Genomic DNA, 53,210 nt, shown 5'->3' with positions numbered 1-53,210 from the left:
CGCGCCGCCTTCGATCGCCATGTTGCAGACGGTCATGCGCCCTTCCATGGAGAGGGCACGGATCGCCTCACCGGCATATTCGATCACCGAGCCGGTGCCGCCCGCGGTGCCGATCTCGCCGATGATGGCGAGGGTGATGTCCTTGGCGGTGACGCCCTTGGCCAGCGTGCCGTCCACCTGGACGAGCATGTTCCTGGCTTTCTTCTGGATCAGCGTCTGGGTCGCCAGCACATGCTCGACCTCGGAGGTGCCGATGCCGTGCGCGAGGGCGCCGAAAGCGCCGTGGGTCGAGGTGTGGCTGTCGCCGCAGACGATCGTCGTGCCGGGCAGGGTGAAGCCCTGCTCGGGGCCGACGATGTGGACGATGCCTTGGCGGATATCGAGCTCGTCGAAATACTCGACGCCGAAATCCTTGGCGTTCCTGGCCAGCGCCTCGACCTGGATGCGGCTCTCCTCCTCGGCGATGCCGGCCTTGCGGTCGGTCGTCGGGATGTTGTGGTCGACGACGGCCAGCGTCTTGCCCGGGGCGTGGACCTTGCGGCCGGTCATGCGCAGGCCCTCGAAGGCCTGCGGGCTGGTGACCTCATGGACCAGATGCCGGTCGATATAGAGCAGGCAGGTTCCGTCGTCCTGGCGGTCGACGACATGGTCCTCGAAAATCTTGTCGTAGAGGGTGGAGGGGGCTTTGGTCGCAGTCATTGGCTTCGTGCCTTCGGTACGGAAATCGTCTTGGCGGCCGCATGGGCCGGGTGCGCGTCGCGACGGCCTGTCGCCGGCCGGGCGGCCGGTCTCAGGCCAGGCTAAGGCCGGCTGCGAGCGAGGCCGTGAAGCGGCCGAAGAAGCGCCAGGGCAGGCGGGCGTGGTCATGCAACGCGGCAAAACCCTGCGTCGTCGGGAAGCGGCGCGGATTCAGCGTGCGGCGCATCACGCGCCGGCAACCGTCCTGAATGGGTCGCTTCCTGTTCATGCCATGGTTCTATCAGTTCCAATCTGCGCCGGCAACGCGAAGCGGCGGCAGGGCGCCCTTCCGGCAGCCGCGGGCTTGCCGGCCGCCCCGACTGGTCCGCGCGCCGCAAAACAGCTTCCCCGAACGCCGGAACGTGCTTTAACGGCTGCTGGCGGCCCGCCCTGCAGATGGCGGCGGCAACGGCATGGGTGACGAGATGGTACGCTTCTTTCCCTTCATGGTGCTGGCGGTCGTCGCCTATGGCGTCACGGTGGCGGCCATGGGCGTGCCGCTGTCGAGCGAAGTCCTGAACCTGCAGCTGCCATCGGGGACGGTCTTCACCCTGACCATGAGCGAGCTCCTGCTCTCGATCTCGACGGTGGTGCTGTTCTTCGAGATCATGAACGCGACCAGCGCCAAGTCGAGCTCGATCCTGAACCATGGCCTGTCGCTGGTGGTGTTCATCGCCTGCGGGCTGATCTTCCTGTTCGTCCCGGGTTTCGGCTCCGGCACCTTCCTGATCATCACCTTGATGTCGCTGGTCGACGTGATCGCCGGTTATTCGATCAGCATCCTGACGGCGCGGCGGGACATGACCTTCGGCAATCAGGAGTAGAGGCGCTCCTCCGGCTGAGCGCGCCCCCTCCCAACCCTCCCCCGTTCCGGGAGAGGGCTCCCGCGCCCTCACCTTTCGCGACGATGGAGCAGAAGGCGCCTCTCTCTCCCGGAACGGGGAGAGAGGGAGAGGGGGCTGGCGAGCCGCTCGGCCGGTCACAATTCGCTGCGCAGCTCCCAGAGTTCAGGAAAGAAGGAGCGTTCCAGCGCGGTCCTGAGGAACTTCACGCCGCTGGAGCCGCCGGTGCCGGGCTTGAAGCCGATGATGCGCTCGACCGTCTTCATGTGGCGGAAGCGCCATTGCTGGAACTGATCCTCGACGTCGACGAGCTCCTCGGCGAGCTCATAGAGGTCGAAATAGGTGTAGGTGTCGCGATAGACCGCGAGCCAGGCCGCGCGCACCGCCAGGTTCGAGACATGCGGCTCGCGCCAGTCGCGCTCGACGCAATCGGCGGGCACCGGCAGGCCGCGCCGGGCGAGCAGCCGCAGGGCCTCGTCATAAAGGCTAGGCGCCGCCAGCAGGGCCTCGAGATGGGCGTGATGCGCCTCGTGGTGGCGGTGCATGGCGAGCATCCGCGCATCCTTGGCGCCGAGGCGGAATTCGAGCGCTCGGTACTGGTAGGACTGGAAGCCTGAGGACTGGCCGAGCGCGTCGCGGAAGGCGAGGTAGTCGGCCGGGGTCATGGTCGAGAGCACATCCCAGGCGCTGATCAGCTGCGCCTGGATGCGCGAGACCCGCGCCAGCGACTTGAACGCCGGCTGCAATTCGTCGTTGCGGATCGCGGCGATGGCGCCGTCGAGCTCGTGGGTCGCGAGCTTCAGCCAGAGTTCCTGGACCTGATGGATGGTGATGAACAGCAGCTCGTCGGGCGCGTCGCTCAGCGGCTTTTGCGCCGCGAGCAGCAGGTCGAGCCCGAGATAGGAGGCGTAATCCATCCGATCCTTGAAATCGGTGGCGATGCCGGGCTCGATCCGGCTCGCTTGGGAGCCGGCCTCGCGGGCGGCTTTATCTTCGGCCATCGCGACCTCTCGGTGCCTGCGGGCCCGCCTTGACGGTTGGCGGGCGAGCGATATTTTAAGCTTAAAGTATTTTGGCGGGCGAGCAAGCTGCGGCGAGGGTGCGATGACGGCATCGGGCGAGGTTGCGACAAGGACGGCGGCAGGCACCGCCGCGCCGCCCTTCGATTTTTCCGCGGCCTTTTCGCGCTTCCGCCAGGGCTGGCCGGAGCGGCTGCATTTCGCGGCGCACAGCCATCATTTCTGGCCGGATGTCACACGCGAGGCACAACTGCGCTGCTGGGACGATGCGGCCCGCCTGGTCGACGGTAAATGGGAGGAGGTGCTCGGCCCGGTCTGGCAGCGGGTGGCGCAGGGCGTGGCGCGGCATCTGGGCCTGCCGGGCACCGACAGCCTCGTTCCCGCCAACAACACCCATGAATTCGTCAACCGGCTGATCTCCAGCCTGCCCGCCGGCCGCCCGGCGCGTATCCTGACCAGCGATGGCGAGTTCCATTCCTTCCGGCGCCAGACCGAGCGCCTGGCGGAGGACGGGCTGGTGCAACTGGTCGTGGTGCCGGCCGAGCCTTTCGGGAGCTTCCCCAGCCGGCTGATCGAGGCGGCGCAGGCGGACCCCGACATCGCCATGGTCTTCGTCAGCCAGGTCCAGTTCAATTCCGGCTTCGCGCTCGCCGATCTCGAGGCGCTGGTCGAGGGTCTCTGCGCCCCCGGCCGGCTCGTGGTGATCGACGGCTATCACGGCTTCCTGGCGCGCCCGACCGACCTGTCGCGCATCGCCGACAAGGCCTTCTACATCGCCGGTGGCTACAAATATGCGATGTCGGGCGAGGGTGCCTGCTTCATGCACTGCCCGCCCGGCTTTGCCGCGCGGCCCCGCGACACCGGCTGGTATGCCTCCTTCGGCGCGCTTTCCGGCCCGCAGGGCGGCGTCGGCTATGCCGAGAACGGCTGGCGCTTCATGGGCGCGACCTTCGATCCGTCCGGCCTCTACCGCATGGGCGCGGTGTTCGACTGGCTCGATGGGCATGCGCTGGACGCGCGCAGGATCCATGCGCATGCACTGGCCTTGCAGGAGATCGTGGCCGCGGGCCTCGCTCGCCGGCCCTGTGGTGTGCTCGCTTTGGAGAACCTCGTCGTGCCGATGCACGAATCGGCGCGCGGCAATTTCCTGACCTTCCGCCATGCCCGGGCTGCCGACTGGCATCAGCGGCTGGAGCAGGCCGGAATCGTCGCCGATCTGCGCGGCGACCGGCTGCGTCTCGGCTTTGGGCTCTATCAGAACGCGGCGGATGCCGAGGAGCTGCTGGCGCGGCTGGCGAGCCTCGCCTGAAACGCAAAACGCGGCCCCGAGAGGCCGCGTTTTCGGAAAATCGCTGGAGGGAGCGCTTACTTCGCGCCGCCCTTGGCCGGCTTGGCCGGCCGGGCCTCGACGCGCTCGGCGATACGGGCCGACTTGCCGCGGCGATCGCGCAGGTAATACAGCTTGGCGCGGCGAACCTTGCCCTTGCGGACGACCTTGATGGAATCGAGGTTCGGCGAATACAGCGGGAAGACGCGCTCGACGCCCTCGCCATAGGAAATCTTGCGGACGGTGAAGCTCTGGTTGAGGCCGCCGCCATTGCGGGCGATGCAGACGCCCTCATAGGCCTGGACGCGGCTGCGCTCGCCTTCCTTGACCTTGACGTTGACCTGCACCGTGTCGCCGGGCTGGAAATGCGGGATTTCCTTGGCCTCGGAGAGCTTGGCGATCTGCTCCTGGTCGATCTGCTCGATGATGTTCATGGGTCTCTCCATGGCCGTTGTCGCGTGTGTTCACGCGGGCGTTACGGCGCGCTGTTTTCAGTTGAGTGCGGGGCCATACAGGAGGAATCGCCCTTTGTCGAGACGGTGCCGATGCCGGAGATGGCAGCAGCGCGGCCGCGACCGCAAAGAGCGCTTGCATGACGCTACGGGAATCGGATGCGGTACACCTTCGCCGGCGCGGCGACGAGGTGCAGCATGCCGGCCGATATCCTGACCTACGCCTCGCTGTTCACCCTGCTGGTCGGGCTGGCGGCCGGCGTCGTCGGCGGCGTGGTCGGGACCGGCTCGTCGATCATGCTCCTGCCCGTCCTGGTCTGGTCCTTCGGGCCGAAGCAGGCGGTGCCGATCATGGCGGTCGCCGCGGTGATGGGAAACCTGGCGCGGGTCGTCGCCTGGTGGCGCGAGGTCGACTGGCGCGCCTTCCTCGCCTACGGGCTGCCGGGCGTGCCGGCGGCGATGCTGGGCGCCAGCACGCTGCTGCAACTGCCCTCGGCGGCGATCGATGTCGGGCTCGGCCTGTTCTTCCTGCTGATGATCCCGGGACGACGCTGGCTGGAGGCCCGGAAGATCAGGTTCAGCCTGTGGCAGCTTTCCCTGGCCGGGGCCGCCATCGGCTTCCTGACCGGGCTGGTGCTCTCGACCGGGCCGCTCAGCATTCCCGCCTTCCTGGCCTATGGCCTGACCAAGGGCGCGCTGCTCTCGACGGAGGCTGCGACCTCGCTGTTCATCTACCTGACCAAGGTCGCGACCTTCCGGACGCTGGGCGCGATGCCGCTGCCGATCTTCGCCAAGGGGGTGATCGTCGGCGCTTCGCTGATGCTCGGAACCTTCGTCGGCAAGGCGCTGGTGATGCGCATGGACCGGGCAACCTTCCAGCTCCTGCTCGACGCCATGATGCTGTTTTCCGGCCTCTTCCTGGTCGCTGCCGCGTTTCGGTGAATACCGGCGGCGGCGGAGCAGCAAGAGCGCTTCCGGCCGCGTGCGGCCGGCTGTAAGGAAGCGGTAAGTCTGTTGTCGGGGAGTTGTGAAATGCCGGAAAGCTCGATCAGGACCGTCCTCGTCACCGGTGCCGCGCGCGGCATCGGGCTGGCGACGGTCAAGCGCTTCCTCGCCGACAACTGGCGCGTCGCGCTGCTCGATATCGACGCGCATGGCCTGGGTGAGGCGATGGCCGAACTCGACGCGCCGACGGTCACGCTTTCGCTGGTCTGCGATGTCGCCGAACCCGCCGCGGTCGCGGCCGCGGTCGACGCCACGGTCGAACGCTTCGGCCGGCTCGATGCGCTGGTCAACAATGCCGGCACGGCGGTGTTCAAGCCGTTGCTCGAGACGACCCATGCGGAGTGGCAGCGGGTGCTGGACGTCAACCTGACGGGACCGTTCCTGACGACGCAGGCGGCGGCGGCGGCGATGGCCGACGCTGGCGGCGGGGCCATCGTCAACATCACCTCGATCTCGGGCCTGCGCGCCTCGACGCTGCGCGTCGCCTACGGCACCAGCAAGGCGGCACTCGCCCATCTCACCAAGCAGCAGGCGGCCGAGCTCGCCGGGCTCGGCATCCGGGTCAACGCGGTTGCGCCCGGGCCGGTCGAGACGGCGATGGCCAAGGCGGTGCACTCACCCGAGATCCGCGCCGATTATCACGATGCCATCCCGCTCGCCCGCTACGGGCTGGAGGAGGAGCTGGCCGAGGCGATCTTCTTCTTGTGCAGCGACAAGGCGAGCTACATCACCGGCCAGGTGCTCGCCGTCGATGGCGGCTTCGACGCGGTAGGCATCGGCCTGCCGACATTGCGTGGGCAGCGGCGCAATCGCTAGAGTCGGATCCGATCAGGTTGGATCAATCTGATCGGCGCGTGCTCTGGCGCGAATAAGCGAGGTCGTCCCGGACGAGCAGCGAAGCTGCGCCGATCCGGGACCCATGCCTGAGCCATTGTCGGTGAGGCTCTGGCATGGGTCCCGGGTCTCCCTTCGGTCGCCCGGGACGACTCACGTGCGGGTCGGCGAGCCGACAGCCCGACAGATTTAACGTGCCGGAACATTCCCCTTGCGCCCACTTTCATTCGGCGCGAACCTTCCCCTCGACATCCCTCTTCGACGGCCGCCCGACCCGGTCGGGCCCGAGCGACCGCCGCCTTGCCGGCGTGGGTGCTTTTCCGCTCCCGCCGGCCTTCCGCCGCCGGGAGCGAGGCCTTCAGCCTTGGCGTCTCCGCGCGGCCAGAACCGAAGGAGGACGACATGGCTGCGACTTCCGTCAATGGAGGAACCTCATCCGGGGTCAGAGGCAGGGGGCCGCGATGCATCGCCATCGTCGGTCCCTTCCAGAGCGGCAAGACCAGCCTGTTCGAAAGCATCCTGGCGCGCTGCGGCGCTGTCTCCCGTGCCGGCTCGGTGAAGACGAAGAACAGTGTCGGCGACGCCTCGGCCGAGGCCCGTGCCCACCAGATGAGCACCGAGCCGAATGTCGCCAGCGTCACCTTCCTCGGCGAGCGCTTCACCTTCATCGACTGCCCCGGCTCGGTCGAGTTCCTGCATGAGATGCGCCATGTCCTGATGGCGGTCGATGCCGCGGTGGTGGTCTGCGAGGCCGACGACCGCAAGGCGCCCGCTTTGGAACTGGTGCTGCGCGAGCTCGAGGAAGCCGACATCCCGCGCTTCCTGTTCCTCAACAAGATCGACGCCGCGGCGCGCCGGGTGCGCGAGACCTTGGCCCTGCTGCAGCGCGCCTCGCGCACGCCGCTGCTGCTGCGGCAGATCCCGATCTGGCGCAACGGCATCGCGGTCGGCTTCATCGACCTCGCGCTGGAGCGCGCCTTCGTCTACCGCGAGCATGCGCCGAGCGAGATCGTGCCGCTCGCCCCCGAGGAGGCCGAGCGCGAGCGCGATGCCCGCTTCTCGATGCTCGAGAAGCTCGCCGACTATGACGACGCCCTGATGGAGGACCTGCTCGGCGACCTCGAGCCGCCGCGCGACCTGGTCTTCGACGATCTCGCCCGCGAGCTGAAGGAGCGCCATGTCGTGCCGGTGCTGATCGGCGCGGCGGAGCGCGGCAATGGCGTGACGCGCCTGCTCAAGGCGCTGCGGCACGAGGCACCGGGCCTGGAGGCGACCCGCGGCCGCATCGGCGTGATTGGCGAGGGCGCGCCGCTGGGGCTGGTGATGAAGACCTGGCATTCCGGCCAAGGCGGCAAGCTCTCGCTCGCCAGGGTGCTGCGCGGCCGGCTCGCCGAGGGCGACACGGTGACCTCCTCGGCCGGCATCGAGGCCCGCATCGGCGGCGTGCTCGAGCTGAAGGGGGCCGAGCAGCAGCGCCAGCCGGTTGCCGAAGAGGGCGAGGTGGCGGCGTTCTCGCGCCTGGAAGGCGTGCGCACCGGCGAGGCGATCGCTGCGGGAAAAGTGAGGCCGGATGCGATCAGTGCGGTCGCGCCGCCCGAACCGGTGCATGCGCTGGCGGTGACGGTGAAGGAGCGCAAGGACGATGTCCGGCTGGCGGCGGCGCTGGCCAGGCTGACCGAGGAGGATACCGGGCTGAGCCTGGCGCATCTGGCCGAGTTCGGCGAGATGCGCCTGTCGGGGCAGGGCGAGATGCATCTGCGCGTCGCGCTGGAGCGGCTCTCCGGCCGCTATGGCGTCGCGGTCGAGAGCGCCAACCCCGAGGTCGGCTATCGCGAGAGCATCCGCGGCAAGGCCGGGGCGCGCGGCCGGCATCGCAAGCAGAGCGGCGGCCATGGCCAGTTCGGCGATGTCGTGCTGGAGATCGCTCCGCTGGCGCGCGGCGAAGGCATCCGCTTCGTCGACCGCATCACCGGTGGCGTCGTGCCGCGGCAGTACATCTCTTCGGTCGAGGCCGGCGTGCGCGACTATTGCCAGCGCGGGCCGCTCGGCTTTCCGCTGGTCGATATCGAGGTGACCCTGACGGACGGCTCCTACCACACGGTCGATTCCTCCGACATGGCCTTCCGCCAGGCGGCGCGGATCGCGATGAGCGAGGCCTGTCCGCAGGCCAAGCCGGTGCTGCTCGAGCCGATCCTGGCCGTCGAGATCGTGATCCCCTCGGATGCGATGTCGCGTGCTTCGGCGCTGGTCTCGGCGCGGCGCGGCCAGATCCTCGGTTATGATGCGCGGCCGGGCTGGCGCGGCTGGGACCAGATCAACGCCCAGGTGCCGGAGGCCGAGATGGGAGGGCTGATCGTCGAATTGCGCTCGGCGACCGCCGGGGTCGGCTCGTTCAGCGCCCGCTTCGATCATCTCTCCGAGCTCGCCGGCAAGTCGGCCGACGCGGTGGTGGCGGCGCAGGCGATGGCGCAGGCCCGATAATCCGGTTGCCGGGTATAAAGTTCATATGTAAACTTTTTTGGGTATGGAAATGCGGCGGGTGCTTGCACCCGCCGCAGGCATTTCGCAGTGTAGTGCAAGACCATGAGAAGAGACGGATTTCCGCTGGGCGAAGAGCCGCCGCGGACCGGCTCCGGTGAGCTTCCGAAGCCCGGAAACAGGGTGTGGAAGCGCAAAAGGGAGGACGACGATGAACGCGATTCCCGCCGCGGAGACCGGGCCTGACCCGCGGCCCTGGCTGGCGCATTATCCGGCGGCCGTGCCGGCCGAGATCGCCGCCGATGCGCCCGGCACCCTGGCCGAGCTGATCCGCTCGGCCTGCGAGTTCTATCCGCAACGCCACGCCTTCGAGAGCTTCGGCAAGCCCCTGACCTATGCCGAGACCGGCCGCGCTGCGCGGACCTTCTGCGCCTGGCTGCAGGGACAGGGTTTCCAGAAGGGCGACCGCATCGCGCTGATGATGCCGAACATCCTCGCCTACCCGGCGACGATCTTCGGCGCGCTGCTCGGCGGCTATGCCGTCGTCAACGTCAATCCACTCTACACGGCGCGCGAGCTGACCCATCAGCTCGCCGATTCAGAGGCCCGTGCCCTGGTGGTGATCGAGAATTTCGCCCATGTCGTCGAGGAGGCGCGGCCGAAGCTGAAGCTCGACGCCATCGTCGTCGCGACGGCCGGCGACCTGATGGGGTTCAAGGGGACGATCGTCAATTTCGTCGCCCGCAAGGTCAAGAAAGTGGTCAAGCCCTTCGTCCTGCCGGGCTCGTTCCAGCTGAAGGCGATCCTGGCGGGACCTGCCACGATGGCGCCGGTGACGGTCACGCCCGACGACATCGCCTTCCTGCAGTATACCGGCGGGACCACCGGCGTCGCCAAGGGCGCGGTGCTGACCCATCGCAACGTCGCGGCCAATGTCGAGCAGGCCAGGCTCTGGCTCGGCTGGGCGGTCGAGCCGCCGCTCGGGCGCAGCGACTACCAGCACGTCATGGTGACGGCGCTGCCGCTCTATCACATCTTCGCGCTGACCTGCTGCTGCATGTTCATGCTGCGGATCGGCGCCAAGGGCCTCCTGATCGCCAATCCGCGCGATATCACCGGCTTCATCAAGACGCTGAAATCGAGCCGGTTCACGCTCTTTTCCGGCGTCAACACGCTCTACAACGCGCTGGCCAACCATCCCGAGATCAAGGATGTCGACTTCTCGGAGCTGCGTTTCTCGGTCGCCGGCGGCATGGCGACCCAGGCCGTCGTCGCCAAGCGCTGGCGGGAGGTGACCGGCAAGCCGATCATCGAGGGCTATGGTCTGTCCGAGACCTCGCCGATGGCTTCGGTCAACCGGCCTGACATCGGCGAGTTCACCGGTACGATCGGCTTTCCGCTGCCCTCGACCGATATCGCCATCCGCGACGCCGACGGCAACGAGATGCCGCAGGGCGAGCCGGGCGAGATCTGCATCCGCGGGCCGCAGGTGATGGCCGGCTACTGGAGGCGGCCGGACGAGACCGCCAAGGTGATGACGCCGGACGGCTTCTTCCGCTCCGGCGATATCGGCATCATGCTGCCCGACGGCCAGATCAGGATCGTCGACCGGATGAAGGACATGATCCTGGTCTCGGGCTTCAACGTCTATCCCAACGAGGTCGAGGACGTGCTCGCCGCCCATCCCGGCGTGCTCGAGGCGGCGGTCATCGGCCTGCCGGACGAGCATTCCGGCGAGGCCGTCACCGCCTTCGTGGTGAAGAAGGATCCGGCGCTGACGGCCGATGCGCTGCGCGGCTTCTGCAAGGAAAGCCTGACCGGCTACAAGGTGCCCAGGCAGATCATCTTCCGCGACGCCCTGCCGAAGACCAATGTCGGCAAGGTGCTGCGCCGGGCGCTGCGCGAGGAAGTTGCGGCCGCAGCAAAGGGCTGACGTCAAGCGCCTCGCGAGCAGGCGCCGACCCTGCGCGGCGACTATTCCGGCGCGTGGATCGTCGCCCGCAAGGCCTTGAACTGCGGCAGCGCGGCTGCGAGCCCGGCCTTGTCGGTGACGCAGATCAGCGCCGTGCGCCCCTTGGCCGTCTCGATGGTCGAAGTGAACATGCGCACATTCTCGGCATTGGGGCCGGCCTTGGGCGTCACCGTCAGCTCGATGCCGGTGAAGCCCTGGTGCTCGAAGAGCTGCAGGTCGGAGACCGTGCCGATCGTCTCGAACATGTCGCGATAGAGCTTCTGCCATTCCGGCTTGGCCATCTGCTCGTTGATGACCTCGCGGCTCAGCGCCGCATTCTGGTGGGCGGGCTTGAAGCCGAGCGTGCAGAGCCCGCCGTCGGCGCTGACCGCCTTGGGGGTGCCGGTGGTCGAATCGATGTCGATCGTCACGTCGAACTGCGGATGCGGCTTGCCGGCCTTGCCGACGAAGGGTTTTGGCGGCGACACCGAAAGGCCGCTCGCCGGGTCGCCATAGGATTGCGCGCCGGCGCCGGAGCAGGCGAGGGCGAAGGGCAGTGCGGCGAGGAGGGCGGTCTTGCGGAATGCGGTCTTGCGGAAGCGAGCGATCATGGCGTTTGGCCTTAAGTCCGGATTGCGACATGGGCGAGACGTCTGCGCCGTCCGTCGTTGCATGAGCGGGAACCGGGCGGCGCGTCAAGCCGCGAGCAGCGCCTTGTCGCCGCAGGACTGCGCCGTCACCGGGACGATCTCGCCCGCCGCAACGCGGTGCCCGAAGCGGACGAGGGTGAAATCCTCGGCCCGGCCGGTGTCGCCCCGCTCGGTCAGCACGGCGAGCGGCCGCCCGATCCTGGCCTGGAGATGGCGGCGATGGGCGGCCTGCGCCGCCTCGCGCAGGCGCAAGGCCCGCTCCCGCACGATCTCGCCGGCAAGCTGCGGCATGCGTGCTGCCGGCGTGCCCGGCCGGGCCGAGAACGGGAAGCCGTGGACATAGGACAGGCCGCATTCCTCGATCAGCGCGAGCGTGCGGGCGAACATCGCCTCGTCCTCGGTCGGGAAGCCGGCGATGAGATCGGCGCCGAAGACGATCTCGGGCCGGAGCGCCCGCATCTCATGGCAGAAGCGCACGGCGTCGGTGCGGCCATGGCGGCGCTTCATGCGCTTGAGGACGAGATCGTCGCCCGATTGCAGCGAAAGATGCAGATGCGGCATCAATCGCGGCTCGTCGGCGATCAGCCCGCGCAGTTCGTCATCGATCTCGACCGCGTCGAGCGAGGACAGACGCAGGCGCGGCAGCTCCGGCAGCGCCGCGAGCAGGCTGCGGACGAGGGCGCCGAGCGATGGCGCGCCCGGCCTTTCGCGGCCGTAGCTCGTCAGGTCGACGCCGGTCAGCACGATTTCGCGCGCGCCTTCCGCGACCAGCGCCCGCCCCTGCGCGACCACGTCCTCGACCGCAGCCGAGCGGGCATTGCCGCGGCCGAGCGGGATGACGCAGAAGGTGCAGCGATGGTCGCAGCCGTTCTGGACCTGCAGGAAGCCGCGAGTGTGGTTGGAAAGCGCGCGCGTGCGCTGGGCGCTGGCGCCGCGCGCCAGCATGATGTCGCCGACGCGCAGCCTGTCTTGCGCGGGGCGCTCCGCGCCGCCGCGCAGGCTGTTGGAGGCCGCGAGCGCAAGCCAGCTTTCCGGCTCCAGCTTCTCGCCATTGCCGAGCACCTGCGCGACCTGCGGCATGGCAGCGAAGCGGGCCGGTTCGATCTGCGCGGCGCAGCCGGTGACGACGACCGGCCGGTCCGGCTGCTCGCGGGCCAGCCTGCGGATCGCCTGCCCGGCCTGGCGCACCGCCTCGGCGGTGACGGCGCAGCTGTTGACGATGGCGACGTCGCGCAGGCCGGCCGCCTCTGCCTGCGCCTGCATCGCCTCGCTCTCGACGAGGTTGAGACGGCAGCCGAAGGTGAGGGTCTCGACCGGCATCTCAGGCAGCGGCGAACAATGCCGGCTCCAGCGCGCCTTCGCGCTCCAGCTCGACCGGGCCGGTCATCAGGACATGGCCGTCGCTCTCGCGCCATTCGATGACGAGATCGCCGCCGGGCAGGCTGACCGTGGCCTTGCGCTGGCTGAGCTCGCGCCGGACGGCGGCGACCAGCGCGGCGCAGGCGCCGGAGCCGCAGGCGCGGGTGATGCCGGCTCCGCGCTCCCAGACGCGCAGCACGATATGGTCCGGGGCCTTGACCGCGGCCAGCCCGATATTGGCGCGGTCGGGGAAGATCGGGTGGTTCTCGAGCAGCGGGCCGATCTGCTCCAGATTGAAGCGATAGGGATCGTCGACGAAGAAGACCGCGTGCGGATTGCCCATGTTGACGGCGCCCGGCGTGTGCAGGACAGGCGCGTCGATCGGGCCGATCTGCAGCTCGAAGCCGCTGGTGTCGTGGAACGGCTCGGCGAGCGGGATTTCGTCCCAGGCGAGGCGCGGCTTGCCCATGTCGACGGTGAAGACCAGCTCCGAGAGCCGCGTCGCCGGCAGCAGCCCGCCCTTGGTTTCGAGCGTCAGGCTGCGTCTCGTCGGATCGCCCATCTGGGGATCGGCCATCATCGCCCAGGCGACGCAGCGCGTGCCGTTGCCGCAGGCGCCGGCCTCGGAGCCGTCGGTGTTGTAGATGCGGACGAAAGCGTCGGTGCCGGCCGTCCTCGGGTCGTGCAGCACCATGAGCTGGTCGAAATGCAGGCCGGGCGCAGCGGCGATGGCGCGCGCCTGCGCTTCCGACACGACAGGCTTGGCGCCGCGCAGGTCGAGCACGGTGATCTCGTTGCCGAGCCCGTTCATCCTGAGGAACCGGCGATGCGCGAGGGCGTTCATATCGTCACATGTCCATGATGATGCGGTTCTATGACCGAGGCGCCGAAAAAACGCCACCCTGTGGGGCTCTTGTCTGCGAATGCGAACGGCGTAGCTTGCGCCGCAACGACGCGAATCGGTCGTGTCAGGTCAGGATTTTCGGGATGCGATACTCCAGCCTGTGCATGGTCGCTTTAGCTGCCGGCCTCGCGGCCCCCGTCGCCGCGCCGGCCCAGACCCGGGTCGCGCCGCCGGCCAGCGTCGAGAGCGCGCCGCTGGCGCCCCCGCCGGGCCAGGCGACGACAGGCCCGGTGACTCCCGTGCAGAGCGCGCCGTCGACCCAGCCACAGCAAGGCCAGCCCCAGACCGGCCAGGCCCAGGCACCCCAGACGCAGCCGCCGGCCCAGAGCGAAACGCAGCCGGTGCAGCCCGCTCCGACTCCGCAGGCCCCCGTGACGCCGCAGCCGGTCCAGCCGGCACCGGCGCCGCAGGTGCCGCTCGAGCCGCAACCGGTGCAGCCGCCGCCGACCCTGCCGGATCCGCTGCCGGCGGCGCCCCCGGTGCAGCAGCAGACCGGCACGCCCGATCCCAATGCCACCCTCGCCGGCAAGCCGGGCAATCCTTCCGATGTCGACGAGGTCAGGCTGATCGCCCGGCCGGTGCTGACGCTGCCGGGGCAGGCGAGCTGGGACCAGGGCTTCCAGCGCCTGTCGGAAAGCATCGCGCTGCTGCGCGCGGAGGCGGCCAAGGCCGGGCTCAAGGCTGCAGGGCGGCCCCTGACCCTGTTCATCGAGACTGACGACAACGGCTTCAAGTTCGAGGCCATGCTGCCGGTCGACCGGGTGCCGGATGCCGCCGCGACGGCCGGGCTGGCGAATGGTGTCCGCGCCGGCCAGTCGCCGACGGGGCGCTCGCTGCGCTTCGTCCACACCGCGCCCTATGACGACATCGATTCGACCTATGAGACGATCACCGCCTATCTCGAGGCCAAGAACATCGTGGTGAAGGACGCCTTCCTCGAGGAATATGTCGGCGATCTCAAGGATCCGGGCGATCCCAATCTGGAGATCAACGTCTACGTCCAGCCGCGCTGAGACGCAGCTTCCTCGTCATGGTCGGCTTGTCCCGACCATCCGCGTTTTCACCGATCGAGCGTCGTGTTCAATGCGTGGGTGCTCGCCACAAGGGCGAGCATGACGGCCGAGCGCAGACTCGGATTTCAAACCTCCCAGATCAGTCCCGGCCGCATCGGCAGGAAGCGCTCCTGCGGCAGGTCGGCCTTGTCGAGCGCGGCCGCCAGCGCTTCCAGCGGGCGGCCGATGCCTTCGTCGGTGAGCTGGAACGTGCCCCAGTGATGGCCGAGCGCCTGCTCGGCGCCAAGCGAGCGCATGACCTCGACCGCCTCTTCCGGGTTCATGTGGTTGTCGCCCATGAACCAGCGCGGCTCATAGGCCCCGATCGGGAGCAAGGCGAGGCGGAAGGGGCCGTGCTCCCGCCCGAGCTCGCGATAGAGCGAACCGTCATGGAAGCCTGTGTCGCCGACATGGAGGAGCTTCCCGGCCGGCGTCTCGATCACATAGGAGCACCACAGCGCCATGCGCCGGTCGAAGGCGCCGCGCGCCGACCAGTGATAGCTCGGCACCAGCGTCAGCGCGATCTCGTCGGAAAGCGCCAGGCGGGTCCGCCAGTCATGGGCCTCGGCCCGGATCGTGGCGTCGTGCGCCTTGACGATCGCATCGTTGCCGAGCGGCATGATCATGCGCGGCCGGTCGCGCTGGTGCAGCCGTGCCAGCGTCTCGAGGTCGAGATGGTCGTAGTGGTTGTGCGTGATCAGGACGATGTCGATCTTCGGCAGATCGGCGAAGGCGATGCCGGGCGCGTTCACCCGCCTGGGGCCGAAGAAGGAGAACGGGCTCGCCCGCTCCGAATAGACCGGGTCGATGAGGATGTTGAGCCCGCCGGCCTGCAGCAGGAAGGAGGCGTGGCCGAGATGCGCGATGCGCAGCCCCTCGACCCTGGCCGGCGGCCTGTCCTGCGGCGGCGCCGGGAAATGCTCCGGAAACGCTTCCTTCCGGCGGCTGCCGACCTGCCAGCGCAGCACATCGAGCAGCCCCTTGGTCACGGGCCGGCCGTCGCTGAAGACCACTCCGTTGAAATGGTCGCTGACGGGACCCTGGTAATAGGGGTTGCGCGAGCGCGCATAGGAGGCCCAGGCGAAGCCGCCGGAGGCGAGGAGCGCGGGGATACCGAGGAGGTGGAGGAATTTGCGGCGGTTCATGGCCCGGTCAAGGTGGGCGTCGATCGCGCCGGGTCAAGAGCCGCCGCGCGATCGTGAATGCGGCGCGCCTCAGTTGCTGCCCGAGCGCAGCGCGACCGTCGCGACCCCGGCGCCGACCAGCAGGGTGCCGCCGGCCTTGTTGAACAGCCCGATGGCGCGCGGATTGCCCACCACCGAACGGGCGCGCGAGGCGATCAGCGCGTAGCCGAGCGCATTGGCGAAGGCGAGGCCGATGAAGGTCGCCTCGAAGATCAGCATCTGCGCCCAGAAATCCGCCTTCGGGTCGAGGAACTGCGGCAGGAAGGCGACGAAGAAGGTGATGCTTTTCGGGTTCAGCGCCGTCACCAGCCAGGCATGGCCGAGCATCTTCAGCGCCGAGGTCGCATCGTTGCGGGGCTCGGCGTTCAGGCTGCCGCCGGCGCGGAAGAGCTTGACGCCGAGATAGATCAGATAGGCCGCGCCGACCCATTTCAGCGCCGTGAACACGGTGGCGGAGGTTGCCAGCAGGGCGCCGACGCCGAGCATGGAGAGGGTCATCGCCGTGAAGTCGCCGAGCGCGACGCCGACCGCCATCGGGAAGGCGGTGCGCCAGCCCTGGCCGAGCGCATAGGAGATCACCAGCAGGATGGTCGGCCCGGGGATGACGAGCAGGACGGCGGTGGCGGCGGCGAAGGCGGCCCAGGTTTCGAAGGTCATGGGATAGCTCCGATAAAGACCAGAGCCATCACCAGACGCAGGCGATTGTAAAGAGGCTATCCAAGTTTGAGATGGCCGCGCAGCGTCGCCGTCACGGCAGCCAGCCGCTCCGCATCGATGCGGCCGATCGCTTGCGCATGGCGGGCCTCGATCGTCGCGATCTTGCAGGGCCTTATCGTCGAGGGAGCGGGCAGGCCGGCTTCGCGATAGCGTGGTCCGAGCGGTACGTCGCCCGGCCAGGGCCGGTTCTCGGCGCTGGTGATCATCACGACCCAGAGCAGCGCCTCGCCATCGCCGATGCCTCCATCGGACACGACGAGCGCCGGCCGATGCTGGCGCGTTGCGCGGTCGGTATAGGGGAGGGGGACGCGGACGACGTCGCCTCGCTCAAAGCTCGGCATAGGCCTTCCGATCCGCCTCGCCGTCCCATTCAGCGAAGGTTCCGAACGGATCTTCGGCGGAAGGCGTTGCCTTGCTGATCACGACATGGCCGTTCGCGATCACATAGGTGATCTCGTCGCCTTCCTTAAGTTTGAGAGCGGTGCGTACCGCCTGCGGGATCGTGGTCTGCGCCTTCGTCGTGAGCTTGCTCGTGATCATCGCCGACCTCCGCTTTCCAATGTAAGGAATTTCCTTCCGCTCTGCAATGAGCGCTCGGCCCGGCGTCCCTCAGCGCGGTGTGAACGGATTCGAGCCGAAATAACCCACGGGACCGACCGGCCTTTCCCGGCGCTTTTCGGGCTCGGCGGCGAGCACCAGCGTCCACCAGGCGCCGTAGCGGGTCTGCGGATTCTTGGCGAGCGCGATGCCGATGCGCGTCGCCTGCGGCATGACGAGATTGGTTTCGTGGCCGGAGGATTTCTTCCAGCCGTCGAAGGCTTCCTGCGTCGAGTAATAGCCGGCGCCGAGGTTCTCGGCGGCCCGCACCGTGTCGAGGCCCGCGGCATGGACCCGCGAAGTGAAGCTGCCGGCGGCGTCGTGCGAAAGGCTGTCGCCGGCGGCCATCGCATCCGCCTGGCGCTGCGCCATCGTGGTCAGAGCCGGGTCGAGCCTGACCGGGCCGAGCCCCTTGCCGGCGCGATAGCCGTTGAGAATGCGCACGGCCTCGGCCGGCTCGGCCTTCACGGCTGCGAGACGCTCGAGCTTGCGGGCGCTCGGCGGCGCGGCTTCGCGCTGGGTTCCGGCACAGCCGGCCGCGAGCAGCGCGAGCGCCAGCGCTGCGTTCAAGGCTCTTGTCATCGTCTGGTTCTCGTCTTGTCCTGCGGCCGGCAAGCAGCCGGGTTCATGCTGGCGCTAGAGCCGGATGCTTTCAGATGGAACCGCGAAGCGCTTCCATCTGAAAGCTGAATCCGTCTCTTATCAAAAGCTTAGAGCAGGATTCATGCGAAAAACCGGTTCCCACTTTTTCGCATCCTGCTCTAGTGGGGAATCTTGGCGTGATTGTCACCATGCTTTGGATTCACAAGGAGGCGGCCGAGGATGAACGAGGATGAACGGGCCATCCGCGCACTGATCGAAAACTGGATGGCGGCCACCAAGGCAGGCGATGTCGAAGCCGTGCTCGACCTGATCGCCGACGACGTGGTCTTCATGGTGCCGGGCGCCGAGCCGTTCGGGAAGCAGGCCTTCGCCGCTGCGCTCGCAGGGCTCGGGCAATTCACCATCGAAGGGCGCAGCGAGATCCGCGAGCTTCAGGTGGTCGGCGACTTCGCCTGGCTGCGCAACCATATCGAGATGACCGCGACTTCGACGGACGGCAAGGCCGTCCGTCGGTCGGGCTACACGCTGACCATCCTGCGCAAGCAAGCCGATGGCCGCTGGCAACTGGCGCGCGATGCCAACCTGCTGACCGAGCGGCCATAGGCCGTCATCTAGCCCTGCGCGCCGGAGATCACGCGGCAGAGCGCGTCGCGGACATAGCCTTCGGGGGCGACCTGACCCTGCTGGACGACGAAGACGGCGTCGACGCGGGTGCCGCCGCCGCTCTTGCGGGCGGTAACGCGCAGCGTCTGCGGGCGGCCGGAGCCGGAGGTCTCCTGGATGGCGAGCACCGAGCTGGTGGCGTTGTCGATCCGCATGTCGGCGAAGCCTTCGGCCGAAATCGCGGCGCCGAGATCCTTGAGGACGCGGGCCGGGGCGCGCTTGGCCACCATGTCCCAGGTCTTGTAGGTCAGGCCGGTCAGCATCGGGGTGCCGACCACGCTGAAATTGCCCTCGCAGGACTGCGCCTGCGCCTGGGTCAGGCCGAGCGCCAGCAATGTCGCGGTGATAGCCAAGAGCTTCATGTTGTCTCCCTGGTGAGGGCAGGTCGGAATCGGTTTCGGGAAATAGGAGGGCGGCCGCACGCGGTGCAATCGCCGGCAGCCGCTGCGCTCTTGTGGCGTTCAGCTTGACTTTCGCCGCAATCTTCCGCTTTAACGCGGCCATCCGTTTCGCCGCATCGACGAGACTTCATCCGCCGACCGGGCCGCGCCTAGCGCCTTTACGAGCCCGGAGGTCAACGCCCGACAGCGCGCCTGCGCCCTCGGGCGCGAAACCGCTTGGGGGACGAGGCTTGGCCGATCCGGCTTTTGAGGCAGCAAGCAGGTCCGCATGTTCGGCACGCTGAGCGAAAGACTCTCCGGCATCCTCTCGGGCCTGACCCGCAGGGGCTCGCTGACCGAGGACGACGTCAACGCCGCGCTGCGCGAGGTGCGGCGCGCCTTGCTCGAGGCCGACGTCGCGCTGGAAGTGGTGCGCAGCTTTACCGAAAAGGTCAGAGAGCGCGCCGTCGGCGCCGAGGTGCTGAAATCGGTCACCCCCGGCCAGCAGGTCATCAAGATCGTCAACGACGTGCTGATCGACACGCTCGGCGGCGAGGGCGAGGGCATCACCTTCGACGCCGTCCCGCCGGTGCCGATCCTGATGGTCGGCCTGCAAGGCTCGGGCAAGACCACCTCCACGGCGAAGATCGCCAAGCGCCTGACCGACCGCAACAAGAAGCGCGTCCTGATGGCTTCGCTCGATACGCGCCGTCCGGCCGCGATGGAGCAGCTCGCCATTCTCGGCAAGCAGGTCGGCGTCGAGACGCTGCCGATCATCGCCGGCCAGTCCGCCGTGCAGATCGCGCGCCGTGCCGTCGAGGCCGCCAGGCTCGGCGGCTACGACGTCGTCATGCTCGACACCGCCGGCCGCGTCACGCTCGACGAGACGCTGATGGCCGAGGTCGCCGAGGTCAAGGCGGCAACCAATCCCCATGAAGTGCTGCTCGTCGCCGACGCGCTGACCGGCCAGGACGCGGTCAACACCGCCCGCGCCTTCGACGGCCGCGTTGGGCTGACCGGCATCGTCTTGACCCGCATGGACGGCGACGGCCGCGGCGGCGCGGCGCTCTCGATGCGCGCCGTCACCGGCAAGCCGATCAAGCTCGTCGGCACCGGCGAGAAGACCGACGCGCTCGAGGATTTCCATCCTTCGCGCGTCGCCAACCGCATCCTCGGCATGGGCGACATCGTCGGCCTGGTCGAGAAGGCCGCCGCGACGGTCGACGCTGACAAGGCGCAGGAGCTGGCGCAGCGCCTCGCCAAGGGCAATTTCGATCTCGGCGACCTGCGCTCGCAGCTCCAGCAAATGGAGAAGATGGGCGGGCTCGGCGGGCTGATGGGCATGATGCCCGGCATGGCCCAGATGAAGAACCAGATCGCCAGCTCGAAGATGGACGACAAGGCCATCGCCCGGCAGATCGCGATCATCAATTCGATGACGCCGGCCGAGCGCAAGAACCCCGATCTGCTGAAGAACAGCCGCAAGAAGCGCATCGCCGCCGGCTCCGGCACTTCGCCCGAGGCGATCAACAAGCTGCTCAAGATGCATCGCCAGATGGCGGACATGATGAAGCAGATGGCCCGGCAGAAGGGCGGCATGCTCGGCAAGCTCGGCCAGATGTTCGGGCTCGGTGGCGGCATGGGCGGCCTGCCTGCAGGCATGCCGGATCCCTCGAAGATGGATCCGGCGCAGCTCGCCGAACTCCAAAAGCAGCTCGGCGCCGGCGGCGGCATGCCGTCGCTGCCGCCTGGCGGCTTCCCCGGCCTGCCCAAGGGCGTCACTCCGCCGGCCGGGATGATGCCGAGATTGCCCGGGTTGGGCTCCGGCCTGCCAGGGCTCGGCAACAACCCGTTCAAGAAAAAGTAGTTCTCCGTTCAAACCAAAGGAAAGACCTATGTCCCTCAAGATCCGCCTGACCCGCGGCGGCGCCAAGAAGCGCCCCTATTACCGCATCGTCGTCGCCGACGCCCGCGCGCCGCGCGATGGCCGCTTCATCGAGAAGATCGGCGCCTATGACCCGATGAAGGCCAAGGATTCGCCGGAGCGCGTCGTGCTCGACCTCGAGAAGGCCAAGGCCTGGCTCGCCAAGGGCGCCCAGCCGACCGACCGCGTGCTGCGCTTCCTCGACGCCGCCGGCGTGCTGAAGCGCCCGGCCCGCAACAACCCGAACAAGGCGGTTCCCGGCGAGAAGGCCAAGGAGCGCGCCGAGAAGCGGGCCGAGAAGAGCGCTGCCCCGGCCGAAGCCGAGGCGTGAGCTTCTTGACGTCCAACGTGTCATTCCCGGGCGAAGCGCAGCTTCGACCCGGGAATCTTCGGCAGGAGATGCCCGGGGCGAGCCCGGGCATGACGCGTCGTGGCATCTGACGAACTCGTCCTGCTCGGCGTCATCGGCGCTCCCCATGGCATCAAGGGCGAGGTCCGGATCAAGGCCTTCACCGGCGATCCGCTGGCGCTGGCCGAATACGGCCCGCTTACCGACGAGCAGGGGCGGCGCTTCGAGATCGCTTCGCTGCGCCCCGCCAAGGAGGTGGTCGTCGCCCGGCTGAAGGGCGTGACCAGCCGCGAGGGCGCCGAGACGCTGAACGGCGTCAGGCTCTTCGTCGAGCGCTCGCGCCTGGCGGCGCCCGAGGACGAGGACGAGTTCCTGCAGGCCGATCTCGTCGGCTGCTCGGTTTTCGCGCCGGATAGAGCCATCCTCGGGAAAGTCACCGCCGTCGCCAATTACGGCGCCGGCGACCTGCTCGACATCGAGACGCCCGATGGCCGCTCGGTGCTGATGCCCTTCACCAAGGCCTTCGCGCCGCGCATCGACATCGTCGGCAGGCGGATCGAGGCGCTGCCGCCGGCCGGTCTGTTCGAGGACGACGATGCTGCCTGATACGCCGGCGAAGGCGCTGATCTTCGACATGGACGGCACCATCGTCGACAATATGCGCTTCCATGACGACGCCTGGGAGCGCTGGTATGGCGGCCACGGCCTGCCTTTCGAGCGCGCGACCTTCTCGGCGCAGACCGCCGGCATGGCGATCCCGGACATCATCGGCCCGCATTTTCCCGGCGCCGATGTTGCCGAGCTGGACCGCCTGGCGGAGGAGAAGGAAAGCGTCTACCGCGAGACCTACCGGCCGCATGTCGCAGCCCTGACCGGCCTGGTCGGGCTGCTCGACCGTGCCCGCAGCCATGACGTGCCGATGGCCGTCGGCACGGCGGCCGCGCCACCGAATATCGCTTTGATCCTCGACACGCTCGCTTTGCGTGAGCGCTTCACCACCATCGTCTCGCCGAGCCAGGGCTATCGCGGCAAGCCGCATCCGGACATGTTCCTCGCCGCTGCCGAGCGGATGGGCGTGGCGCCGGGCGACTGCATCGTCTTCGAGGACGCCCCCAACGGCGTCGAGGCGGCGCGGCGCGCCGGCATGCGGGCGGTGGCGATCCTGACCATGCTCGACGCCGGCGCCTTCGCCGGCTTCGACAATGTCGTCGCCAGCGTGAAGGATTTCGCAGCGCTGGACGGGCATCCGGCGCTGCGCTTCGGGTGATTTCCTCTGCGCCGGTCACACGAGCCGTCAATCCGGCCGTAGCGAAGCGGAGTGCCGGAATCCATCGTAGAGTTCGGGGTCCTTCGATGGATCCCGGGTCTGCGCTGCGCTTGCCCGGGATGACGGTGGTGTTATCAGCGCCAGAGCCAGGTTGAACCATGACCTTCCGTGCCTCGATCCTGACGCTCTACCCGGAAATGTTCCCGGGCCCGCTCGGCGCCTCGCTGGCTGGCGAGGCGCTGCGCAACGGGCTCTGGTCGCTCGACACCCACCAGATCCGCGACCACGGCATCGGGCGGCATCGCAATGTCGACGACAATCCGGCCGGCGGCGGCGCCGGCATGGTGCTGCGCTGCGACGTGCTGGCGGCGGCGATCGACGCCGCCGTTCCCGCCGATGATGCAAGGCCGCGCCTGCTGATGTCGCCGCGCGGCGCGCGCCTCGACCAGGCCAGGGTCCGCGAGCTCGTGATCGGCGAGGGCGTCGTCATCGTCTGCGGCCGCTTCGAGGGCGTCGACGAGCGCGTCATCGAGGGCCGCGGCCTGACCGAGGTCTCGATCGGCGACTACATCCTGTCCGGCGGCGAGATGGCGGCGATGGTGCTGCTCGATGCCTGTGTCCGGCTGATTCCGGGCGTGATGGGCAAGCAGGAATCGGGGCAGGAGGAGAGCTTCGAGAACGGGCTGCTCGAATACCCGCACTACACAAGGCCGCGTGAATGGGAGGGCAGGGGCCTGCCCGAGGCGCTGCTTTCCGGCGACCATGCCCGCATCGCGCGCTGGCGCCGCGAGCAGGCGGAGGCGATCACGCGGGAACGGCGGCCGGATCTGTTGGGCCTTCCTTCTCCCCTCGGGGGAGAAGGTGGCAGCGCGAAGCGCTGACGGATGAGGGGAGGATAGAGCTTCATCTCCTCATCCGTCTGCTGCGCAGACACCTTCTCCCGGGAGAAGCGCTTTTCTCAGGGATACCCCGTCACCGGCAGCCCTTCCGCCAGCCAGCCCTTGTCCGAGGGATTGCCGAGCAGGCCGCCGCGGACGTCGACGAGTTCCTTCCAGCCACGGGCGGCGAGCTTGCGCTGCAGGGCCGACGACCGGCTGCCGGTCCGGCAGATCAGCGCGATCGGCTTGCCGGGATGGTCGAGCTTCAGGGCGGCGAGGCGCACCTCGAAGCCGCTGCCTTCCATGTCGAGCCTGACCGCGCCCTTCGGTACCCCGGTATCGGCCCATTCCTCGGGCGTGCGGATATCGACCAGCACGAGCCGGCCCGCCTGCACGGCTTCATGCGCTTCGCGCACCGAGAGCGAGGGCCGAGGCTCCTGGGCACCGCCAGCGACCGGTAGTGCGCAGCAGGCGGCGAGCGTCAGGAAGGCGCGGCGGTTCATGCCTGAGCGTTAGCCAATGCCGACGGCGGCCGCAATTCACGAAGCCCGGATGGCGGCGGGGCGGCGCCGCCCGCGTTCACGGCCGCGACGAACGGAACCCGGTCGCATCGGCCGCGGTGATCTCTCGCAGCACCTTGCAGGGGACGCCGGCCGCGATCACCCCCGCCGGCACGTCGCGCATCACGACGCTGCCGGCGCCGATGATCGTGTCGTCGCCGATCGTGACGCCCTGGTTGATCGTGGCGCCGCCGCCGATCCAGACGCGGTTGCCGATGCTCACCGGTTTGGCATAGCAGCCGCCGGCGATGCGCTCGGCCGGGTCGATGGCGTGGTTGGCGGTATAGATGCCGACACGCGGGCCGAGCAGGACGTTGTCGCCGATGGTGATCCCGGCGCCGTCGAGCATGACGCAGTCGAAATTCGCGTAGAAGCTCCGGCCGATGGCGATGTTGAAGCCGAATTCGCAGCGGAAGCTGGGCTCGAAATGCGCGCCCGGGCCGACCTCGCGGAGAAACGTCCGAAGCAGCGCCTCGCGCGCTTCGGGCGGCTGGCCGATGCTGCGGTTGTAGGCGTCGGTCAGGCCGACGGCGCGCGCCCGCGCCGCGACAAGCTCGGGCGTCAGGTCGTCATACATCTGCCCTGACAGCATCAGGGCGCGCTGCTCTTCGAGGTTCATCTGCGATCGAGGCGAGACCGGCAGTCCACCTGCCGGCCTCGCCCTTTTGTCAGCGCAGCTCGGCGCAGAAGCGCTGGATGCGGCGGCAGGCCTCTTCCAGCTTGTCGTCCGAGGTGGCGTAGGAGATGCGGAAGTTCGGGCCGAGCCCGAAGGAGGAGCCGTGCACCGCGGCGACGGCCTCGTCTTCCAGCAGGCCCATGACGAGGTCCTCGTCGGTCTCGATCTTCTTGCCGTTGGGCATGGTCTTGCCGATCAGGGCCGAACAGTCCGGATAGACGTAGAAGGCGCCTTCCGGGGTCGGGCACTTCAGGCCCCGCGTCTGGTTCAGCATCGAGACGACGAGGTCGCGCCGGCGCTCGAACGCCTTCCTGAACACCGGCAGATGATCCTGCGAGCCGTCGAGTGCCTCGACCGCCGCCCATTGCGAGATCGCCGAGGTGCCTGAGGTCTGCTGGCCCTGGACCATGTCCATGGCGTCGATCAGATGCTTGGGGCCGGCGGCGTAGCCGATGCGCCAGCCGGTCATGGCGTAGGATTTCGAGACGCCGTTCATGGTCAGCGTGCGCTCGTAGAGGGCGGGCTCGATCTGCGCCGGGGTGACGAATTTGAAGTCGCCATAGACCAGGTGCTCGTACATGTCGTCGGTCAGGATCCAGACATGCGGATGGCGCAGCAGCACGTCGGTCAGCGCCTTGAGCTCGGCATGGGTATAGGCCGCGCCGGAGGGGTTGGAGGGCGAGTTCAGGATCACCCATTTGGTCTTCGGCGTGATCGCGCGCTCGAGCTCCTCGGGCTGGAGCTTGAACTCCTTGTCGATCGTGGTGTGGGCGAAGGTCGCGGTGCCGCCGCAAAGCGCGACGATCTCGGGATAGGTCACCCAATAGGGCGCGACGCAGATCACCTCGTCGCCCGGGTTCAGCGTGGCGAGCAGCGCATTGTAGATGACGTGCTTGCCGCCGGTGCCGACGATGGTCTGGTTCGGCTTGTAGTCGAGGCCGTTCTCGCGCTTGAGCTTGCGGGTGATCGCCTCGCGCAATTGCGGGATGCCGGCGACGGGCGTGTACTTGGTCTCGCCGCGGCGGATGGCGGCGATCGCCGCCTCCTTGATATTGTCGGGCGTGTCGAAATCGGGCTCGCCGACGGAGAGCGAGATCACGTCTTTGCCCTGCGCTTTGAGATCGCGCGCCTTCTGCGTGATGGTGATGGTCGCAGACGGCTTCACGCGCTTCAGGGCGTCGGCAAGAAAAGCCATGATCCAGATCTCCGGGAGCTTGCAGGGCACGCCTTCGGGCGCGGGCGTGGTTTAGGACCCAAGCGCCGGCACCGCAAGCGCGAGTGCTTGATAGCGGCCAGAAGCAAAGCGAATGACCGGGGAGCGCCTCGGCGGCAAGTTGACGGCCCTCGGCGGGATAGCGGCCGGAATTGTATCGTGCAGGCCTGAAACGTGCATGGTGGTGTCGAGGCTGGGGAGTCGCAGGCAACCGCGCTGGCGCGCAGAAGGCTCATGCATGAAGCTCAGGATCGGCTACGAACTGGACTACGAATTTCCGCAGCCGACCCCGATGATCCTCATGCTGCATGTGCATTTCAGCCGGGTCTCGGACCTTGCAGCGCCGGATCATATGCGCGTCCAGCCGCCGGTCCCGGTCAGCGCCTATCGCGACGGCTTCGGCAACTGGTGCAGCCGCCTGCTCGCGCCGCTGGGCGCGATGCGCTTCTCGGCCGATGCGGTGATCAGCGATAGCGGCCTGCCCGAGGCGTTCGATCGCCAGGCGGGGCAGGTGCCGGTTGAGCGCCTGCCGGAGGAGTGCCTGGTCTTCCTGCTGGCCAGCCGCTTCTGCGACAGCGACCGGCTGCTCGACCTCGCCTGGCAGCTCTTCGGCCATACCCAGCCGGGAGCGCCGCGCGTGCAGGCGATCTGCGACTTCGTCCACCAGCGCATCGCCTTCGACTACATGGATGCGAGCGTGACCCGCAGCGCAGCCGAGGCCTATCGCGAAGGGCGCGGGGTCTGCCGCGACTACGCCCATCTGGCAATCGCCTTCTGCCGGGCGATGAACATCCCGGCGCGCTACTGCACCTGCTATCTCGGCGATGCCGGTACGCCGCCGCCCTGGCCGCCGGGCGATTTCGCGGCGTCGTTCGAGGCCTATCTCGAGGGCGGCTGGCAGATGTTCGATCCGCGCAACAATGTTCCGCGTATCGGCCGGGTGCTGATCGCGCGCGGCCGCGATGCCGCGGACGTCGCCCTCACCACGACCTTCGGGCCGAACACGCTGACCGGGTTCCGGGTCTGGACGGAAGAGGTGAGCGAGGCGGCGTGAGAGCCGGGCCCGCTTGCCCTTATTCGTCGAGAAGCGGGGTCGGGCCGGGCTTCTTCGCCCGCAGCGGCGTCTTGCGGGTGAGGCCCTTGGGCCTGGTGCCGGGCATGCCGTCGGCCGCGGCGATCTCGGCCACCGGATTTCTGGCCGGCGGCGGGGCAACCGCCGGCTGCGGTGCCGGCTTCTCGGCCTCCGCCGGATCGATGGTCCGGAAGCGGATCACTTCTTCTTCTGCCCGGTGGCCTTGGCGATCGCCGTCGCGAAGGCCGGCGCGGCTGCCGGCGCGCTCGCCTTCGGCTTGTTCTGCTTGGGCTTCTTGGCTTCGCGGTTACCGCGCTGTTCGCCTTTTGCCATCGTCTGTCTCCTTTGATCGGGGAACGCGGAGTGCGGACCTCAGGGGGGCGCGTCTTGCCGCTGCTTCAGAGCGAAGCGCGCGGGTTTCGTAACGGGCCGGACAGCCAGCTTGAGTCGATTTGGCGGAGCGCTTGCGTCACGGGAGGCCGGCTTTCGGCTGCCGCGGCCGGCCCCGCGGGCGCGGAGCCGTCATCTCGAAGCAGAAGCCGAGCCTAGGGCAGCGAACGCCGGAGGGCACGCTGTTTCTTTTCCTTCCTCCGGCGGGAACTCGCACATTGCGTCGCGCCGACGCCGACGCTGCACCATGGTGACGGCGCCCGCGCTCCAGCGCGAGCGGCCGAAGCAGGGGAAGCCGCGGCGGTTGAGCCGGCGGGCGATGTCGGCAGGGTCGTGGATGCCGACTTCGACGAGCTGTTCGATCAGCGCGCCGGCCGCTTCCAGGAAGATATCGAACAGCGCGCGCTCGAGGGCGCGCGCCGCCCGCTCGGCGTGACGGGGATGGGTCAGTGGATGCCCGTGCCGAAGGAGGGCTCGACCGGGGCGGGCGAGAGCAGCACGGCATTGGCGTGGCCGCCCTCGAACAGCGCGAAGCGCATCGCTTCCTTCTGGTCGCGGAAGATGCCTTCGCTGCGGCCTTCAAGGTCGCGCGCCACCCAGAAGCCGCGCTTCGACTGGCCGACCAGGAAGAGATGGCTTTCGCCGATGAGCGGCTGGAGAGGCTTGTAGCGGGCCATGGTGCGATCTCAGTTCGGCAAGGCGAGCCAGGCGCGCAGGCCGATCAGGCCGGCGGCAGCGAGCGCGAAGAGCGCGAGCGCCACCATTTCGGCGCAGAGGATGCCGACCATCGGCCGGTCGTTCGCGAGGCTGCGATAGACGGCGCGGGCGCGGCGCTGCTGGGCGTTTCGTTTCAGGGCAGTTTCAGTCGACATGTCGACCTCCTTCGATGCCGAGGATGTAGGTCTCCTGCCGATAAGCTCGCCATGTGGAAGAGCAGGCCGGGCATAAGGCCGGCATAAGGATCGGGGCCTGGGCCGGCAGAAGCTTGCGCAGGCAGAGGCTTGCGCAGGTCCGCCTTCCCTGCGATGGCCCTGCGATGGAGCAGAGCAGCCAGACGATCGCGATCTATGTCGATGCCGACGCCTGTCCGGTGAAGCCGGAGATCTACCGCGTCGCCGAGCGCCACCGGCTCAGGGTCTTCGTCGTCGCCAACAGCTTCATGCAGGTACCGCGCGAACCCCATATCGAGCGCGTCATCGTCTCCGACGGCTTCGATGCGGCCGACAACTGGATCGCCGAGCGGGTCGCGCGCGGCGCGATCGTCGTCACCAGCGACATCCCGCTGGCCGATCGCTGCCTCAAGGCCGGCGCCGACGTCATCGGCCCGACCGGGAAAGCCTTCACCGACGCCTCGATCGGCATGGCGCTGGCGACGCGCGACATGATGGAGGATCTGCGCGCCATGGGGACGGCCGGCAGCGGGCCGAAGCCGTTCTCGCCGAAGGATCGCTCGGCCTTCCTGCAGGCGCTCGATCTTTCGATCCAGCGGCTGAAGCGGGCGGGGTTTACGGCATAGGGCGCGTCATGCTCGGGCTCGACCCGAGCATCTCGGAAACCAGCTATCTGGTCATGAGATTCCCGGATCTGCGCTTCGCTCCGTCCGAGAATGACGCTGTTGGTCAAATATCCCCGAAATCGCCGCCGCGGCCCTTGCCGGCAGCGAAGCGGCCGGCGCCTGCTGCGCCTTCCGTCGCGATGGTCCGCACCCCGCCGGCCCATTCGCGGGCCAGCGCCTCGCGCACCGGCAAACCATGGCCGGCGATGGCGCTCCGGCGGTCGGCCAGCATCGCGCCCTGCGGGAAGCGGGCGATCTGCTGCGCCATCGCCTCGGCGGCAGCACGCGTCTGGCCACAGCCGACGACCTGCTCGCAGAGCCCGATGCGCAGCGCCTCCTGCGCCTCGACCTTGCGGCCGGTCATGATGATCTCGAGCGCCCGGCCCTGGCCGACCAGGCGCGGCAGGCGCACCGTGCCGCCATCGATCAGCGGGATGCCCCAGCGCCGGCAATAGACGCCGAAATAGGCGTCATGCGCCATGATGCGGACATCGCACCAGAGTGCGAGCTCCATGCCTCCCGCCACCGCCGGCCCCTCGACCGCGGCGATCAGCGGCTTGCTCATCTCCAGCCGCGACGGCCCCATCGGCCCGCGCGGGGCGGGTGCGTCGCCTTCGGGGAAGGCGAGACCATCGACGATCTCGCTCTGGAAGCGGTTCAGGTCGGTGAAAGCCTGGGCGCATTTCAGGTCCCAGCCGGCGCAGAAGGCGCCGCCTTCGCCCCAGAACACGATGGCAGCCGTCTCCGGGTCGGCATCGAGCTGGAGGAAGGCCTCGGTCAGGGCGACCGCGCTATCCGGGTCCATGGCATTGCGCGCCCCGGGGCGGCTGAGGATCACGGTCGCGACCTTGCCCTGGCGTTCGATGCGGACGGTCATGCGGCGTTCCTTCCTTGCTGGCCGGGCCGCAGGCTACAGGCTGGGGCACCGGTTCGGCCAGCGCTGGACGCGTTCCGCCTTTGCCCGTAATCCTCGCGCCAAAGCCCGTCGTTCGATCGGGCGCCTGGGAGGATATTCATGTTGCTCACCCGCCGTTCCACGCTCGGCCTCGTCGCCGGCGCCGTCTTCGCCCCGGCCATCGCCCGGGCGCAGGGCTACCCGTCCAAGCCGATCACGCTCGTCGTGCCCTATCCGGCCGGCGGGCCGACCGATGCGATCGCCCGTTTCGTGGCGCAGGACCTCTCCGGCTCGATCGGCCAGAACGTCGTGGTCGACAACCGCGCCGGCGCCTCGGGCGCGGTCGGCACCCGCGCCGTCGCCAAGGCCGAGCCCGACGGCCACACCTTCGTCTTCGGCAACAACCAGACGCATGGCAACAACATGTTCCTGCTCAAGGATCCGGGCTACGACGCGGTCAAGGATTTTGCGCCGGTCTGCGGCGTCGGCGCCTTCGAGCATGCCTTCGTCGTGCGCAACGACCTGCCGGCGAAGGACATCAAGGAGCTGATCGCGCTGGCCAAGGCCGATCCGGGCAAGCTCAATTACGGCTCGACTGGCGTCGGCTCCGGCTCGCATCTCGCCATGGAGCTGTTCATGCAGCGCACCGGCATCAAGATGACGCATGTGCCGTTCAGGGGCGCGGCGCCGCTGGTGCAGGAGATCATCGGCGGGCGCATCGACATCGCCAATTCGACGCTGCCCTCGGTGCTGGAGCAGATCAATTCCGGCACGCTGCGGGCGATCGCGCTGGCGAGCCCCGAGCGCAACCCGCGCGCCAAGGACATCCCGACGCTGCGCGAGCAGGGCGTCTCCGGTGCCGACGCCGATTCCTGGGCGGCCTTCTTCGCCCCCGCGGCGACGCCGGCGCCGGTGCTGGAAAAGCTGTCGCAGGCGGTGATGGCCGCGCTCGCCAAGCCGGCGATCACCGAGCAGATCCTGAAGCTCGGCTTTACCCTGAAGGTCCGCGATCCGGCCGCCTTCAAGCCCTATCACCTGCAGGAAATCGCGACCTGGGAGAAGATCATCAAGGACGCCGGCGTGACGGCGGGGTGATCGCGACTTGTCGTCATTCTCGGACGTAGCGAAGCGGAGATCCGAGAATCTCGGAAACGTCAGCGCGCCTTCTTGTCCTGAGATGGTCGGCTCAAGGCCGACCATGACGGCTTTACTTGCCGGAGCCCGCCCATGAACCTGATGCCCAAGCTCGCCGCCCGCGCCGAGGCGGGCCGCCCCGTCCGCTGCGCGCTGATCGGCGCCGGCAAGTTCGGCTCGATGTTCCTCGCCCAGGTGCCGCATATCGAGGGGCTCGAGGTCGCGGTGATCGCCGATCTCGACCCCGAGCGGGCGCGCAAGGCCTGCCGCAATGTCGGCTGGGACGAGCCAAGGATCGCGCGGACCCGCTTCGTCGAGGACGGCGCCGCGGCAGCGCAGGCCGACGGCGTCGAGGTGGTGATCGAGGCGACCGGGCATCCGGCAGCCGGGGCCAGGCATGCGCTCGCCGCGATCGCCGCCGGGCGCCATGTCGTGATGGTCAATGTCGAGGCCGACGTCCTCGTCGGGCCGGTGCTGGCGGCCAAGGCGAAGGCCGCCGGTGTCGTCTATTCGATGGCCTATGGCGACCAGCCGGCGCTGGTGTCCGAGATGGTCGACTGGGCGCGGGCGGCCGGGTTCACCGTCGCGGCGGCGGGCAAGGGCACGAAATACCTGCCGGCCTATCACCGGGTGACGCCGGACGAGGTCTGGAGCCATTACGGGCTGACGCCGGAGGCGGCGAAGGCCGCCGGCATGAACCCGCAAATGTTCAACTCCTTCCTCGACGGCACCAAATCGGCGATCGAGATGGCGGCGATCGCCAATGCCTGCGGGCTCGACGTGCCGGAGGACGGGCTGTCCTTCCCGCCCTGCGGCGTCGACGATCTCGCCCATAGCCTGAGGCCGAAGGCGGTCGGTGGCCTGCTCGAGCGCGACGGCATGGTCGAGGTGGTGTCGTCCCTGGAGCGCGACGGGCGCCCGGTCTTCCGCGACCTGCGCTGGGGCGTCTATGTCGTGCTGAAGGCGCCGAACGCCTATGCCGCCGCCTGCTTCAAGCAGTACGGACTGCCGACCGACAGCACGGGCCTCTATGCGGCGATGTACAAGCCCTTTCACCTGATCGGGCTCGAGCTCTCGATCTCGGTCCTGAACGCGGCGCTGCGCGGCGAGCCGACCGGGGCGACGCGGGGCTGGCGTGGCGATGCGGTGGCGACCGCCAAGCGCGCGCTGAAGGCCGGCGAGACGCTGGACGGCGAGGGCGGCTACACCGTCTACGGCAGGCTGCTGCCGGCCGCCGCCAGCCGCGCCGCCAAGGCGCTGCCGATCGGGCTCGCCCATCATGTGAAGCTGAAGCGCGATGTTCCGGCGGGCGCCGTGGTGACGGCTGAGGACGTCGTGCTCGACGAAACCTCCCAGATCGTCTCACTTCGGCGTGAGCTCGAAGCAACCGGTGCCTGAATTGTGCATTCTCCCCGAGCGGGTCGTCCCGGATCGGCGCGGCTGACGCCGCTTGTCCGGGACGACATCGCGCACATGTTAGGTGTGGTCGGCTTGCCGCCGGCCGTCATCAGGAGATGTCGATGCGCTTCGTCCTCGCCGCAGCTCTCGCGCTGACGCTCACCATCCCTGTCGCGGCCCAGCAGCGCTACCCCTCCAGCGCCGGCGAACTCGTGGTCGAGACCGTCGCCAGCGGGCTTGAAAACCCGTGGGGGCTCGCCTTCCTGCCCGATGGCCGGATGCTGGTGACCGAGCGGCCGGGCCGGCTGCGGCTGGTTTCGGCGCAGGGCAAGCTGTCGCCGCCGATCTCCGGCGTGCCGAATGTCGTGGCGCGCGGGCAGGGCGGCCTGCTCGATGTCGTGCTCGATCCGAACTTCGCGCAGAACCGCTTCGTCTATCTCTCCTTCGCCGAGCCTCGCGCCAACGGCAACGGCACCAGCGTGGCGCGCGCCCGGCTCAATGCCGGCGGCACGGCGCTCGAAGGCATGAGCGTGATCTTCCGGCAGATGCCGACGATCGCCAGCAACATGCATTTCGGCTCGCGGCTGGTCTTCGACCGGACCGGCGCGCTCTTCGTCACCGTCGGCGACCGCTACAGCCAGCGCGACCAGGCGCAGAACCCGGCAAACCATATCGGCAAGCTCATCCGCATCCGGCCCGAGGGTGGAGTGGCGGAGGGCAACCCGAAGAAGCCGGGCTGGCAGCCGGAAATCTGGTCGATCGGCCATCGGAACGTTCAAGGGGCGGCCCTCCACCCGCAGACCGGCCAGCTCTGGACGGCCGAGCACGGCGCGCGTGGCGGCGACGAGGTCAACACGCCCAAGGCCGGGCTGAACTATGGCTGGCCGGTGATCACCTATGGCATCGACTATTCCGGCGTGAAGATCGGCGAGGGCACCGCCAAGGCCGGGATGGAGCAGCCGCTGTTCTATTGGGATCCGTCGATCGCGCCCTCGGGCGCCGCCTTCTACACCGGCGAGCATTGGCCGGCCTGGAAGAACTCGCTCTTCGTCGGCGCGCTCGCCGGGCAGATGCTGGTGCGGCTCTCGACGCAGGGCGAGAAGGTCACCGGCGAGGAGCGGCTGCTCGCCAATCTCGGCGAGCGCATCCGCGATGTCCGGCAGGGGCCGGACGGGTTCATCTATCTGCTCAGCGACGATGGCGGGAAGGTGCTGCGGGTCCGGCCGGCGGCGCGCTGAGCGCTGCCAAGGTCCGTCATCGCGAGCGAAGCGAAGCGATCCAGTGTCGCGCTCTGCTCCCCCTGGATTGCTTCGTCGCTACGCTCCTCGCAATGACGGTAAAAGCTCCTCAGGGCCCGCAATCCCATTCGCTGTCGATGGCGAAGACGTTGCGGGTCGAGAGCTTCCCGCGCGTGTCGTAGAGGTCGCCGACATGATAGGTGATGCCGGCATCGTCATGGGCGTTGCGCCGGACCTGCAGCGACCAGCCATAGCCGACACGCTTGCCGCCGCGCCAGGCGGGGTGGACATCGCCGATGGTGGCTGAGGCGAGGATCTGGGCGCGGTCGTCGCCGGGCGAGCAGGTCGGCCCGGCGAGCGCCGGGGTCGAGATGGTCATGATGGACGCGGCGACAAGGATCGCTTTCTTCACGGCAGTCTTCCTGGTTGATGCGGAGCGATGCCGTCATTCCGGCCGTAGCGAAGCGGAGCGCCGGAATCCATCGTAGAGCTCAGCGCCCTTCGATGGATTCCGGAGCTGCGCCGCGGAGTTTATCCTTGGGCCGGCCAAAGGCCGGACCCGAGGGCGGCTTGTCCGGAATGACGGCGGATTTGCTTGCGAGATGACGTCCTCAGGTGATCTCGGCGAGGCGCGTATCGAGCGACAGAACAAGGCACCAATGTGGCTCGAAATCGGCGCCGAGCGGCCAGATCTGCTCCTTGAAGATCTCGAGCATCGCGCCCTGGTAGCGCTCGAACCAGTCGCGCCGGCAAAGCACGAACTTGGTCGCGCCGACGATGGTCTCGCGGTCGATCACGCAGAGCGGCACGATGTCCGGATTGGCCTCGAGATAGTCCTGCACCGCGACCATCAGCGTCGGGTAGCCGGGGTGCAGCATGTCGTCGAGCACGATCAGCCCGCCCTCGGCGAGGCAGACGGTGGCGAGCGCCAGGTCCCTGGCCAGCGCCGCGCGCGAGTGCTCGCCGTCGATATGGACGAAGCGCAGTTTTTCGCCGCGCGCATGCGCCAGCATCTCGGCCGGAGCCATGGCGCCGGCATCGCCCTTGATGGTGAGGCGGCGCTCGGGCGCGATGCCGTGCTTCAGGCAGTTCGCCTCGAAGCGGTCTTTCACTTCGGGATTGGGCCATTCGAAGATGTCGATGCCGAGCGCGATCTCGCCGGGCTCGAGCGCATGGGCCAGCGCGATGAAGAAGCGGCCCTCGAAGGCGCCGATCTCGGCGATCGGACCGGCGACGCCTTCTTCGGTCTGGAGCCGCAGCAGCCTGGCGCAGACCGCCGCGGCAAAGCGCGACGACATGCCGACGACGCTGTCATAGCCCTCGGCGAGATAGGCCTCGACGGCGGGGTGGCCGGCGGCGGGGATCGGGGCCATGGGCGTCACGCCTTTCCGTTGAAGATGAAGAAGGCGCCGGCGGCGATCAGGGCGAAGCCGATGGCGTGGTTCCAGCTCAGGGATTCCTTCAGCCAGAACACCGAAAACAGCGCGAAGACGCAAAGCGTGACGACTTCCTGGATCGTCTTGAGCTCGGCCGCCGAATAGACGCCGTGGCCGGCGCGGTTCGCCGGCACGGCCAGCATGTATTCCGGCAGGGCGATCAGCCAGCTCGCCAGCACGACGAGCCAGAGCGCCGAGCTCTTGTAGGAGAGGTGTCCGTACCAGGCGAAGGTCATGAAGACATTGGACGCGACCAGCATGCCGATCGGCAGGAGATGCGCGGTGCTGAGGGCTGGCATGGCGGGATTTCCGTGGCGGGAGGCCGGGTCGTGGTTGGGTCTGCGGCCGCTCAGCCGTGTCGCAGCTTCATCGTCAGGATGACCAGCACCAGCGCCAGCGAGACCGCATTCGCGCCGATCAGCGGCCAGGAGGCGATGAGCAGTCCATAGATCAGCCAGAGCCCGATGCCGGTCGCGAACATCGCCTGCGTCCACAGCGAGATGGCGCGGGTGTCGCGGGTGCGGATCGTCTGCGCGGCCTGCGGCAGCCAGCACAGGGTCGTCAGGACCGCAGCGGAGAAGCCGAGGATCTCGATGTAGGCGGGCTGCATGGAGGGTCCGGGACGATTCGCGCGGCGATGCCGTGGCATAGATCACGTCGCGCCCGGAAGGAAACGCCGAATGCGAAAATTGGCAGGGTTAACCTCCTTTAACCGCAGCGCCCTAGATTTGCGCCATTCCTGCGATTCGGTGGACCCATGCGCGCTTTGATCCTGGCCTTGCCTTTCCTCCTCGCTGCCCCGGCGGCCTGGGCGGATTTCGATTCCTGTGTCGCCGGCCTGCGTTCGGCCGCCGCCGCCAAGGGGGTCTCCGGCGCCACCTTCGACCGGGCCATGGCGGGCGTCACGCCCGACATGAAGGTGATCGAGGCGATGAACAACCAGCCGGAGTTCAAGACGCCGATCTGGGACTATCTCGGCACGCTGGTCGATGAGGAGAAGGTGGCGGAAGGGCGCGCCATGCTGCGCCAGCATGCCTCGACCTTCGCTGCCGCCGAGAAGCGCTTCGGCGTCGACAGGCATACGATCGCCGCGGTCTGGGGGGTCGAGAGCGATTTCGGCAAGGCGCGGGGCAAGATGCCGCTGGTCCAGGCGCTCTCGACCGGCGCCTGCCTGGCACCGCGCCGCAACTCCTTCTTCAAGGGCGAGTTGATCGCGACGCTGCAGATCATCCAGCGCGGCGACGTCCGCGCCGACCGGCTGATGGGTTCCTGGGCCGGGGCCTTCGGCCACACCCAGTTCATCCCCTCGACCTATCTGCGGCTCGCCGTCGATGGCGATGGCGACGGCCGCCGCGATCTGGTCGATTCGATCGCCGACGCGCTGCATTCCACCGCCAATTTCATGGACAAGGCCGGCTGGGTCACCGGCGCGGGCTGGGGCTACGAGGTCAGGGTGCCGCGCGGCTATTCCGGTTCGAACGGGCGCAAGCCGAAGCGATCCGTCTCGCATTGGGCGAACCAAGGCATCGTCAAGTTCGACGGCTCCGCCCTGTCCGGCTCGGGCAGTGCCGGCCTCTTGATGCCGGCCGGCCGCAACGGCCCGGCCTTCCTGGTCTTCAAGAACTACGACGCCGCCTACAGCTACAATGGCGCGGATTCCTATGCCTTGGCGATCTCGCTCCTTTCCGACCGGCTGCGCGGCCGGCCGGGCGTGCAGGGCGATTGGCCGACCGACGACCTGCCCTTGTCGCGCGAGCAGCGCCGCGAATTGCAGCGCCTGCTGATCGCGCGCGGCTACAATGTCGGTGAGCCGGACGGCGCCGTCGGTTCGCTGACGCGGGCGGCGATCAAGGATGTCGAGGGCAAGATCGGCATGCCGCCGACCGGCCGGCCGGGCGAGAAGGTGCTGCGCGCGCTGAAGAACGGGCGGCTCTGACGCCTCTCAGAGGCCGAGGAAGCGCCTGACCGGCTCCGGGCCGTCCTTTGCCGTCAGCTTTTCCCAGGGGCCGACAGCCTGGACGCGGCCGTCGGCGACATAGGCGAAGAGATTGGCCTTCGCCGCCGCTTCCTCGGGGGTGTGCAGCGTCATCAATACGGTCAGGCCATGGGCGCGGCGCAGCGCATCGACGCGGTCGATCATCTCGCGGCGCAGGCCGGGATCGAGGGCGCCGAACGGCTCGTCCAGCAGCATCAGCGGCTTGCCGCGCAGCAAGGCGCGGGCGATGGCGACGCGCTGACGCTGCCCACCGGAAAGCTCTGCCGGCTTGCGCGCGGCAAAATCCGTCAGGTTGACCTCCGCCAGGGCCGCCGCGACCCGCTCGTGCTCGCTTTCGTCGAGCCGCAGCGACGGCTTCAGCCCGAGCGCGACATTCTCGGCCGCGCTCAGATGCGGAAAGAGGTTGTGGTCCTGGAACAGGATCGAGACCGGGCGGGCCGCGGGCGGCAGCGGCAGCAGGTCCTGCCCGGCGAAGCGGAGCCGTCCCGCCCCCGGACGCTCGAAGCCGGCAATGGCATGCAGCAGCGTCGTCTTGCCGCCGCCGGACGGACCGATCACGGCGCAGAGCGCGCCTTCGGGCACGGCGAGGTCGTAGCTCGCCGTGAAATCGGGATAGCGCAGCGCGAGGCCCTCGATCTCAAGCATGGCGCGCGCTCCAGCGCTGGGTCAGGAAGGCGAGGCCGCCGGCGGAGACGACCAACACGAGCGCCAGCGCGCCGGCCTCGTCGATGCGATAGGCGCCGAGGCGGTTGGCCAGCAGATAGGGCAAGGTCGTCAGCTCGCCGCCACCGAACAGGGCGATGACGCCGAAATCGCCGAGCGAGAGCGCGGTGGCGAAGGCGAAGGCGGCTCCGAACGCCCCGCGCAAGGCCGGCCATTCGACCAGTCTCAGCCGGTTCCAGCCGCTGATGCCGAGGCTCTCGGCCAGCCTGCCATGGCGCAGCGCGCTGGTCGCCAGCGCCGGCGCCAGCAGGCGATAGGCATAGGGCAGCGCCATCAGGGCGTTGACCAGCGGAACCAGGAAGAGGCCGAGCGAGGCCGGGTCGCCGAAGCCGCGCAGCAGGACGTAGAGCCCGGCGACGAAGGCGAAGGGCGGCAGGCCGAGCAGGGCGAAGGCGGCAAGCTCGGGCAGGCGGGAGCGGCGGCGGCTTCGGCGCGCGGCGCTGGCCAGCAGCAGGGCGAGCAGGCAGGCGAGCAGTCCGGCGCTGACGGCGATGACGGCGCTGGTCGCAGCGGCGCGGGCAAATTCGGTGGAGGCGAGCAGGGGCAGGGCGCCAAGGCCGCTCGCGACGCTGAGCAAAGGCGGCGCGATCAGGATTGTCGCCAGGGCGAGGACGAAGCCGTCGAGGCCACGCAATGCGCCGAGATCGGGGCGGGGCGCGTGGCGTTCGGCACCGGCCTCGTCGCGGCCTCGCGGTGTCAGCGCCGTCAGAAGCGCGGCGAGCCCGAGGCAGATCGTGAGCTGGAGGCCCGCGAGTGCCGCGGCGCGGGCGAAATCGGCCTCGAAGCGCACCGCCTCAAAGATCGCGACCTCCAGCGTGGCATTGGCCGGGCCGCCGCCGAGCGAGAGCACGATGGCGAAGCTGGTGAAGCAGAGCAGGAAGACCAGGACGCCGAGCGCCGGTGCCTCGCGCCGGATCAGCGGCCAGTCGAGATGGCGGAAGCAGTCGGCCGCCGAGAAGCCGAGCGCCGAGGCGAGCCGCAGCCGTTCGCCCGGCTCGCGCTCGAAGGCATGGAGCAGGGCGCGGGCCACCAGCGGCATGTTCATCACGACATGGGCGATGACGATGCCGTGCAGGCCGTAGATCGAGGGCGGCTCGAAACCGAGACCGCGCGCCAGCCCGCCGAGCAGCCCGGAGCGGCCATAGATCGCGACGATGCCGAAGGCGATGACGATGGTCGGTGCGACTGCGGCCGTGGTCAGCAAAGCGAGCAGCAGTTCGCGGCCGGGAAAGCGCCGCCGCAGCAGGGCCAAAGCCAGCGCGATGCCGAGCAGCAGCGAGAGCAGGGCGGATAGGGCCGCCTGCAGGCCGGCCGAGACGATCAGGCGGGCGAGATAGGGTCCGAGCGACGAGAGCGTCGCGAAATCCGAGCCGGCCCGCGCCAGACCGAGAAGCGAGCCGCAGGCGAGGGCGAGAATGGCGAGCGCGGTGAGCGTGGCGGGCTGGAGCAAGGTCTCAGCGGGTCGTCGCGGCGAGCCAGGCGTCGATAAGGCCCCGGCGCTGGCTGCGAACCGTCTCCGGAGCGACCAGCAGGGTCTTCTCCGGCTTGATCACCTCGGCGAAGGAAGCGGGCAGGCCGCCCGCCGGCAACTTCGCCGGCATCATCCAGTTGCCCTCGGGGATCAGGGACTGGAAGGCGTCGGAAAGCATGAAGGCGAGGAAGCGCCTGGCGAGCTCCGGCTGCTTCGTGGTCCGCGTCATGCCGGCGAGCTCGACATGCAGGTAATGGCCCTCGGCGAACGGCGCCGCCTTGTATTGCGTCTTCTGCTCGACGCCGCGATGATAGGCCGGCGAGGTCGCATAGGAGAGCACCATGTCGGCCTCGTCCTTGAGGAACAGGCCATAGGCCTCCGACCAGCCCTTGGTGAAGGTGACGATGCGCGGCTTGAGCTTCGTCCACGCGGCGTCGGCCCCGTCGCCATAGACGGAGCGCATCCAGAGCAGGAAGCCGAGGCCGGGCGCGCTGGTGCGCGGATCCTGAAGGACGAGCTTCGGCCCCGTGGCGTCGTCGACGAGCTGCTTCAGGCTCTGCGGCGGCGCGGCCAGTTTCGTGGAATCGTAGACGAAGGCGAGATGGCCCCAGTCGAAGGGCAGGAGCGTATCGTCGGTCCAGGCGACCGGCAGGGTGAGTTTGCTGGCGTCCTGGCCATGCGGCTGGAACAGGCCGGCCGCCTTCGCCTCGGCCGCAAGGTTCATGTCGAGGCCGAGCACGAGATCGGCCTTGCTCGTCTCGCCCTCGAGCTTGAGGCGCGCCAGCAGCGAGCCGGCATCGTCGCTCGCGACCCAGTGCAGCGTGCAGCCGCACTGCGCCTCGAAAGCCGCCTTGACCCTGGCGCCGGGGCCGTATTTCCCGGTGAAGGAGGAGTAGGTGTAGACGCTCAGCGCCGGCCTGTCCTGCGCCAGTGCCGGCGCGGCGAGGAGCAGCGCTGCCAGCGCGCCGGAAAGCCAGCTCATTCGGCGGCCGAGGAAATTCATCGCATCCCCCGCATGGGCTTAGAGCATGCGCCGATCAGATTGCTACGCAACCTGATCGGATCACGCGTTCTCTATCAATCGGTTAGAGACGGATTCACCGATCAGATTGGTTCAATCTGATCGAATCCGGCTCTGGTGGCGGGCCTTGGCGGGGAGGGCTGGCGTCGCCCCTTCCGGGGCGTCGATGCTCAATCCCTCCGCCGGCACGATCCGGATCAGGTTCTACGGGTCGTGGCGCCTCGCGCCCCTCTCAGCCCGGCTGCCGGGCACCCCGTTGAGACGCTTCAGGGATAGTTCTCCGTCGACTTCAAGTCCAGCCTATGACTTGCTTCGCGGGCCATCCGCCCGTAACCAGCCCGCGGGGGCCTGACGCCCTGAGAGAACAGCATTCCGAGAGGCGACCATGGCGAACCACAAGCTCCTGCTTCTGCCCGGCGACGGCATCGGCCCCGAGGTGATGGGCCAGGTCGAGAAGATCGTCTCCTGGTTCGAGAAACAGGGTGTTGCCGGCTTCTCGCTCGAGCGCGGCCTGGTCGGCGGCGCGGCCTATGACGCGCACAAGGCGGCGATCTCGGAAGGCGACATGAAGCTCGCCCAGGACGCCGACGCCGTGCTGTTCGGCGCGGTCGGCGGGCCGAAATGGGCCGATGTGCCCTATCAGCACCGTCCCGAGGCCGGGCTGCTGCGCCTGCGCAAGGATCTCGGCCTGTTCGCGAACCTCAGGCCCGCGATCTGCTATCCGGCGCTAGCCTCGGCCTCGTCGCTGAAGCCCGAGGTGGTCGAGGGGCTCGACATCCTGATCGTGCGCGAGCTCACCGGCGGCGTCTATTTCGGCGAGCCGAAGGAGATCGTCACGCTCGAGGACGGCTCGAAGCGCGGCGTCGACACGCAGCTCTACACCACCGGCGAGATCGAGCGCATCTGCGCCGTCGCCTTCGAGCTGGCGCGCACCCGCAACAACAAGGTCTCCTCGGCCGAGAAGCACAACGTCATGAAGACCGGCGTGCTCTGGAAGCAGGTGGTCACCGCGCTGCACGCCAAGGACTACCAGGATGTCGAGCTCGAGCATGTGCTCGCCGACAACTGCGCCATGCAGCTGGTGCGCTGGCCCAAGCAGTACGACGTCATCGTCTGCGACAACCTGTTCGGCGACATCCTCTCCGACGTCGCGGCGATGCTGACCGGTTCGCTCGGCATGCTGCCCTCGGCCTCGCTCGGGGCGGAAGATCCGGCGACCGGCAAGCGCAAGGCGCTCTACGAGCCGGTGCACGGTTCGGCGCCCGACATCGCCGGCAAGGGCCTGGCCAACCCGATCGCGATGATCGGCTCCTTCGCCATGGCGCTGCGCTACTCCTTCGGCGCGATCGAGGCGGCCGACCGGCTCGAGGGCGCGATCGCCGACGTGCTCGGCGCCGGCACGCGCACCAAGGACATTGCGGCCCCGGGCGCCAACGCCGTCTCGACCACCGAGATGGGCGACGCCATCGTCAAGGCGCTGGAAGCGCGCGGCTGAGAACTCGCCGCGAGTATTCCGCAGAAGATGCCGCCTTCAGATTGAAACTCCGTCCTCCCGGACGAAGCGAAGCGGAGCTCCGGGATCCATCGTAGAACGCTGAGCCTTACGATGGATCCGGGAGCTGCGCCGCTCACGCGGCTTGTCCGGGATGACGGCACCTTACTCGCTCAAGTTACAGTCAGCAGTTGCCTTCTTCGTCATTGCGAGGCGCGAAGCGACGACGCAATCCAGGGGGCTGCGCGAGCCCTCTGGATCGCTTCACTTCGCTCGCGATGACGGTTCGGATCGCGCTCTACTCCGCGCCGACGATCTTGCCGTCTTCCCATTTGAACATCGAAAACGCCGGCGAGCTGAGGTCGCCGTTCTTGCCATAGGACAGCTTGCCGATCGCGGTCGCGACCGGCGTGCCCGACTTCAGCGCCGTGGCGACGGCGGCGGCATTGTCCGCCTTGCCAACCTTCTCGATGCCGGCCTTCAGCACCTCGACGGCGGCATAGGCGTTGAGCGTGAAGGCCTCGGCCGGGATGCCCTTTTCCTTCAGCACCTTCACGGCTTCCGCCGAGTCCGGGTTCTTCTGGGCGTCGGTCGCGTTGGTGAACAGCGAGCCGGCCGCCGCTTCGCCGGCGATCGCCCAGAACTCGGTGTTGGAGAGGCCCTCGCCGCCGATGATGGTGGCCTTGACGGCGCTGTCCCGCAGCTGGCGCGCGAGCAGGCCGCCTTCCGGGTGGTAGCCGCCGAAATAGATCACCTCGACATTGGCGGCCTTGAGGCGGGTGATGACGGCGGATAGATCCTTCTCGCCCGGCGTCAGCGTCAGATAGAGCACCTCCTTGATGCCATCGGCATTGATGCCCTTCTTGAAGGCGTCGGCGAGGCCCTTGCCATAGGTGCCCTTGTCGTGGAGCACCGCGATCCGCTTGTCCTTGAGGTTCTTCACCACATAGTTCGCGGCGACCTCGGCCTGCTGGTCGTCGCGGCCGCAGGTGCGCAGGACATTGGTCAGGCCGCGGCTGGTGAGGGCCGGCGTCGTCGCCGTCGGCGTCACCATCAGCACGCCGTGCTCGGCGAGGACGTCGGAGGCCGCCATGGCGACGCCGGAGGTCACCGGGCCGACGACGAAGCGCACCTTCTCGCCGACGAGCAGGTTGGCGGCGGAAACGCCCTGCTTGGGATCGCCGGCATCGTCGGCGAGCTTCAGCACCACCTTCTCGCCGAGGATGCCGCCCTTCTGGTTGATGACGTCGACGGCGGCCTCGGCGCCATTGCGGACCTGATCGCCATAGGCCGCGACCGTGCCGGTCAGCGGCGCGATCAGGCCGATGACGATATCGGCGCGCGCTGCCGGCGCCGCGGCAAGCAGGCCGGCGGCAAACGCCGCGCCGACCAGAAATTTCAACTTGCTCATCGCACGTCTCCTTGACGTTCAAGCAGCTTCTGCCCGCGATCATTGCCGCGCTGATCGGGGACACGCGATAAGCCTGTCATCGGACGGCTTAAGCTCTCGGCAAGGCAGAAGCGACTGGTCCCGATCACTGCCCAAATTTCTAGCATGCGCGCGCGACCGCGGCACTCTCCGATCCGAGCGTCGCCGGCATGACCGCGATGCAGGATGGCCGCGATGCAAGATGACCGCGACGCTAGGGCGCGGCGACCGGCCGCAGCGCGATCCCGCAGCCGTGACCGGGCGCGATCCCTTCCTCTCCCCCTCGTGAATTGCGCATCGGTACGCTCTGTGGGCTAGCTGGGCATCGAAACGGGAGCCTGTATTCCGATGCTGATCAAGAGCCGCGCCGGTTGGGAAATCCCCGAGAACCAGGCCACGCCGGAGGCCGCGTTCCTCGATCGCCGCCGCTTCATCGCGGCCGGAGCCGGGGCGATCGCAGGCGCTGCCCTGCCGCAGATCGCGCTGGCGCAGGGGCCCGACCCGACGCTCGACCTCTACCCGGCCAAGCGCAACGAGGCCTATACGCTGGACCGGCCGGTGACCGCGGAAGAGCTCGCCGCCAACTACAATAATTTCTACGAGTTCGGGACGTCCAAGGACGTGGTCGCCGCAGCCAAGCGCCTCGCGACGCGGCCCTGGACCGTCGCCATCGACGGCCTGGTCGAAAAGCCGTTCGAGATCGGCATCGACGAGCTGATCCGCAAAATGCCGCTGGAGGAGCGGCTCTACCGCTTCCGCTGCGTCGAGGCCTGGTCGATGGCGGTGCCCTGGACCGGCTTCCCGCTGAAGAGCCTGGTCGAATTGGCCAAGCCGCTCTCGGGCGCGAAATACATCCGGATGGAGACGTTCCTCAACCCGCGCGTCGCGCCCGGACAGTCGCAGCGCTGGTATCCCTGGCCCTATACCGAAGGCCTGACCATGGCGGAGGCGACGAACGAGCTGACGCTGATGGTGACCGGGATCTACGGCAAGCCGGTGCCGAACCAGCACGGGGCGCCGCTCCGCCTGATCGTGCCGTGGAAATACGGCTTCAAATCGGTCAAGTCGATAAGCAAGATCAGCTTCGTCGCCGAACGGCCGAAGACCTTCTGGGAGGGCTTGCAGGCCTCGGAATACGGCTTCTGGGCCAATGTGAACCCGGAGGTGCCGCATCCGCGCTGGACCCAGGCGAGCGAGCAGGTCCTGGGCTCGCGCGAACGGCGCCCGACCCTGCTGTTCAACGGCTATGGCGAGCAGGTCGCTGGCCTCTACAAGGGCCTGGAGAAGGAGCGCCTCTGGGCCTGACCGGGTGCTGCGAAGAGTTTCTCGGCTTCCCACTCACGATTGTCGGCCCGGGCGACCATAGGGAGGCCCTGGACCCATGCCGGAACCTTGCCGGCTGACGCTCAGGCATGGATCCGGATCGGCGCGGCTTCGCCGCTTGTCCGGGATGACCGAATCCGGTGGGCAGGCAGAAATCGGGTGCCGTTCCCGGTGCGATCGGGCTAGCTTCGGGGCATGCAAAGCTTTTGTCTCTTCGACACCGCGATCGGCAGCTGTGCCCTGGTCTGGCAGGGCGAGCGGATCATCGCCGCGCAATTGCCGGAGCGCGACGAGGGCGTGGCCCGCAAGCGGCTGGCCAGGCGCTTCCCGGAAGCCGGCGAGGCCGAGCCCGCCGCCTTCGTGCGCGAGGCGATCGCCGATATCGTCGCCCTGCTCGCCGGCGAGCGGCGCGACCTCGCGCATCTGCCGATCGATCTTGGTGGCACGCCTGAATTCAACCGGCGCGTCTATGCGGTCGCGCTGGCGATTCCGCCCGGCGAGACGCTGACCTATGGCGAGGTCGCGGCGCGGATCGGCGAGCCCGGCGCAGCGCGTGCCGTCGGCGTCGCTCTCGGCCAGAACCCGATCCCGATCATCGTGCCCTGCCACCGCGTGCTTGCTGCCGGCGGCAGGACCGGCGGCTTCTCCGCCGATGGCGGCGTCGAGACCAAGCTCAGGATCCTGACCATCGAGAAGGCGCGCACCAGCGCCGAGCCGTCGCTGTTCGACTCGCTGCCGCTGGAAGCGCGGCGGCGGTAGGGCTCAGGCGTCATGCTCGGGCTTGACCCGAGCATCTCGGAAATCAAGCTTCTCGTCCTGAGATTCCCGGGTCTGCGCTTCGCTGCGCCCGGGAATGACGCCGGCATTCCGGCAAAGAAAAAAGGCCGGCGTCCCGAAGGAGCCGGCCTAGAAGTTTGAAATATTCGGCGCGAGCGCCAAACATCTCAGAGGGGAACGGCTGGAACGAACTCAACGCCGGGAGGAGAATGCGGAGCCCGTTCCGAACAACCGTGAGTACAATATCGAGCAGGACCTGCCTTTTTGCAATGCAACATTGGGCGGGGCTGTCATGCGCGTAAGGCATGATGGAATGCTAGAATTTGCCATATTTGCCAAGGACGCCAATTCGCAATGCATTAGAGGCGGGACGGGAGGGCCCGTCGCCGGGTTTTAGGGCAGGCTCTGCCCGGTGGGCGGTCAGGACCTCAATACGTCCAGCGCTGGGCTTTCTGGATCAGGAAATCACGGAAAACCTGGACACGCGCCACCGATTTCATCTCTTCCGGATAGACCAGATAGCTTTCGAGCTGCGGCATCTCGGTCTCGCGCATCAGCTGCACGAGCGGCGAGCCCGCTTCGATCAGGTAGTCCGGAAGGATGGCGATGCCGGCTCCCGAATCGACCGCCCGCTTCATCGCCGTGATGTTGTTGACGACGAGATGGATCGGGCGCGGGTTGCGCTGCTCGCGGCCGAGCGTGCCGAGCCAGTGCACCGCCGTCAGATAGGATGGCGAGGTGCTGCCGAACGACAGCAGCCGGTGATTGTCGAGATCCTCGAAGCTCTTCGGCTCGCCGAACCGCTTGATGTAGGCCGGCGACCCGTAGACATGGAAATGCACCGTGAAGAGCCGGCGCTGGATCAGGTCGGGCTGCTGCGGCTGGCGCAGCCGGATCGCGATGTCGGCCTCGCGCATCGAGAGGTCGAGCTCCTCGTCGGTGAGGATGAGGTCGACCTTGATGTCGGGGTAGAGATCGAGGAACTCGGCCAGGCGCGGCGTCAGCCAATGGCCGCCAAGCCCGCGCGTCGCGGTGACCTTGAGCTCGCCGGAAGGGTGCTCGCGCGTCTCCGAGAGCTGGGCGCGGGTGCGCTCCAGCCGCTGCGTCATCTCGCGTGCGGCACGCCAGAGCAGCTCGCCCTGCTCGGTCAGGATCAGGCCGCGCGTGTGCCGGTGGAAGAGCGGGGCACGCAGTTCACGTTCCAGCGCGCCGATCTGGCGGCTGACGGCGGACTGACTCAGCCCGAGCCCGTCACCGGCCTTGGTGAAGCTGCCCGATTCTGCGACGGTGTAGAAAATCCGGATGCGGTCCCAATCCACCGCGGTCCCCCCTGTTATGCGTTCAGCGCATGATGGGGAGGTGGGGCCGTCAGGTCAATGCTTCCTTTGCCGCATGCCTGCTTTTTAGCCCCTATTATCGTGCTGCAATTCATCAACAACGTTGATGAATTGCGATGGCGCTATTCAGCGGCCTCGCAAAGCCCTGTTTCGCTGGCCGCGAGCCAGCGTTCAGCGTCGAGGGCGGCCATGCAGCCGAGCCCCGCCGCCGTCACGGCCTGACGATAATGCTCGTCGGTGACGTCGCCGGCGGCGAAGACGCCGGGAATATTGGTCTGGGTCGTGCCGGGCGTGACTTCGAGATAGCCCGATTCGCGCATGGCGAGCTGGCCGGCGAAGAGCTCGGTCGCCGGCTTGTGGCCGATGGCGATGAAGACGCCGTCGGCCGGCAGGTCCTGCTGTGCGCCGCTCTTGAGGTTGCGCAGGCGGACATGGGTCACCGAGGGCGGCTGCGTGCCGCCGAGGATTTCGGCAACCTCCGAATCCCAGATCACCTCGACCTTGGGATGCTTGAACAGGCGGTCCTGCATCACCTTCTCGGCGCGCAGCGAATCGCGCCGGTGCACCAGGGTCACCTTGGCGGCGAGGTTGGCGAGATAGAGCGCCTCCTCCACGGCGGTGTTGCCGCCGCCGACGACCACGACCTGCTTGCCGCGGAAGAAGAAGCCGTCGCAGGTGGCGCAGGCCGAGACGAAACGGCTTTTCGCGATCGTGCCGTACCGCCTTCTCTGCGGTAGCAGATAGAAAAATCCGCTTCGCTTCGCGGCGTTTCACGATGATGCGCCGCCTCTCGCAACACGTGGAGTTGCGTGGATGCAAGCGCGCCGCGCGTAGGTAGCAGGCGTTTGCAATCTTGATTTGTATCAATGCGATGCCCTGGCACTCGAGCAAGCTCGGATTCCATCTATCAGGGAGAATGGCGATGTACTCGATCAATCCTGTAAAATCTGGCTTGGCATTCGGTGCCGTGCTTAGCCTATCGCATCTCTTCTGGGCGACTGCTGTCGCCCTTGGTTGGGGCCCGGTCTTGCTTAATCTTATCTTGCGCGCGCACTTCATCGAGCTAGTCTTGCCTATGTATTCCTTCAATCTTGGCATGGCAGTAGTTCTGATTTTATTCACCGCCTCGGCAGGGTTCGTCTTCGGCGCGATTTTTGGTGCTGTTTGGAATTGGCTCAACAAGGAAACCCGTAGGCGCCCGCAACGTGAGCACCAAAACGAGCGAGAGACCCAGATGATGTCGTAGTAGCAGTGGGGATCGATGCCAGCGCCAAGGCCGCCGGGCGGGTTCTTGCGCGCTTTCTAGCAGCTTGAATCGATTGCCATCGCACGGACCTGGCAAGCGCACGGACCTGGCAAGTTCGGCCTATTCTCCAGCGTGATGCGAGGGCAGGGGCTGTCACGGTTCGGTTCAGACCCGCTTTCCCATCCTTGGGGTTTCCACTGCCGTTGGCGCGTAATCGAACAAATCGGTGCAGGCAGTGCGCGGCGTCCAATCGAAAGGAAGTGCCCGGTTCTACGCGTAGGTTTTCCGCGACGACATTAGACAGCTTCGAACTCTTGATAGGATGCGGGGAATCGTTCTCGCACTGCTTGGAATGCGCGCGCCATAACCCGTTCGTTGGCGGCCGGAGGAGGAAAGGAGCGAAGCCGTGAACATGGATATGCAGGCAAATCCCGCCCCACTTGCGCCGGCCGAGCTGGCGCTCATCCATCGCTACTGGTGTGCGGCCAACTATCTATCCGTGGGCCAGATCTACCTGCTCGATAATCCTTTGCTGCGTCAGCCTTTACGATCTGAACATATCAAGCCTCGCCTGCTGGGCCATTGGGGCACAACGCCCGGGCTGAACTTCATCTATGCGCATCTGAACCGCGTGATCCGGGCGCGCGATCTCGATCTGATTTATGTCTGCGGGCCGGGCCATGGCGGACCTGGCGTCGTTGCAAACACCTATCTGGAAGGCACCTACACCGAGATCTACCCCGATGTTGGCCGGGATCAGGACGGCCTGCGCAAACTCTTCCGCCAGTTCTCGTTTCCCGGGGGGATTCCGAGCCATGCGGCCCCTGAGACGCCAGGCTCCATCCATGAGGGCGGCGAACTCGGCTATGCGCTCGTCCATGCCTATGGCGCCGTTCTCGACAATCCCGACCTGATAGCTGCGTGTGTCGTCGGCGACGGGGAGGCAGAAACGGGTCCCCTGGCAGCCTCCTGGCATTCCAACAAGTTCATCAATCCCGTTCATGACGGCGCAGTGCTGCCGATCCTGCATCTCAATGGCTACAAGATAGCCAATCCCACGCTGCTCGCTCGCCTCGACGATGAGGAGTTGTGCAGCCTCTTCGTCGGCTACGGCTATGCACCTTACCTGATTGAGGGCAGTGACCCGGCGGAGATGCACCAATTGATGGCGGGCGTGCTCGATTCCGCCTTGGACCGAATCCGCGACATCCAGGCCGCGGCTCGGCAGCCCGGTGGTCCGGCGGGGTGGCCGCGCTGGCCGATGATCATTTTGCGCAGCCCGAAGGGGTGGACCGGACCAAAGACGGTCGACGGTAAGAAGGTTGAGGGCTTTTGGCGGTCCCATCAGGTGCCGATCGCCAATGTCCGCGGCGACCCCGGCCATCTCGCGCAGCTCGAAGAATGGATGCGCCGTTATGCGCCTGAAACGCTATTCGACTCCGATGGCGCGCTCCTACCGGAGTTGCAGGCGCTGGCTCCAAGCGGCAGCAGACGGATGGGCTCCAACCCGCACGCCAATGGCGGTGTTCTGAAGCGCGATCTCAAGCTCCCCGATTATCGTGAATACGGCGTCGCGATTGTGCAGCCCGGCAGCACGAGTGCCGAGGCGACACGCATGATGGGGGCTTATCTGGCGGATGTCGTCCGGCTGAACGAAGCCACCCGCAACTTCCGCATCATGGGACCGGACGAAACGGCCTCCAACCGAATCGACGCCGTATTTGACGCTACGGAACGTGTCTGGATGGAGCCAATCGAACCCTTTGACACCCATCTCGCGCGGGATGGCCGGGTCATGGAGGTGCTGAGCGAACATCTTTGCCAAGGTTGGCTGGAAGGCTATCTCCTTACGGGCCGGCATGGACTATTCTCCTGCTACGAGGCTTTCGTCCACATCGTCGATTCTATGGTGAACCAGCACGCCAAATGGCTGAAGGTGTCGCGCGAGATTCCCTGGCGCCATCCGATCGCCTCGTTGAACTATTTGCTGACCTCACATGTCTGGCAGCAGGATCATAACGGTTTCAGCCATCAAGATCCGGGCTTCATGGATCTGGTCGCCAACAAGAAAGCCGATATTGGACGGATCTACCTGCCGCCTGACGGAAATTGTTTGCTTTGGGTCACCGATCATTGCCTGCGAACCTATAACCGCATCAATGTCATCGTCGCAGGTAAGCAGCCAGCACCGCAATGGCTGGAGGTTGAGGACGCGGCGATCCATTGTGCGGCAGGCACTGGTATTTGGCGCTGGGCTGGTACCGAGATGCCTGGATCGGAACCTGACGTCGTGATGGCCTGCGCCGGCGATGTACCGACCATCGAGACGTTGGCGGCGGTGGCCCTCCTGCGAGAGGCGCTACCCGATCTCAAGATCCGTGTCGTGAATGTGGTTGATTTGATGACACTCCAAGGGAGGGAGGAGCACCCGCATGGGTTGAGAAATCGCGATTTCAACGCGTTGTTCACGCGCGACCGGCCGGTAATTTTCGCCTTTCATGGTTATCCGCAGTTGATCCATCGGTTAACCTACAATCGTGAGAACCACGCCGGCCTACATGTGCATGGCTACCGCGAAGAAGGCACGACGACGACGCCATTCGACATGCTCGTCCTCAACGAACTCGACCGCTTCCATCTCGCGATCGCGGCCATAGACCGTCTGCCCAATCTCGGCTCCGATGCTTCGCGACTGAAGCAAATGTATCGCGACAGGCTGATTGCGCACTCATTCCACATACGCGAGCATGGCGAGGACATGCCGGAAATCAGTAATTGGCGCTGGCCTTATCAGACCGCCGCGAACGCGGGCATCTGAGAACAGCATGGCAAATGCAATTCTCGCTCTGAACGCCGGCTCTTCCAGCATCAAGTTCGGCGTATTTGAAATTGGCCCTGGCGAGCCGGTCGCGACCGTTAGAGGAACGGTAGAGGAGAATACGGACGGAGGAGGGCGGTTGGATGCACGCGATGCCTCTGGCCGTCGCCTTGCCAATCAGGTCCTGCATCCAGCCTCCAAAGGCAGTGACGGCCGCATCCCTTGGCTGCTCGAATGGATCGACGGGCATTTGGGCTCTGCTCGTGTCGTCGCGGCAGGGCATCGCATCGTCCATGGTGGCAGCGACTTCGTCAGTGCCTGCCTGCTCGACACACCCGCAATGGCCGCGCTCGCAGCGCTAACGCCATTAGCACCGCTACATCAGCCCCGCAGCTTGGCCCCCGTCCAAGCGCTCAAGGCGCTTCGTCCCGACCTGCCTCAATACGGTTGCTTCGACACCGCCTTTCATCATGGTATTGCGCCCCCCGTTAGTCGCTACGCGATCCCCCGACGCTATGAAGATGAGGGTATCAGGCGCTACGGCTTCCATGGCCTGTCGTACGAGTTCATTGCTTCCCAACTCGGCGTGATTTCCCCAAGCCTGCCGGGCAAGCGCACCGTGGTGGCCCATCTCGGTAATGGCGCGAGCCTCTGCGCCATGCGGCACGGCCGAAGCCTCGATACAACCATGGGATTCTCCGCCCTTGAAGGGCTGATGATGGGGACGCGCTGTGGCACGATCGACCCGGGCATTCTGCTCTATCTCCAACAATCCCAAGGCCTTTCGATCACGGACCTTGAGGATTTGCTTTATCGTCAATCGGGGCTGTTAGGCGTTTCAGGCCTTTCTGGAGACGTCCGGATCCTGTTGGCGAGCGACGATCCTCGCGCAAAAGAGGCCATCGAGCTCTTCGTGCTCAGCCTGACGCGGGCTGTCGCGGTCATGGCGAATACGTTGGAGGGGCTGGAGTGTCTCGTCTTCACCGGTGGAATTGGCGAGCATTCGGCGCGTATTCGCGCGCTCACTTGTGCCAGGCTTGCGTGGCTGGGTGTCCGCGTTGACATGGACGCCAATGAGGCTGGTGCCAAGGAAATTTCCGACCCGACAAGCGCCGTCACAGTGCTCGTGCTCGCAACCGATGAAGAACTATCGATTGCCCGCCACGTTGTGCAGATAATGGCGTGACCGTTCAGTTCGAGCGTCCGGACGGGGCGTGAACCTACCTTGTGCTTGGACCACCCCCTGCCGCAGTTCGGGCTGAGATGGACCTGGATTCCTTGCACGAATGCGAGGCTGATGGTCGATCTTCATCGCTCCTCGCACAGGAGGCGAAGTGATCGATTTGCTCGGCATCGGCGAGAGCCGCCCCCTTCGTTCAGTGATGCGCGTGCCCTTCATGCTCACCCGACAGAGTTGACCTGAGTCAAAGTACGACCCGGCGGGAGATGATAGACTTCCAGCGTGTTGATGGCGACGTGGACGATCAGCCTGGCGCGCCGCCCTCTTAGCGCAAGGTCAATTCCAGCCCGACAAGACCGTTAGGGTGGTACCATGTCGCTGAACGCGAAAGGAGCAAGGCCATGGCCCATGTTACCTCTCAAGCTCGACGCGATATCCAGACCACAGCATCGGCGAGTCTTTCTGTTGCGGCTTTCGGCATGACGCTGGCCGCCTTTGCGGCGATCTCGTTTCTCCTTTGCATGCTGCTCGGTATGGCTGCCCCCGATTGGGGGCTGCACAGGCCGTGGTTGCAGTTCTACCTCGGTCTGACGGGGTTCGACTTGCGTAGCCTGGGGCTCGGAACCGTGCAGAGCCTCGCGTTCGGCGGCTATGCCGGCGTCATGATCGCGCTGCTGTTCAATTTCTTTAATCGGCGCTTTGGTTGACCACCGCTGTTCAGTGTGGAGCGACCAGTTCGCATCGAGCCGACGTGCGCGGCCGGAGGCCGGCTTGGCGGGGCGCCGGAACAAGGACCGAACCATGAATCGCCCAAACTCTCTGAGCTGCTACTGATCGGCGCACCGCGCTCGGCATGTCGGTCGCGCGTTTTCAATACTGAGGGCGGCTCTTACCGCCTCGAACCCGAGGAAGAAACACGCCATGAGCAAGTTTCACGGAATGATTGTAGCCGGCACGTTGCTGATGTGGTCCGTTCCGGCCTTGGCCGAAGATGCTCACCATCCGGCCGGCACAGCGCCCACGGCCCCTCCTGCCGCTTCACCGATGCCCCCCGCGCCACAGAGCATGATGGGCTCTGGAATGATGTCGATGATGAACGGGGGCGCCATGGCCATGATGGGGCAGATGATGGCTCCCGAGCGCATAGAAGGACGCATAGCGTTCCTCAAGACAGAGCTCAAGATCACCGCTGCACAAGAGCCGTTGTGGAGCGCCTTCGCGGAAGCGCTCCGCGCCAATGCGCGAACCATGTCGAGTAGGCAGGGAATGATGACGGGAGGCCACGGCGCAGCTTCTCAGACGTTGCCTCAGCGGATCGAAGGCCACGAGCGAGCTCTCTCTGAGCATCTCGATGCCTTGCGGCAGCTCAAGGCAGCGCTGCAGCCGCTCTATGCAGCACTGGATGCCGCGCAGAAGCAGACAGCCGACCAGCTACTCCTGCCCGGGCCGATGAGGCGCATGTAGGCGGGATCGCTCTGAGTCAGTTGAACCATGCCGACCCTGCGTATGGACCAACGTATGACACAGTTCCGACGACGGCCTAGAATGCCTGCTGCTGCGGTGAAAAGCCGAGGGCCCGTCGAAATTCCACGCTCGCAGAGCTGTCCTGTGAGATCTTAGGCGCTCCGCAGGTCAAAGGTGGTGAAGGCGCCGTCGC

At 67.3% G+C, this 53,210-nt stretch carries 57 protein-coding genes, 1 pseudogene and 1 riboswitch (1 of these 59 running past the window's edge); of the genes and pseudogenes, 27 read left to right on the top strand and 31 right to left on the bottom strand.

Going from position 1 to position 53,210, the window contains the following annotated elements; all coding sequences use genetic code 11:
- Both leuC and V6M56_RS14205 read right to left on the bottom strand, forming a co-directional pair.
- Positions 1-699, bottom strand: the 5' end (the start) of a protein-coding gene (gene leuC / locus V6M56_RS14210) for a 3-isopropylmalate dehydratase large subunit (protein WP_332684741.1). The gene continues 720 nt to the left of window position 1, outside the view; 699 of the gene's 1,419 nt are visible here — the first part of the coding sequence; its start codon is at positions 697-699; the stop codon falls past the left edge of the window.
- 91 nt (positions 700-790) lie between these two features.
- The gene (locus tag V6M56_RS14205) at positions 791-925 is read right to left on the bottom strand and encodes a hypothetical protein (protein WP_332684739.1); all 135 of its coding nucleotides are present in this window, start codon (positions 923-925) and stop codon (positions 791-793) included.
- Positions 926-1,151: 226 nt separating this feature from the next.
- Between V6M56_RS14205 and V6M56_RS14200 the strand changes: the two genes are divergently transcribed.
- A complete protein-coding gene (locus V6M56_RS14200; RefSeq protein WP_332684737.1) occupies positions 1,152-1,562 on the top strand; it encodes a hypothetical protein in 411 nt (136 codons plus the stop codon).
- Between the two features lie 155 nt (positions 1,563-1,717).
- Here the strand turns inward: V6M56_RS14200 and kynA are convergent, their stop codons facing one another.
- On the bottom strand, positions 1,718-2,581 hold the full coding sequence (kynA, locus tag V6M56_RS14195) for a tryptophan 2,3-dioxygenase (RefSeq protein ID WP_332684735.1): 864 nt from the start codon (positions 2,579-2,581) through the stop codon (positions 1,718-1,720).
- 103 nt (positions 2,582-2,684) lie between these two features.
- Here kynA and V6M56_RS14190 point away from each other — a divergent pair, with 103 nt between their 5' ends.
- Complete coding sequence (locus V6M56_RS14190; protein ID WP_332684733.1) at positions 2,685-3,908, top strand: aminotransferase class V-fold PLP-dependent enzyme; 1,224 nt, start codon at positions 2,685-2,687, stop codon at positions 3,906-3,908.
- Positions 3,909-3,964: 56 nt separating this feature from the next.
- Here the strand turns inward: V6M56_RS14190 and rplS are convergent, their stop codons facing one another.
- Positions 3,965-4,360 (bottom strand): 50S ribosomal protein L19, encoded by a 396-nt coding sequence (gene rplS, locus V6M56_RS14185; RefSeq protein WP_332684731.1) that lies wholly within the window; start codon positions 4,358-4,360, stop codon positions 3,965-3,967.
- Positions 4,361-4,576: 216 nt separating this feature from the next.
- On the opposite strand from rplS, the gene V6M56_RS14180 reads away from it, so the two are divergent.
- The 4 genes from V6M56_RS14180 to V6M56_RS14165 all read left to right on the top strand — a co-directional run bounded on the left by V6M56_RS14180 (position 4,577) and on the right by V6M56_RS14165 (position 10,628).
- On the top strand, positions 4,577-5,320 hold the full coding sequence (locus V6M56_RS14180; RefSeq protein WP_332684730.1) for a sulfite exporter TauE/SafE family protein: 744 nt from the start codon (positions 4,577-4,579) through the stop codon (positions 5,318-5,320).
- 90 nt (positions 5,321-5,410) lie between these two features.
- Complete coding sequence (locus V6M56_RS14175) at positions 5,411-6,199, top strand: SDR family NAD(P)-dependent oxidoreductase (RefSeq protein WP_332684726.1); 789 nt, start codon at positions 5,411-5,413, stop codon at positions 6,197-6,199.
- Positions 6,200-6,619: 420 nt separating this feature from the next.
- Positions 6,620-8,698, top strand: a complete 2,079-nt coding sequence (locus V6M56_RS14170; RefSeq protein WP_332684725.1) for an elongation factor G — start codon at positions 6,620-6,622, stop codon at positions 8,696-8,698.
- Positions 8,699-8,906: 208 nt separating this feature from the next.
- The gene (locus V6M56_RS14165; protein ID WP_332684724.1) at positions 8,907-10,628 is read left to right on the top strand and encodes an AMP-binding protein; all 1,722 of its coding nucleotides are present in this window, start codon (positions 8,907-8,909) and stop codon (positions 10,626-10,628) included.
- Between the two features lie 41 nt (positions 10,629-10,669).
- Here V6M56_RS14165 and V6M56_RS14160 read toward each other — a convergent pair whose 3' ends face one another.
- From V6M56_RS14160 to dapF, 3 genes are all read right to left on the bottom strand, one after another.
- Positions 10,670-11,257, bottom strand: coding sequence for a hypothetical protein (locus V6M56_RS14160; RefSeq protein ID WP_332684721.1), 588 nt, complete (start codon positions 11,255-11,257; stop codon positions 10,670-10,672).
- An 84-nt stretch (positions 11,258-11,341) separates the two neighbouring features.
- Positions 11,342-12,616 carry a tRNA (N(6)-L-threonylcarbamoyladenosine(37)-C(2))-methylthiotransferase MtaB gene (gene mtaB, locus V6M56_RS14155; RefSeq protein ID WP_332684719.1) on the bottom strand — a complete coding sequence of 425 codons (1,275 nt, stop codon included), beginning with the start codon at positions 12,614-12,616 and terminating at the stop codon, positions 11,342-11,344.
- Between the two features lies 1 nt (position 12,617).
- Positions 12,618-13,499: a diaminopimelate epimerase gene (gene dapF, locus V6M56_RS14150; RefSeq protein ID WP_332684717.1), complete on the bottom strand. Its 882-nt coding sequence runs from the start codon at positions 13,497-13,499 to the stop codon at positions 12,618-12,620.
- A gap of 143 nt (positions 13,500-13,642) precedes the next feature.
- Here dapF and V6M56_RS14145 point away from each other — a divergent pair, with 143 nt between their 5' ends.
- Entirely contained in the window at positions 13,643-14,572 is a 930-nt protein-coding gene (locus V6M56_RS14145) for a GyrI-like domain-containing protein (RefSeq protein WP_332684715.1), read from the top strand.
- A 125-nt stretch (positions 14,573-14,697) separates the two neighbouring features.
- Here V6M56_RS14145 and V6M56_RS14140 read toward each other — a convergent pair whose 3' ends face one another.
- The 5 genes from V6M56_RS14140 to V6M56_RS14120 all read right to left on the bottom strand — a co-directional run bounded on the left by V6M56_RS14140 (position 14,698) and on the right by V6M56_RS14120 (position 17,691).
- On the bottom strand, positions 14,698-15,756 hold the full coding sequence (locus V6M56_RS14140) for an MBL fold metallo-hydrolase (protein ID WP_332684713.1): 1,059 nt from the start codon (positions 15,754-15,756) through the stop codon (positions 14,698-14,700).
- Between the two features lie 69 nt (positions 15,757-15,825).
- Positions 15,826-16,452 carry a LysE family translocator gene (locus tag V6M56_RS14135; RefSeq protein WP_332684711.1) on the bottom strand — a complete coding sequence of 209 codons (627 nt, stop codon included), beginning with the start codon at positions 16,450-16,452 and terminating at the stop codon, positions 15,826-15,828.
- 56 nt (positions 16,453-16,508) lie between these two features.
- Positions 16,509-16,853 carry a type II toxin-antitoxin system PemK/MazF family toxin gene (locus V6M56_RS14130; RefSeq protein ID WP_332684709.1) on the bottom strand — a complete coding sequence of 115 codons (345 nt, stop codon included), beginning with the start codon at positions 16,851-16,853 and terminating at the stop codon, positions 16,509-16,511.
- Positions 16,840-17,052, bottom strand: coding sequence for an AbrB/MazE/SpoVT family DNA-binding domain-containing protein (locus V6M56_RS14125; RefSeq protein ID WP_332684707.1), 213 nt, complete (start codon positions 17,050-17,052; stop codon positions 16,840-16,842). Before V6M56_RS14125 ends, V6M56_RS14130 begins: the two co-directional genes overlap by 14 nt.
- A gap of 69 nt (positions 17,053-17,121) precedes the next feature.
- Complete coding sequence (locus V6M56_RS14120; RefSeq protein WP_332684705.1) at positions 17,122-17,691, bottom strand: CAP domain-containing protein; 570 nt, start codon at positions 17,689-17,691, stop codon at positions 17,122-17,124.
- Positions 17,692-17,931: 240 nt separating this feature from the next.
- Here V6M56_RS14120 and V6M56_RS14115 point away from each other — a divergent pair, with 240 nt between their 5' ends.
- Positions 17,932-18,315 carry a YybH family protein gene (locus V6M56_RS14115; RefSeq protein WP_332684703.1) on the top strand — a complete coding sequence of 128 codons (384 nt, stop codon included), beginning with the start codon at positions 17,932-17,934 and terminating at the stop codon, positions 18,313-18,315.
- An 8-nt stretch (positions 18,316-18,323) separates the two neighbouring features.
- On the opposite strand, the gene V6M56_RS14110 is transcribed toward V6M56_RS14115, so the two are convergent.
- The gene (locus V6M56_RS14110) at positions 18,324-18,737 is read right to left on the bottom strand and encodes a hypothetical protein (protein ID WP_332684701.1); all 414 of its coding nucleotides are present in this window, start codon (positions 18,735-18,737) and stop codon (positions 18,324-18,326) included.
- A gap of 307 nt (positions 18,738-19,044) precedes the next feature.
- Between V6M56_RS14110 and ffh the strand changes: the two genes are divergently transcribed.
- The 5 genes from ffh to trmD all read left to right on the top strand — a co-directional run bounded on the left by ffh (position 19,045) and on the right by trmD (position 23,176).
- On the top strand, positions 19,045-20,622 hold the full coding sequence (gene ffh, locus V6M56_RS14105) for a signal recognition particle protein (RefSeq protein ID WP_332684699.1): 1,578 nt from the start codon (positions 19,045-19,047) through the stop codon (positions 20,620-20,622).
- Between the two features lie 28 nt (positions 20,623-20,650).
- Positions 20,651-21,010, top strand: a complete 360-nt coding sequence (gene rpsP, locus V6M56_RS14100; protein WP_332684697.1) for a 30S ribosomal protein S16 — start codon at positions 20,651-20,653, stop codon at positions 21,008-21,010.
- A 99-nt stretch (positions 21,011-21,109) separates the two neighbouring features.
- Complete coding sequence (gene rimM / locus V6M56_RS14095; protein ID WP_332684695.1) at positions 21,110-21,634, top strand: ribosome maturation factor RimM; 525 nt, start codon at positions 21,110-21,112, stop codon at positions 21,632-21,634.
- Positions 21,624-22,295 (top strand): HAD family hydrolase, encoded by a 672-nt coding sequence (locus V6M56_RS14090; RefSeq protein ID WP_332684693.1) that lies wholly within the window; start codon positions 21,624-21,626, stop codon positions 22,293-22,295. Before rimM ends, V6M56_RS14090 begins: the two co-directional genes overlap by 11 nt.
- Before the next feature lie 158 nt (positions 22,296-22,453).
- Positions 22,454-23,176, top strand: coding sequence for a tRNA (guanosine(37)-N1)-methyltransferase TrmD (trmD, locus tag V6M56_RS14085; RefSeq protein ID WP_332684692.1), 723 nt, complete (start codon positions 22,454-22,456; stop codon positions 23,174-23,176).
- A gap of 77 nt (positions 23,177-23,253) precedes the next feature.
- Here the strand turns inward: trmD and V6M56_RS14080 are convergent, their stop codons facing one another.
- From V6M56_RS14080 to V6M56_RS14070, 3 genes are all read right to left on the bottom strand, one after another.
- Positions 23,254-23,676, bottom strand: a complete 423-nt coding sequence (locus V6M56_RS14080; RefSeq protein WP_332684690.1) for a rhodanese-like domain-containing protein — start codon at positions 23,674-23,676, stop codon at positions 23,254-23,256.
- A 76-nt stretch (positions 23,677-23,752) separates the two neighbouring features.
- Positions 23,753-24,352 carry a sugar O-acetyltransferase gene (locus V6M56_RS14075; RefSeq protein ID WP_332684688.1) on the bottom strand — a complete coding sequence of 200 codons (600 nt, stop codon included), beginning with the start codon at positions 24,350-24,352 and terminating at the stop codon, positions 23,753-23,755.
- A 49-nt stretch (positions 24,353-24,401) separates the two neighbouring features.
- Positions 24,402-25,604: a pyridoxal phosphate-dependent aminotransferase gene (locus V6M56_RS14070; RefSeq protein WP_332684686.1), complete on the bottom strand. Its 1,203-nt coding sequence runs from the start codon at positions 25,602-25,604 to the stop codon at positions 24,402-24,404.
- Positions 25,605-25,860: 256 nt separating this feature from the next.
- Here V6M56_RS14070 and V6M56_RS14065 point away from each other — a divergent pair, with 256 nt between their 5' ends.
- Entirely contained in the window at positions 25,861-26,676 is an 816-nt protein-coding gene (locus V6M56_RS14065) for a transglutaminase-like domain-containing protein (RefSeq protein ID WP_332684685.1), read from the top strand.
- A 19-nt stretch (positions 26,677-26,695) separates the two neighbouring features.
- Here the strand turns inward: V6M56_RS14065 and V6M56_RS14060 are convergent, their stop codons facing one another.
- From V6M56_RS14060 to V6M56_RS14045, 4 genes are all read right to left on the bottom strand, one after another.
- Positions 26,696-26,896 carry a hypothetical protein gene (locus V6M56_RS14060; protein ID WP_332684683.1) on the bottom strand — a complete coding sequence of 67 codons (201 nt, stop codon included), beginning with the start codon at positions 26,894-26,896 and terminating at the stop codon, positions 26,696-26,698.
- Positions 26,893-27,027 (bottom strand): hypothetical protein, encoded by a 135-nt coding sequence (locus V6M56_RS14055; protein ID WP_332684681.1) that lies wholly within the window; start codon positions 27,025-27,027, stop codon positions 26,893-26,895. The genes V6M56_RS14060 and V6M56_RS14055 overlap by 4 nt, the downstream gene beginning before the upstream one ends.
- Positions 27,028-27,530: 503 nt before the next feature.
- On the bottom strand, positions 27,531-27,761 hold the full coding sequence (locus tag V6M56_RS14050; RefSeq protein ID WP_332684679.1) for a hypothetical protein: 231 nt from the start codon (positions 27,759-27,761) through the stop codon (positions 27,531-27,533).
- Between the two features lie 9 nt (positions 27,762-27,770).
- The gene (locus V6M56_RS14045; protein WP_332684677.1) at positions 27,771-27,956 is read right to left on the bottom strand and encodes a hypothetical protein; all 186 of its coding nucleotides are present in this window, start codon (positions 27,954-27,956) and stop codon (positions 27,771-27,773) included.
- 164 nt (positions 27,957-28,120) lie between these two features.
- Between V6M56_RS14045 and V6M56_RS14040 the strand changes: the two genes are divergently transcribed.
- Positions 28,121-28,600 (top strand): YaiI/YqxD family protein, encoded by a 480-nt coding sequence (locus V6M56_RS14040; protein WP_332684675.1) that lies wholly within the window; start codon positions 28,121-28,123, stop codon positions 28,598-28,600.
- 103 nt (positions 28,601-28,703) lie between these two features.
- Here V6M56_RS14040 and V6M56_RS14035 read toward each other — a convergent pair whose 3' ends face one another.
- Positions 28,704-29,516: a crotonase/enoyl-CoA hydratase family protein gene (locus tag V6M56_RS14035; protein ID WP_332684673.1), complete on the bottom strand. Its 813-nt coding sequence runs from the start codon at positions 29,514-29,516 to the stop codon at positions 28,704-28,706.
- A gap of 138 nt (positions 29,517-29,654) precedes the next feature.
- On the opposite strand from V6M56_RS14035, the gene V6M56_RS14030 reads away from it, so the two are divergent.
- From V6M56_RS14030 to V6M56_RS14020, 3 genes are all read left to right on the top strand, one after another.
- Positions 29,655-30,629 (top strand): Bug family tripartite tricarboxylate transporter substrate binding protein, encoded by a 975-nt coding sequence (locus tag V6M56_RS14030; RefSeq protein WP_332684671.1) that lies wholly within the window; start codon positions 29,655-29,657, stop codon positions 30,627-30,629.
- 132 nt (positions 30,630-30,761) lie between these two features.
- A complete protein-coding gene (locus tag V6M56_RS14025; protein ID WP_332684669.1) occupies positions 30,762-32,066 on the top strand; it encodes an NAD(P)H-dependent oxidoreductase in 1,305 nt (434 codons plus the stop codon).
- A 122-nt stretch (positions 32,067-32,188) separates the two neighbouring features.
- Positions 32,189-33,304, top strand: coding sequence for a PQQ-dependent sugar dehydrogenase (locus V6M56_RS14020; protein WP_332684668.1), 1,116 nt, complete (start codon positions 32,189-32,191; stop codon positions 33,302-33,304).
- A gap of 109 nt (positions 33,305-33,413) precedes the next feature.
- Here the strand turns inward: V6M56_RS14020 and V6M56_RS14015 are convergent, their stop codons facing one another.
- The 4 genes from V6M56_RS14015 to V6M56_RS14000 all read right to left on the bottom strand — a co-directional run bounded on the left by V6M56_RS14015 (position 33,414) and on the right by V6M56_RS14000 (position 35,350).
- Positions 33,414-33,716, bottom strand: coding sequence for a hypothetical protein (locus tag V6M56_RS14015; RefSeq protein ID WP_332684666.1), 303 nt, complete (start codon positions 33,714-33,716; stop codon positions 33,414-33,416).
- A gap of 199 nt (positions 33,717-33,915) precedes the next feature.
- The gene (locus tag V6M56_RS14010; protein WP_332684664.1) at positions 33,916-34,677 is read right to left on the bottom strand and encodes a class I SAM-dependent methyltransferase; all 762 of its coding nucleotides are present in this window, start codon (positions 34,675-34,677) and stop codon (positions 33,916-33,918) included.
- Between the two features lie 5 nt (positions 34,678-34,682).
- Complete coding sequence (locus tag V6M56_RS14005) at positions 34,683-35,039, bottom strand: DMT family protein (protein WP_332684662.1); 357 nt, start codon at positions 35,037-35,039, stop codon at positions 34,683-34,685.
- 50 nt (positions 35,040-35,089) lie between these two features.
- Positions 35,090-35,350, bottom strand: coding sequence for a SemiSWEET family sugar transporter (locus V6M56_RS14000; RefSeq protein WP_332684660.1), 261 nt, complete (start codon positions 35,348-35,350; stop codon positions 35,090-35,092).
- 147 nt (positions 35,351-35,497) lie between these two features.
- On the opposite strand from V6M56_RS14000, the gene V6M56_RS13995 reads away from it, so the two are divergent.
- Positions 35,498-36,676: a lytic murein transglycosylase gene (locus V6M56_RS13995; RefSeq protein WP_332684658.1), complete on the top strand. Its 1,179-nt coding sequence runs from the start codon at positions 35,498-35,500 to the stop codon at positions 36,674-36,676.
- Between the two features lie 6 nt (positions 36,677-36,682).
- Here V6M56_RS13995 and V6M56_RS13990 read toward each other — a convergent pair whose 3' ends face one another.
- Genes V6M56_RS13990 through thiB form a run of 3 tightly spaced genes read right to left on the bottom strand, consistent with a single transcriptional unit; the run spans position 36,683 to position 39,912 of the window.
- Positions 36,683-37,381: a thiamine ABC transporter ATP-binding protein gene (locus tag V6M56_RS13990; RefSeq protein ID WP_332684655.1), complete on the bottom strand. Its 699-nt coding sequence runs from the start codon at positions 37,379-37,381 to the stop codon at positions 36,683-36,685.
- The gene (locus tag V6M56_RS13985) at positions 37,374-38,909 is read right to left on the bottom strand and encodes an ABC transporter permease subunit (protein ID WP_332684653.1); all 1,536 of its coding nucleotides are present in this window, start codon (positions 38,907-38,909) and stop codon (positions 37,374-37,376) included. The genes V6M56_RS13990 and V6M56_RS13985 overlap by 8 nt, the downstream gene beginning before the upstream one ends.
- A 4-nt stretch (positions 38,910-38,913) precedes the next feature.
- Positions 38,914-39,912, bottom strand: a complete 999-nt coding sequence (thiB, locus tag V6M56_RS13980; protein ID WP_332684651.1) for a thiamine ABC transporter substrate binding subunit — start codon at positions 39,910-39,912, stop codon at positions 38,914-38,916.
- 196 nt (positions 39,913-40,108) lie between these two features.
- Positions 40,109-40,217: riboswitch (TPP riboswitch) on the bottom strand.
- Between the two features lie 119 nt (positions 40,218-40,336).
- Here thiB and leuB point away from each other — a divergent pair.
- A complete protein-coding gene (leuB, locus tag V6M56_RS13975; protein WP_332684648.1) occupies positions 40,337-41,446 on the top strand; it encodes a 3-isopropylmalate dehydrogenase in 1,110 nt (369 codons plus the stop codon).
- A 295-nt stretch (positions 41,447-41,741) separates the two neighbouring features.
- Here leuB and V6M56_RS13970 read toward each other — a convergent pair whose 3' ends face one another.
- Positions 41,742-42,854 carry a branched-chain amino acid ABC transporter substrate-binding protein gene (locus V6M56_RS13970; protein ID WP_332684646.1) on the bottom strand — a complete coding sequence of 371 codons (1,113 nt, stop codon included), beginning with the start codon at positions 42,852-42,854 and terminating at the stop codon, positions 41,742-41,744.
- Between the two features lie 366 nt (positions 42,855-43,220).
- On the opposite strand from V6M56_RS13970, the gene msrP reads away from it, so the two are divergent.
- Together msrP and V6M56_RS13960 are read left to right on the top strand one after the other, a co-directional pair.
- Complete coding sequence (gene msrP / locus V6M56_RS13965) at positions 43,221-44,177, top strand: protein-methionine-sulfoxide reductase catalytic subunit MsrP (RefSeq protein WP_332684645.1); 957 nt, start codon at positions 43,221-43,223, stop codon at positions 44,175-44,177.
- A 213-nt stretch (positions 44,178-44,390) separates the two neighbouring features.
- A complete protein-coding gene (locus tag V6M56_RS13960; protein WP_332684643.1) occupies positions 44,391-44,954 on the top strand; it encodes a methylated-DNA--[protein]-cysteine S-methyltransferase in 564 nt (187 codons plus the stop codon).
- A 446-nt stretch (positions 44,955-45,400) separates the two neighbouring features.
- Here the strand turns inward: V6M56_RS13960 and V6M56_RS13955 are convergent, their stop codons facing one another.
- Positions 45,401-46,291 (bottom strand): LysR family transcriptional regulator, encoded by an 891-nt coding sequence (locus tag V6M56_RS13955; RefSeq protein WP_332684641.1) that lies wholly within the window; start codon positions 46,289-46,291, stop codon positions 45,401-45,403.
- Between the two features lie 140 nt (positions 46,292-46,431).
- Positions 46,432-47,001, bottom strand: a pseudogene (locus V6M56_RS13950) (NAD(P)/FAD-dependent oxidoreductase); the annotation flags it as partial.
- Between the two features lie 230 nt (positions 47,002-47,231).
- Between V6M56_RS13950 and V6M56_RS13945 the strand changes: the two are divergent.
- The 5 genes from V6M56_RS13945 to V6M56_RS13925 all read left to right on the top strand — a co-directional run bounded on the left by V6M56_RS13945 (position 47,232) and on the right by V6M56_RS13925 (position 53,017).
- Positions 47,232-47,555, top strand: coding sequence for a hypothetical protein (locus V6M56_RS13945; protein ID WP_332684639.1), 324 nt, complete (start codon positions 47,232-47,234; stop codon positions 47,553-47,555).
- Between the two features lie 412 nt (positions 47,556-47,967).
- The gene (locus tag V6M56_RS13940; protein ID WP_332684748.1) at positions 47,968-50,373 is read left to right on the top strand and encodes a phosphoketolase family protein; all 2,406 of its coding nucleotides are present in this window, start codon (positions 47,968-47,970) and stop codon (positions 50,371-50,373) included.
- 7 nt (positions 50,374-50,380) lie between these two features.
- A complete protein-coding gene (locus V6M56_RS13935; protein ID WP_332684638.1) occupies positions 50,381-51,559 on the top strand; it encodes an acetate/propionate family kinase in 1,179 nt (392 codons plus the stop codon).
- Between the two features lie 395 nt (positions 51,560-51,954).
- Positions 51,955-52,260 (top strand): hypothetical protein, encoded by a 306-nt coding sequence (locus V6M56_RS13930; RefSeq protein WP_332684635.1) that lies wholly within the window; start codon positions 51,955-51,957, stop codon positions 52,258-52,260.
- Positions 52,261-52,474: 214 nt separating this feature from the next.
- The gene (locus V6M56_RS13925; RefSeq protein ID WP_332684633.1) at positions 52,475-53,017 is read left to right on the top strand and encodes a Spy/CpxP family protein refolding chaperone; all 543 of its coding nucleotides are present in this window, start codon (positions 52,475-52,477) and stop codon (positions 53,015-53,017) included.
- The last annotated feature ends 193 nt before the right edge of the window (positions 53,018-53,210 follow it).

It is taken from the genome of Allobosea sp. (genome assembly GCF_036675845.1).
Classification (GTDB): domain Bacteria; phylum Pseudomonadota; class Alphaproteobacteria; order Rhizobiales; family Beijerinckiaceae; genus Allobosea.
The sequence above is the reverse complement of the archived record's forward strand: the minus strand, read 5'-3'. Positions and strand labels throughout refer to the sequence as shown.

Excerpts from the sequence above, each read along its gene's own strand:
- V6M56_RS14205 (WP_332684739.1), bottom strand. The coding sequence starts at position 925 with ATGCGCCGCACGCTGAATCCGCGCCGCTTCCCGACGACGCAGGGTTTT.
- V6M56_RS13960 (WP_332684643.1), top strand. The coding sequence starts at position 44,391 with ATGCAAAGCTTTTGTCTCTTCGACACCGCGATCGGCAGCTGTGCCCTG.
- V6M56_RS13945 (WP_332684639.1), top strand. The coding sequence starts at position 47,232 with ATGTACTCGATCAATCCTGTAAAATCTGGCTTGGCATTCGGTGCCGTG.
- V6M56_RS14160 (WP_332684721.1), bottom strand. The coding sequence starts at position 11,257 with ATGATCGCTCGCTTCCGCAAGACCGCATTCCGCAAGACCGCCCTCCTC.
- V6M56_RS14035 (WP_332684673.1), bottom strand. The coding sequence starts at position 29,516 with ATGACCGTCCGCATCGAACGCCAGGGCAAGGTCGCGACCGTGATCCTC.
- V6M56_RS13925 (WP_332684633.1), top strand. The coding sequence starts at position 52,475 with ATGAGCAAGTTTCACGGAATGATTGTAGCCGGCACGTTGCTGATGTGG.
- V6M56_RS14110 (WP_332684701.1), bottom strand. The coding sequence starts at position 18,737 with ATGAAGCTCTTGGCTATCACCGCGACATTGCTGGCGCTCGGCCTGACC.
- V6M56_RS14130 (WP_332684709.1), bottom strand. The coding sequence starts at position 16,853 with ATGCCGAGCTTTGAGCGAGGCGACGTCGTCCGCGTCCCCCTCCCCTAT.
- V6M56_RS14010 (WP_332684664.1), bottom strand. The coding sequence starts at position 34,677 with ATGGCCCCGATCCCCGCCGCCGGCCACCCCGCCGTCGAGGCCTATCTC.
- V6M56_RS14165 (WP_332684724.1), top strand. The coding sequence starts at position 8,907 with ATGAACGCGATTCCCGCCGCGGAGACCGGGCCTGACCCGCGGCCCTGG.
- rpsP (WP_332684697.1), top strand. The coding sequence starts at position 20,651 with ATGTCCCTCAAGATCCGCCTGACCCGCGGCGGCGCCAAGAAGCGCCCC.
- V6M56_RS14005 (WP_332684662.1), bottom strand. The coding sequence starts at position 35,039 with ATGCCAGCCCTCAGCACCGCGCATCTCCTGCCGATCGGCATGCTGGTC.
- V6M56_RS13935 (WP_332684638.1), top strand. The coding sequence starts at position 50,381 with ATGGCAAATGCAATTCTCGCTCTGAACGCCGGCTCTTCCAGCATCAAG.
- V6M56_RS14070 (WP_332684686.1), bottom strand. The coding sequence starts at position 25,604 with ATGGCTTTTCTTGCCGACGCCCTGAAGCGCGTGAAGCCGTCTGCGACC.
- V6M56_RS14030 (WP_332684671.1), top strand. The coding sequence starts at position 29,655 with ATGTTGCTCACCCGCCGTTCCACGCTCGGCCTCGTCGCCGGCGCCGTC.
- V6M56_RS14120 (WP_332684705.1), bottom strand. The coding sequence starts at position 17,691 with ATGACAAGAGCCTTGAACGCAGCGCTGGCGCTCGCGCTGCTCGCGGCC.
- V6M56_RS14090 (WP_332684693.1), top strand. The coding sequence starts at position 21,624 with ATGCTGCCTGATACGCCGGCGAAGGCGCTGATCTTCGACATGGACGGC.
- V6M56_RS14065 (WP_332684685.1), top strand. The coding sequence starts at position 25,861 with ATGAAGCTCAGGATCGGCTACGAACTGGACTACGAATTTCCGCAGCCG.
- V6M56_RS14135 (WP_332684711.1), bottom strand. The coding sequence starts at position 16,452 with ATGACCTTCGAAACCTGGGCCGCCTTCGCCGCCGCCACCGCCGTCCTG.
- kynA (WP_332684735.1), bottom strand. The coding sequence starts at position 2,581 with ATGGCCGAAGATAAAGCCGCCCGCGAGGCCGGCTCCCAAGCGAGCCGG.
- V6M56_RS13995 (WP_332684658.1), top strand. The coding sequence starts at position 35,498 with ATGCGCGCTTTGATCCTGGCCTTGCCTTTCCTCCTCGCTGCCCCGGCG.
- V6M56_RS14180 (WP_332684730.1), top strand. The coding sequence starts at position 4,577 with ATGCCGGCCGATATCCTGACCTACGCCTCGCTGTTCACCCTGCTGGTC.
- ffh (WP_332684699.1), top strand. The coding sequence starts at position 19,045 with ATGTTCGGCACGCTGAGCGAAAGACTCTCCGGCATCCTCTCGGGCCTG.
- V6M56_RS14055 (WP_332684681.1), bottom strand. The coding sequence starts at position 27,027 with ATGGCAAAAGGCGAACAGCGCGGTAACCGCGAAGCCAAGAAGCCCAAG.
- V6M56_RS14025 (WP_332684669.1), top strand. The coding sequence starts at position 30,762 with ATGAACCTGATGCCCAAGCTCGCCGCCCGCGCCGAGGCGGGCCGCCCC.
- dapF (WP_332684717.1), bottom strand. The coding sequence starts at position 13,499 with ATGAACGCCCTCGCGCATCGCCGGTTCCTCAGGATGAACGGGCTCGGC.
- V6M56_RS14000 (WP_332684660.1), bottom strand. The coding sequence starts at position 35,350 with ATGCAGCCCGCCTACATCGAGATCCTCGGCTTCTCCGCTGCGGTCCTG.
- V6M56_RS14075 (WP_332684688.1), bottom strand. The coding sequence starts at position 24,352 with ATGAACCTCGAAGAGCAGCGCGCCCTGATGCTGTCAGGGCAGATGTAT.
- trmD (WP_332684692.1), top strand. The coding sequence starts at position 22,454 with ATGACCTTCCGTGCCTCGATCCTGACGCTCTACCCGGAAATGTTCCCG.
- mtaB (WP_332684719.1), bottom strand. The coding sequence starts at position 12,616 with ATGCCGGTCGAGACCCTCACCTTCGGCTGCCGTCTCAACCTCGTCGAG.
- V6M56_RS14020 (WP_332684668.1), top strand. The coding sequence starts at position 32,189 with ATGCGCTTCGTCCTCGCCGCAGCTCTCGCGCTGACGCTCACCATCCCT.
- V6M56_RS14145 (WP_332684715.1), top strand. The coding sequence starts at position 13,643 with ATGCGATACTCCAGCCTGTGCATGGTCGCTTTAGCTGCCGGCCTCGCG.
- leuB (WP_332684648.1), top strand. The coding sequence starts at position 40,337 with ATGGCGAACCACAAGCTCCTGCTTCTGCCCGGCGACGGCATCGGCCCC.
- V6M56_RS13930 (WP_332684635.1), top strand. The coding sequence starts at position 51,955 with ATGGCCCATGTTACCTCTCAAGCTCGACGCGATATCCAGACCACAGCA.
- V6M56_RS14200 (WP_332684737.1), top strand. The coding sequence starts at position 1,152 with ATGGGTGACGAGATGGTACGCTTCTTTCCCTTCATGGTGCTGGCGGTC.
- V6M56_RS14125 (WP_332684707.1), bottom strand. The coding sequence starts at position 17,052 with ATGATCACGAGCAAGCTCACGACGAAGGCGCAGACCACGATCCCGCAG.
- V6M56_RS13940 (WP_332684748.1), top strand. The coding sequence starts at position 47,968 with ATGGATATGCAGGCAAATCCCGCCCCACTTGCGCCGGCCGAGCTGGCG.
- V6M56_RS13970 (WP_332684646.1), bottom strand. The coding sequence starts at position 42,854 with ATGAGCAAGTTGAAATTTCTGGTCGGCGCGGCGTTTGCCGCCGGCCTG.
- V6M56_RS14170 (WP_332684725.1), top strand. The coding sequence starts at position 6,620 with ATGGCTGCGACTTCCGTCAATGGAGGAACCTCATCCGGGGTCAGAGGC.
- V6M56_RS14140 (WP_332684713.1), bottom strand. The coding sequence starts at position 15,756 with ATGAACCGCCGCAAATTCCTCCACCTCCTCGGTATCCCCGCGCTCCTC.
- V6M56_RS14050 (WP_332684679.1), bottom strand. The coding sequence starts at position 27,761 with ATGGCCCGCTACAAGCCTCTCCAGCCGCTCATCGGCGAAAGCCATCTC.
- thiB (WP_332684651.1), bottom strand. The coding sequence starts at position 39,912 with ATGAGCTGGCTTTCCGGCGCGCTGGCAGCGCTGCTCCTCGCCGCGCCG.
- V6M56_RS14045 (WP_332684677.1), bottom strand. The coding sequence starts at position 27,956 with ATGTCGACTGAAACTGCCCTGAAACGAAACGCCCAGCAGCGCCGCGCC.
- V6M56_RS13990 (WP_332684655.1), bottom strand. The coding sequence starts at position 37,381 with ATGCTTGAGATCGAGGGCCTCGCGCTGCGCTATCCCGATTTCACGGCG.
- V6M56_RS14115 (WP_332684703.1), top strand. The coding sequence starts at position 17,932 with ATGAACGAGGATGAACGGGCCATCCGCGCACTGATCGAAAACTGGATG.
- V6M56_RS14190 (WP_332684733.1), top strand. The coding sequence starts at position 2,685 with ATGACGGCATCGGGCGAGGTTGCGACAAGGACGGCGGCAGGCACCGCC.
- V6M56_RS14040 (WP_332684675.1), top strand. The coding sequence starts at position 28,121 with ATGGAGCAGAGCAGCCAGACGATCGCGATCTATGTCGATGCCGACGCC.
- msrP (WP_332684645.1), top strand. The coding sequence starts at position 43,221 with ATGCTGATCAAGAGCCGCGCCGGTTGGGAAATCCCCGAGAACCAGGCC.
- V6M56_RS14080 (WP_332684690.1), bottom strand. The coding sequence starts at position 23,676 with ATGAACCGCCGCGCCTTCCTGACGCTCGCCGCCTGCTGCGCACTACCG.
- rplS (WP_332684731.1), bottom strand. The coding sequence starts at position 4,360 with ATGAACATCATCGAGCAGATCGACCAGGAGCAGATCGCCAAGCTCTCC.
- V6M56_RS14175 (WP_332684726.1), top strand. The coding sequence starts at position 5,411 with ATGCCGGAAAGCTCGATCAGGACCGTCCTCGTCACCGGTGCCGCGCGC.